The organism is Phycicoccus avicenniae, assembly GCF_018139485.1.
Taxonomy (GTDB): domain Bacteria; phylum Actinomycetota; class Actinomycetes; order Actinomycetales; family Dermatophilaceae; genus Phycicoccus; species Phycicoccus avicenniae.
On the sequence record NZ_JAGSNF010000006.1, the window covers coordinates 1 to 55,461 of the forward strand.

Genomic DNA, 55,461 nt, shown 5'->3' on the forward strand with positions numbered 1-55,461 from the left:
TCCCCGCCCGCTGGACCGACGCCCACCACCTCACCCACTGGGCCGACGGCGGCACCACCGACCTGGACAACGCCGCCCTCCTCTGCGGCCGACACCACACCACCGTCCACACCAGACGCCTCACCGGACGCGTCGGCCCCCACGGCCTCGAATGGAACCTCACCCACGGCTCCTACGACCACCTCCTCGCCGAACGCGCCGCCCGCGAACCCGCCTGACCACACACCCGAGCGGGGTGGGGCCGTTCCGGACGCCACCGGCCCCACCCGAGGACGTCCGGCGCGGGCCGACGCCACCGGTCGCCCGGACCGGCGGGACGCGTGGTCAGATCCCGCCGGCGTGGCGGAGCATGAACTCCCGGTCGGTGTCCCGACCCCCACGGGGGTCCGGAGGGGCGTCGACGTCGTGTGTCGTCACCATGTCCTCGGGCCGTACCCGTGGCAGGTCCGTGTGCACCCGGCTCGCCAGGTCACCGTGCACCCGGTCGACCGGAGCGCGGCCTTCGGGCACAGCGCTCCGGTCGACCGGAGCGCGGCCTTCGGGCACAGCGCTCCTCTCGTCCCCGCGAACGTCGCCCCCGTCACCATCGTGTCCTGCCCCGTACCGTGCGTCGTCTCGTCCCATCGCGCACCTCCCCCGCCATCGTCGCAGGTGGGCCCGGCCACCGCCAGCACCAGCGGCGGTCACGGCACTGTCGGCGCTCGCGCCTAGTGTCAGCGCATGCCGGCCGACCACGACCACGACCACGACCACGACCACGACCACGACCACGACCACGACCACGACCACGCTGCCACCGTCCGCCGCTACTGGGCGTGCGCCGAGGCCAGGGACTGGGACGGCTTCGCCACGACCCTGTCGCCCGACGTCGTCTACCGCGTGCCGCAGACCAGGGAGGTCGTCCACGGCCTCGAGGCGTACGTGCGCTTCAACCGCGAGTTCCCCGGCGACTGGCACCTCACCGTCGACCGCGTCCTCGTCGACGACGACGGCGCGATGAGCCGGACGTCCTTCACCGTCGGCGACGAGACGATGACGGGGCTCTGCCTGTTCCGCATGGCCGCCGACGGGCGCATCGCCGACATCGAGGACTGGTGGCCCGAGCCGTACGAGCGACCGGCCTCCCGGGCACACCTCACGGACCTGGAGGACTGACGACGACGCCCCCGCCCGGATGACCCGGGCGGGGGCGTCGTGCATGCTCCGTGGAGCGCTGGTGTCAGCTGGCGCCGATGCGGAACCGCGCGAAACCGGTGGCCTGCGCGCCCGACTCGTCGAGCACCTTCGCGACCGTCTTCTTCGCGTCCTTGGCGAACGGCTGCTCGAGGAGCACGCGCTCCTTGAAGAAGCCGTTGACCCGACCCTCGACGATCTTCGGGAGGGCGGCCTCGGGCTTGCCCTCCTCCTTCGCGGTGGCCTCGGCGACCCGACGCTCGTTCTCGACGGTCTCGGCGTCGATCTCGTCGCGGGTGAGCACCGACGGCGCGAACGCGGCGACGTGCATCGCGACGTCGCGCGCCGTGGTGACGTCGCCACCGGTCGTCGAGACGAGGACACCGATCTGCGCGGGCAGGTCGGGGCTCGTCTTGTGGAGGTACGAGACGACGTTCTCGCCCTCGAGGCGGGCGACCCGCTTGACCTCGATCTTCTCGCCGATCGTCGCGTTCGCCTCGTCGAGGAGCTCCTTGACGGTCTTGCCGTCGGAGAGCGTCGTGCCGAGGAGCTGGTCGGCGTCGGCCGACTTCGTCGCGACGGCCTGCGCGAGCACCTGGTCGGCGAGCGCGCCGAAGACCTCGCCCTTGGCGACGAAGTCGGTCTCGCAGAGGACCTCGACGAGGGTGCCCTCGCCGGCGCCGGCCTGCGCGGTGACCAGACCGTTGGAGGTCGTGCGCCCCTCGCGCTTCGTGACGCCCTTCTGGCCCTTGACCCGGAGGATCTCCTCGGCCTTGGCCATGTCGCCGTCGGCCTCGTCGAGAGCCTTCTTGACGTCCATCATGCCGGCCGCGGTCTTCTCGCGGAGCGCCTTGATGTCAGCGGCGGTGTAGTTCGCCATGTGTTCCTATCGCTCTTTTCCGTGAGTGTCGGACGGGAGGTGTCGCTCAGGCCTTGTCGGCGGTCTCGGCGTCGGCCTCGGTCGGGGCCTGGTCGGCCTCCACCGGGGTCTCGTCGGCCTGCTGCGCGACCTCCTGGGCGGCCGCGGTGTCGGCGGCCTCGGGCGCGGTCGCGGCGGCGGTCTCGCCGGCCTCGGGGGCGACGGCCTCCGAGGTCTGCTCCGCCTCGCCGGCGAGGAGCTCACGCTCCCACTCGGCGAGCGGCTCCTCGGTCTCGGTCGACTGCTCGCCGGCGTCGGACTTGCCGCCCGCGCGGGCCATGAGGCCCTCGGCGACGGCGTCCGCGATGACCCGGGTGAGGAGGGTGACCGAGCGGATCGCGTCGTCGTTGCCCGGGATCTTGTAGTCGACCTCGTCCGGGTCGCAGTTCGTGTCGAGGATCGCGATGACCGGGAGGCCGAGCTTGCGGGCCTCGTCGACGGCGAGGTGCTCCTTCTTGGTGTCGACGACCCAGACGGCCGAGGGCACCTTGCTCATGGAGCGGATACCGCCGAGCGTCTTCTCGAGCTTGTCCTTCTCCCGCTTCATCATGAGGAGCTCCTTCTTCGTGCGGCCGCTGCCGGCCACGTCGTCGAAGTCGATCTCCTCGAGCTCCTTGAGGCGCGTGAGGCGCTTGGAGATCGTCTGGAAGTTCGTGAGCATGCCACCGAGCCAGCGGTGGTTGACGTACGGCATCCCGACGCGGGTCGCCTGCTCGGCGACCGGCTCCTGGGCCTGGCGCTTGGTGCCGACGAAGAGGATCGTGCCGCCGTGGGCGACCGTCTCCTTGACGAACTCGTACGCGTTGTTGATGTAGCTCACCGACTGCTGCAGGTCGATGATGTAGATGCCGTTGCGCTCGGTCATGATGAAGCGCTTCATCTTCGGGTTCCAGCGACGGGTCTGGTGCCCGAAGTGGACGCCGCTCTCGAGGAGCTGGCGCATGGTGACGACGGCCATCGTCGTTCTCCTTGCTGTGTGGTTGTCAGTTCCGTCGGTGGTGCCCGAGCCCCGGAGGGTGGACCCACCTGCCTGGCGTCCTGACGCACCCCGGACGGTCCGGCCGAGGCCGTCCCGTCACTGCCGTGGTGCGCCCCTGCTCGGAGGAGACCTCGTCGCAGGAGGAGTGACGCGCGAAATGTCGGTGATCGCGTGCGGACACACGAACACCAGCGGACATCGTACGGCGCGGGGTGCTCGGGCGTGAAATCGGCGGCGCCGGGGACGGCGGTGCGCCACCTCGCCCACGCGGGGGTAGGGTCTCGCGCTCGTGGGCGGGCAGCGGGAGGACGAGGCGGACGGTCGTCGTCCGGGCGTCGCCGCTCGGGTCGTCGAGGCCGTCGTCCCGGCCCGGCTCGGTCGCCCGTTCCGCTGGCAGCTCGCGTCGTCGTGGGTGGGTCAGATCGGGGACGGCATCGCCCTCGCGGCCGGACCCCTGCTCGTCGCGTCGCAGACCCGTTCCGCCGTCCTCATCGCGCTCGCGGCCGCGGTCCAGCTGCTGCCGACCCTGCTCCTCGGCCTGTGGGTCGGGGCCGTCGTCGACCGGGTGGACCGGCGCCGCCTCGTCATCACCGCCAACGTCGCCCGTGTCCTGGTCCTCGCCGTCCTCGGCTGGACGATCGTCACCGGCACCCTGAGCGTCCCGCTGCTGCTCGTCGTCCTCTTCGTGGTCGGCACCGCCGAGCTGTTCGCCGACACCGGCTGGCGCGCGGTCCTTCCCATGATCGTGCCGAAGGCCGACCTCGGCGTCGCCAACGCCCGGCTCATGTCCGGTTTCCTCGTCGCGAACCAGCTCGTCGGGCCGGCGCTCGGCGCCACGTTGTTCGCCCTCGGCGCGGCGGTGCCGTTCGGGGTGCAGGCCCTCGCCCTTGCGCTCGCCGCCGTCCTCTTCACCCGGCTCCGCCTGCCGACGGTGGAGCGGCAGGGCCCGCCGCAGCACGTCGGGCGGGACATCGTCGACGGGCTGCGCTGGATCGCCGGCAACCCCGCGGTCCGCACGCTCACCGTCGTCATCCTCGTCTTCAACGTCACGTGGGGCGCCCCGTGGGGCGTGCTCGTCTACTGGGCCCAGGAGCGGCTCGGCGTCGAGGACGTCCGGTTCGGGTTGCTCACGACCGCGTCGGCGGTCGGCGGGGTCGTCGCCGTGCTCTGCTACGACCGGCTCGAGCGGCGGGTCCCGCTGGGCCGGCTCATGAAGGCCTGCCTCGTCCTCGAGGTCGTCACCCACCTCGCGTTCGCGCTGACGACGAGCTGGGCGGTCGCGATGGTCGTCATGCTCGTCTTCGGCGGGTACGCCTTCGTCTGGGGCTCGCTGTCGTCCGCGGTCCGGCAGCGGGCGACGCCCACGGACCTCCAGGGACGGGTCGGGAGCGTCTACTGGATGGGGCTCGTCGGCGGCCTGCTCGTCGGCCAGCTGATCGGCGGTGTGCTCGCCGAGCGCATCGGGCCCGCGGCGCCGTTCTGGTTCGCGTCCGTCGGCTCGGGGCTCACGCTCGTCGTCCTCTGGCGCAGCCTCGACCGGATCGCCCACGACGACGCGGCCGTGCAGGACGACCCCGACGGCACCTAGCCTGCCGGTATGCCCTCCTCCCCCGGCCACCCCGCCCTCGCCGACTTCGGGACGACGATCTTCGCGACGATGACGCAGATGGCGCTCGAGAAGGACGCGATCAACCTCGGGCAGGGCTTCCCGGACACCGACGGCCCGCCGGAGGTGCTCGCCGCGGCGGTCGAGGCCATCACCGAGGGCCGCAACCAGTACCCGCCGGGCCGGGGCGTCCCCGAGCTGCGGCGGGCGATCGCGGCGCACCAGGAGCGCTTCTACGGCCTGACCCCCGACCCCGACACCGAGGTGCTCGTCACCGTCGGGGCGACGGAGGCGATCGCCGTCGCGATGCTCGCGCTCGTCCGGCCGGGCGACGAGGTCGTGATGTTCGAGCCGTACTACGACAGCTACGCGGCGACGGTCGCACTCGCCGGTGGGACGCGGCGGACCTCGGTCCTGCGCTTCCCGGACCTCGCCGTCGACGAGGCCTCGCTGCGGGCGGCGTTCTCGGACCGGACCCGGGTCGTCCTGCTCAACACGCCGCACAACCCGACGGGCAAGGTGTTCACCAGGGAGGAGCTCGAGCTCGTCGCCGAGCTCGCTCGGGAGCACGACGCGTGGGTCGTCACGGACGAGGTGTACGAGCACCTGACCTTCGACGGGGCCCGCCACGTGCCGATGGCCACGCTGCCGGGGATGGTCGATCGGACGGTGACGATCGGCTCCGGCGGCAAGACGTTCTCCGCGACCGGGTGGAAGGTCGGCTGGCTCACGGGGCCTGCGGAGGTCGTGTCCCCCGCGGTGTCCCTCAAGCAGTTCCTCACGTTCGTCGGCTCGGGTCCGTTCCAGCCGGCCGTCGCCCTCGGTCTCGGGCTGGAGGACGCCGTGTTCGACGGGATGGCGGCCCGCCTCGCCGGCCAGCGGGACCGGCTCGTCGCCGGGTTGCGGGACGCCGGGTTCGAGGTGCCGGTGCCCCAGGGCGGCTACTTCGCGCTCGCCGACGCCTCGCCCCTCGGGGTGACCGACGCTGTCTCCTTCTGCCTCGAGCTGCCCGACCGGGCCGGCGTCGTCGGGGTCCCTGCGTCGGCCTTCCACGACGACCCGGAGGCGGGGCGCACGGTCGTCCGGTTCGCCTTCTGCAAGAAGGACGAGGTGCTCGACGAGGGCGTCCGCCGGCTCCGCACACTGCGCGCGACAGGCTGAGCGTCGGGGCGACGGCCGGCCACGGCCTCCGCCGTCCACGCCCTCGCCGTCCACGCCCCCGCTGTCCACATCCCTCCGCCGTCCACAGCTCTCCGCCGTCCACCGCCCCCGACGTCCACACCCTCCGCGTGCACCCCCCACGTGTCCACAGGTGCGCGCCCGCGCTCGACCCCGGCCGCGCGACCCGAGAGGCTCGGACCCATGACCGGCTCACTCCGCCTCACGACGGCCCTCGGCGCGCTCGCCGCGGTGGGGACGCTGCTCCTCGGGCCCTCGACGGACCGGTCCGACGAGCACGACCGCCCGGTCGACGCCGCCACGACACCGGACGACCCTGGGGCGGGAGCAGGTGCGGCCGGTCGCGGGGAGCCGGTCGTGACGACCGCGTCCGACGTGGGGACGACCGTCCCGCGACCTCGATGGCGGTGGCCGGTCCGTCCCGTACCGCCGGTGGTCCGCCTGTTCGACGGACCCGCGACGCCGTACGGAGCCGGCCACCGAGGGCTCGACCTCGCCGCGCCCGACGGTACGCCCGTTCGAGCCGTGGAGGCGGGCGTCGTCACGCACGCCGGGACCGTCGCCACGCGGGGCACCGTGACGGTCGAGCACCACGGCGGGCTACGCAGTACCTACGAGCCGGTCACAGCGGTCGTCGGCCGGGGCGACCAGGTGGCTGCGGGGGACGTCGTCGGACACGTCACGACGGGGTCGACGACGCACTGCCGCAGCCCGTGCCTGCACCTCGGCGCCCGGCGTGGCGAGGTCTACCTCGATCCCCGGCCGCTACTCGCAGGAGGGAGGGTGCGGCTCTTCCCGGTCGGCGACGGCCGAGGGTGACGAGCCGGTCCGGTGGGATGGCGGTGGCGGCATCGGCACCCGTGCTGCAGACGGCCCCGTGCCGGCTCCGCTAGCCCGGACGGCCGGCGCCGGCTCCGCTGCCCCGGACGGCCGGTGTCGCCTCTGCGGCTCCGCGGCGACGATCAGCTCGGGGACCCCGGGCCGATGTCCTCGAGGGGCGCCAGGACGAGGTCGACGAGCGCGGGCACGGGGGCGGACGTGTCGCTCGTCGGTCGGACGAGCCACCAGCCCGCGACGGCGACGACGCCGAGCAGCACGAGGCTCACGAGGACCGCTCGGCGCCGGCGCAGCCGTCGCGACTCCTCGGCGCGCCGTGCCGCCCGGCGTCCGGCGCGACCTCCCGCCGGGTCCGCCGTGCTGACGTGGTCCGCCGACACCTCCGCGTCGGTGAGGGAGTGCCCGCGGGCGCTCGACCCGGTCCCGTCGCCGGCGGGGCCGGTGCCCGGGGCGTCGACGTCTCGGGGTGCGTGCACGGCCGCGGTGGGCCGGCGCGACGACGGGGCCGGGCGCCGTCCCACGGCTCTCCCGCGCTGTCGGCCGGAGCGGTGCCGGTCCGAACGACGCGTCGGAGCGTCATCGGTCCGATCGGCCCGGGACCGAGGACCGGCGGCGGACGGGGCGTCCTCCTCCACGCCCCGGTCCTCCGAGGGCCGACCGCTCGTCCCGCCCTCGCCGGCGGCTCCCTCGTCGGCGGCTCTCTCGGCTCCATGCGGGTCGGCGACCGGATGCTTCCCGTCGGCCACCCGGTGCAGGTCGTCGCCGGTCCGGGCGGGCCGCCCCGACGTGTCGTCAGAGGGGCGGGTCCCGGACGCAGGACCGGACGTCGTCGTCGCCCCGGCAGAGCTCCCGGTCGTGGCGGCGGTCGCCTCCGTCGCGGAGGTCGACCCGGGAGGCGCCGTCGCCGGAGTCGTCGGCGTGGAGGGGGCGACCGGCGCCGACGACGCCCGTCGGCGGCTCTCGGCCGCCTCGTCCGTGCGGGCGTTCGAGGTGTCGACGGGTCGGATCCCGGCGATGTCCTCGAGCGTCCTCACCTTCCGGGTCGTCGGGGCGCCGTCACCGACGTCGGCGCCGCTTCGCGGGCCGTCCAGATCCTGGGGTGCGTGCCCGGCGCCGGACGGCGCCGGGTGCTCCGACGGCTCGACGGCCGCCGCGCGGAGCCACTCCCCCTGCGTCGGGTCCGCGGTGCCCGCGGTCTTCGGCTCGACGTAGAGCCGGCGCAGCTCGGACACCCACTCGGTGATGCCCTCGGCCTCGGCGAAGGTCGCCTCCGCACGACCGCCCGGCTCGGCGCGCGTGTCGGCGCGGGGCTCCTCCCCCTCACGCACGGGGGTGAGCCTGCTCGAAGGACCGCTTGAGGCGGTCGACCGACACGTGCGTGTAGATCTGCGTCGTCGCGAGGGAGGCGTGTCCCAGGAGCTCCTGGACCAACCGCAGGTCGGCCCCGCCGTCCAGCAGGTGCGTCGCCGCGCTGTGCCGCAGTCCGTGCGGCCCCACGTCGGGCGCGTCGGGGACGTGGACGAGCAACCGGTGCACGACCTCGCGGATCTGGCGCTGGTCGGCCCGGCGACCCCGGCGACCGAGCAGCAGCGCCGGGCCGGACCCGCTGGTCACGAGGCGCGGACGCCCACGCTCGAGCCAGGTCTGCACCGCCTCGCGTGCCGGGCGGCCGAAGGGGACCCGGCGCTCCTTGTCGCCCTTGCCGACGACGCGGAGGACGCACGTGCCGAGGTCGACGTCGTCGACGTCGAGCCCGACGAGCTCGCCGACACGGATCCCCGTCCCGTACAGCAGCTCCAGGGCGGCGCGGTCCCGGTGGTGGACCGGGTCGTCGTCGTCCGCGGCGAGCCCCGCCACCTCGAGGAGCCCGCCGGCCGACCGTTCGGCGAGCACGGGCGGCAGCGTCCGGTGCCGCTTGGGCGACGAGAGCCGTAGCGACGGGTCGCACTCCAGCCGACCGGTCCGCTCGCACCAGCGGAAGAAGGCGCGGAGCGAAGCCGCCGTCCGGGCGAGCGTGGAGCGCGCCGCCCCGGCCCGGGCACGGGAGCCGAGCCAGCCGCGCAGGTCCGTGAGGGAGACGTCCGCCAGGTCCTCGTCGCTCCTCACCGAGACCTCATCGAGGAAGGCGGCCACGTCGCGCACGTAGGCGCGCACGGTGTGCTCCGAGCGCCCACGTTCACTCCGCAGGTGGCGCTCGAAGGCATCGAGAGCCTCGAGTGGCAGGGCCGTCACGCGGGTCACGGTTGCACTCCGAGGGACGCCGCGCAACGAGATCCGGGCACATGTCGTCCGTTCGTCCCCCGGCCGCCCCGGGTCCCGATGCCGGCCCCATGTCCTGACGGGTCCCGTGCCGGCCCGGGTTCCGGCGTGACGACGGGTTCCGGCGGCGCGACCGAGTTCCGGCGCGACCGGGGGCCGGCCCGGTCGGCGTTGCCGGATCGTCAGCCCGCGGGTGGGCTCGCCTTGCGCACCCGGTCCCCGTCCCGGTCGAGCAGACCGAGCGCCTCGAGGACCGCGACCGCCCGGGGCACGAGGGCCGGGTCCACGCCGGCGGCCGACGCGAGGTCGGCCGGGTCGACCCAGCGCCGCAGTGGCGTCACGGACCACACCTGGTGCTCGACGGGGTCGAGCCCGTCGGTCGGACGGATCTCCCCCACCCCCTCGGGGGCGAGCTCCTCGCCGATGGACGCCGCGAGCTCGAGAACCTCGTCGACGTTCGTGACCAGCTCCGCCACGTGGTGCCTGAGCAGCCGATGACATCCCGCCGAGGTGGCGCTCGTCACCGGCCCCGGGTAGGCGGCGACCGGTCGGGCCAGCGTCGCCGCCTCGTTGGCGGTCGAGAGCGAGCCGGATCGCAGCGACGCCTCGACGACGACGGTCGCGCGCGACAGCGCGGCGATGAGCCGGTTGCGGGCGAGGAACCGGCGCGGGAGGGGGGCCGACCCCGGCGGCATCTCCGTGACGACCGCCCCGTGCTGTCGCACGGCCTCGAGCAGCCGACCGTGCGTGCGCGGGTACACCCGGTCGATGCCGCAGGCGAGCACCGCCACCGTGCAGCCGCCGGCGGCGAGCGTCCCACGGTGCACCGCCGCGTCGATCCCCGTCGCCGCTCCGCTGACGCTGGCCCAGCCGCGGGACGCGAGCCCCTCACCGAGGTCCGCCGCCGCTGCCCTGCCGTAGTCGCTGGCCATCCGGGAGCCCACGACCGACACCGAGCGGCCGGTGTCGTCGGCGAGGTCGGCGGACCCCGAGACGTAGAGGCACAGGGGCGGACGGCGGAGGGCCTCGACCCGGACGGGCCACTCCGGGTCCCCCGGCACGACGACGCGGGCGCCGACGCGCTGGACCTCCGTCGCGATGCGCCGGACGTCGAGGTCCGGGAGGCGGACGTAGGTCTCCGCGGCGCGGCCCGCCCGGCCGGCGCGGACGGCGGCGAGGGTCTCGACGGCCCCGAGGTCCTTGACCATCGGCACGAGGCCGGTGTGCCCGGGCTCGACGAGGAACCCGAGGGCGGCCCGGGCCCACCGCTCGTCCTGCTCGAGCCGGCTCGCCGGCGGAACGACGGCCGCTCGCGCACCAGAGGGTTCCCCGCTCGTCGGCCGGCTCGCTCCGTTCATGCCGCGTCCGCCTCTCCCCGCCGCAGACCGAGCCCGGTCGCCACGTCGTCCCGGTCGGGGCTCGTCCGCCCGGCGAGGTCGGCGGTGGACCACGCGACCCTCAGGACGCGGTCGTACCCGCGCAGGGTCAGCCTCCCGAGGTCCAGGGCCCGGTCGATGACGGCGGTCGACCTCCGCGGGAGCCGGTAGGGCGGTCGGCGCAGGACGTGCCCGGGGACGAGCCCGTTGACCTCCCACCCGCCGTCGCCCCAGCGCTCGGCCTGGACCGCCCGTGCCTGCAGCACCCGCTGCGCGACGGCCGACGACGGCTCGGCGCTCTCGTCGGCGAAGGCGGCCGGTCGCACCGGCGGCACGTGCACCTGGAGGTCGACACGGTCCAGGAGCGGACCGGACAGTCGCGCGGCGTAGGTGCGCATCTCGCGGACCGTGCACGTGCACGCCGTGGCGGCACCGTAGTTCTGCCCGCAGGGGCACGGGTTGGTCGCGAGGACCAGGAGGAACCGGGCGGGGTAGCGCACGGCCTGCCGGGCCCGGGAGATGACGACCTCCCCGGACTCCAGCGGCTGACGCAGCGTCTGGAGGACCGTCGGACGGAACTCGGCCGCCTCGTCGAGGAAGAGCACCCCCCGGTGGGCACGGGACACCGCGCCGGGTGTCGCGACGCCGGAGCCACCGCCGGCGAGCGCGGCCGTCGACGAGCTGTGGTGCGGCGCGACGAACGGCGGGGTCGGATCGAGCCCCACGACGTCCCGGACGGCGCCGACCAGCGAACGGACGGCGTAGACCTCGAGGGACTCCTCGCGGGACAGCCGCGGCAGCAGCGTGACGAGCCGCTCGGCGAGCATCGTCTTGCCGACGCCCGGCGGCCCTGACATGAGCAGGTGGTGTCCCCCGCAGGCTGCGAGCTCCAGGGCCCGCCGGGCCTCGGGCTGCCCCACGACGTCGGCGAGGTCGACGCCGCGGCCGGTGTCGGGCGGCATGACGTCCGCTGCCGGCCCCACCGGGAGGGCGTCGGGAGCGAGCCCGCTGCGGTACCAGTCGGCGACCTCGGCGAGCGAGGACGCACCGTGCACCGTGACGGCATCGACGAGCCGGGCCTCTGCGACGTTCTCGTGCGGGACGACGACGTGCCGGACTCCCTGCCGGGACGCCGCGAGGACGGCCGGGAGGACACCCCGGACCCCGCGGAGGCGACCGTCCAGAGCCAGCTCGCCGAGGTGCAGGACGTCCTCGCACACGCTGCGGTCGAGGCCTCCGGCCGCGGCGAGGACGGCGACCGCGATGGCGAGGTCGAAGCCGGACCCGCGCTTGGGGATCGACGCCGGGCTGAGGTTGACGGTGACGCGGTGGGCCGGGACGGGCATCCGGATGCTGGCGGCGGCGGCGCGGATGCGGTCCGGCGCCTGGGCACAGGCGCTGTCCGGCAGGCCCCCGACGGTGAAGGCCGGCAGGCCCTGGGCGATGTGCGCCTCGACGTCGACGAGGGTGCCGTCGAGCCCGGTGAGCGCGACGGCCCGGGTGCGGGCGAGACCGAGGGTCATCCGCCGACCCCCCGGACGTGTCGCAGCCGGGGTGGCTCACCGGGGCGGGCGAGCACCCCGACGACGTCGATCCGCACGACCGGCGGGTGCGGGCCGTGCGCTCGCACGTACGCCGCCGCCAGCCGCCGCAGACGCAGCGCCTTCGTGACCGTCACCGCCTCCACGGGCTCGCCGAACGAGGTGCCGCTGCGGGTCTTGACCTCGCACACGACCAGGCAGTCACCGTCGCGGGCGACGATGTCGATCTCGCCGTGCTCGCACCGCCAGTTGCGTTCGAGGATCTCGAGCCCGCGCTCGCGCAGGTAGCGCTCGGCGAGGTCCTCGCCGTAGCGGCCCAGCCCCGCGCGGCGTCCGGCCGGGGGACGGCGGCGGGTGGAGGGGACGGGATGCTCGCCGGGGGACGTCGTCGCGGCGGGCGGGGTGCGGGTGGTGTCCATGGGAGGAGCCAACGACGTCGGAGCGGGCGCGACCAGCGGGTGGGGCGCATCTGTGGACGACGCGGGCGACGCCGCCGGGGGTGTGGACGACGGCGCCGGACGGCTGGCACAAGGGGTGGGACCGCCGAACCGGACCTCCCGCGGACCGGACCACCCGCGGACCGGACCGCCGAGCCGCACCGCCGAGCCGGAGCGCCGGGCGCACCGGACGACGGAGGCAAGCGCGAAGCCGGCCGAACGGCGGCCGACCAGCCGCGACGGCACGTCGACCCCTTCGGCCGGACGGTCCGCCGGTCCCGCACTCGTGCGAGCCTGGAGCGGACCCGCCCCCCACCACGAGGAGCCCGGCATGACGTCCTACCGCGTCGTCGACCCGTCGACGAACGAGCAGCTGGCCGAGTACCCCGAGGCGAGCGACGACGACCTGGAGCGCACCCTGGCGGCGGCGCATGCCGCGTCCGCACGCTGGCGCGAGGTCCCCGTCGAGGAGCGGGCGGCCGTCCTCGCCCGGGCGGCGGGCCTCGTCCGCGAGCGCCGCCCCGACCTCGCCGCGACGATCACGCGCGAGATGGGCAAGCGCAGCAAGGAGGCCGCCGGCGAGCTCTCGCTCGTCGCCGACATCCTCGACTACTACGCACAGGACGGCCCGGCGATGCTCGCCGACGAGGAGTTCGCGCCGCGGCACGGCGGCCGGGCGGTGCTGCGGCACGAGCCGATCGGCGTCCTGCTCGGCGTCATGCCCTGGAACTTCCCGCACTACCAGGCGGTGCGCCTCGCCGCCTCGAACCTGCTCGCCGGCAACACCGTCGTCGTCAAGCCCGCCCCGCAGTGCCCCGAGTCCGCCCGGGACGCCGAGACCCTGTGGCGCGACGCCGGCCTGCCCGACGGCGCGTACACGGCGCTGCTCGCCACCGACGACCAGGTCGCGACCGCCGTCGCCGACCCCCGGGTCGCCGGGGTCTCGGTCACCGGCAGCGAACGGGCGGGGTCGGCCGTCGCCGCGGAGGCGGGCCGGCACCTCAAGAAGGTCGTCCTCGAGCTCGGCGGGTCCGACCCGTTCATCGTCCTGGACGACGTCGACCTCGACCGCACGGTGAAGCACGCCGTCATGGCCCGCACCCAGAACAGCGGGCAGGCCTGCAACGCGGGCAAGCGGTTCCTCGTCGTCGACGCCGTGCACGACGCGTTCGTCGAGCGCTTCGCGGCCGCCCTCGCCTCGCTCGAGCCCGGCGACCCGAGCGACCCGGCGACGACCCTCGCCCCGCTGTCGTCCGAGCGCGCCGCGCAGGGCCTCACCGCGCAGGTGCAGGACGCCCTCGACAAGGGGGCCACCGCGCTCGTCGGCGGCAGCGAGCGCCCCGACCGGCCCGGCGCCTACGTCACCCCGACCCTGCTCGCGGGGGTGACCCCCGGCATGCGCGCCCACGACGAGGAGCTCTTCGGGCCGGTCGCCGTCGTGCACCGGGTCGCGGACGCCGACGAGGCCGTCGCCCGGGCCAACGACTCGCGGTTCGGGCTCGGCGGCGCGGTGTTCGGTGCCGACCCCGAGCAGGTCGAGGACGTCGTCCGCCGGCTCGAGACGGGGATGGTGTGGGTCAACGCGATGCAGGGCTCGATGGCCGACCTGCCGTTCGGCGGCGTCAAGCGCTCCGGCACCGGACGCGAGCTCGGCCGGCTCGGGATCCGGGAGTTCGTCAACACCAAGCTCGTCTACACCCCGGGCGGCTGAGGACGGCGACGAGGCCGCGGCCTCAGAAGTCGCCCTTCGGCAGCTCGAGGTCGGCCTTGGCGAGCTCCTCGACGTTGACGTCCTTGAACGTCACGACGCGCACGGTCCTGGCGAACCGCGCCGGCCGGTAGATGTCCCACACCCACGCGTCCTGCATCGTCACGTCGAAGAAGACCTCACCGCCGTCGGAGCGCACCTTCACGTCGACGCTGTTGCACAGGTAGAACCGACGCTCGGTCTCGACGACGTGGCTGAACAGCCCGACGACGTCGCGGTACTCGCGGTACAGCGCGAGCTCCGCCTCGTTCTCGTACTTCTCGAGGTCCTCCGAGCTCATCGCTCTCCCACCGGCATCGCGTGCGTCACGTCGCCATCATCGCCCATCGACCCCGGCAGCCGCCACGAGCGCCGGTGCCAGGCGGACGGCCCGTGCACGCGCAGCGCGTCGAGGTGCTCCGGCGCCGCGTACCCCTTGTTGACGGCCCACCCGTAGGCCGCGTGCTCCCCGCCGTCGTCGCCGAGGCCGACCATGAACCGGTCCCGGCGCACCTTCGCGAGGACGCTGGCGGCGGCCACCGAGGAGCAGCGCATGTCGGCCTTGACCATCGTCGTCACGGGCGGGGTGACGACGCCGTCCTCGTGGGCGAAGGCGAGCAGCCCGACGTCCTCGGGAGCCGTGAGCCAGTCGTGGTTCCCGTCGAGGATCACGAGGTCCGGTCGCACCCCGCACGCCTCGAGCGCCCGCATCCCGGCGAGCCGAAGGGCGGCCATGATGCCGACGGCGTCGATCTCGGCCGCGCTCGCCTCACCGACGGCGTGGGCGAGGGCCCACCGCTCGATGCGGGGGACCATCGACTCGCGCACGTGCGGCTGGAGCAGCTTGGAGTCGCGGACCCCCTGGGGCGCCGAGCGGCACGTCTCGTCGATGACGACGACGCCGACCGACACCGGGCCGGCGAGCGCGCCGCGCCCGACCTCGTCCATCCCCGCGAGGACACGGTGACCGTCGCGCTGCAGCGCCCGCTCGACCCGCAGGCTCGGTCGGCGTGACCCCGTCGCGGCCTGGCGCACCGGGCTCACGGAGCGGACGTCGGCGACGGCACCCCGGAGAAGGTCGCCGGGAAGTCGGAGAGCCAGCCCAGCCGCGGCAGCGGCCAGACGACCGCGATCGCCCGGCCGGTGACCCGGTCCACGGGGACCGAGCCCTCGGCGCCGGTGCCCTCGGGGTCGTGGAAGCGGGAGTCCTCGCTGTCGGAGCGGTGGTCCCCCATGACCCAGATCCGTCCCTCCGGCACGGTGACGTCGAAGGTCACCGAGCTGGGGACGTCGCCGGGGAAGACGTACGGCTCCTCGATCCGGGCGCCGTTGACGGTGAGCCGGCCTTCGTCGCAGCACACGACGCGGTCACCCGGGAGGCCGACGACCCGCTTGATGAGGTGGTTCTCGGACTCGCTCGGCAGGAGCCCGACGAAGACGAGCGCGTCGTTGACGGCGCCGGGGATGCCGGAGCGCGGGTCGGGCTCGGGGGTCCCGCCGAGCCAGTCGCCCGGGTCCTCGAAGACGACGACGTCGCCGCGCTCGAGGTCGAACGGACCCGGGGTCAGCTTGGAGACGACGACCCGGTCGCCGACGAGGAGGGTCTCCTCCATCGAGCCGGAGGGGATGTAGAACGCCTGGAGGAACCACGTCTTGACGACGAACGACAGCACCATCGCCATGACGAGGACGAGGGCGACCTCCTTGACGGCCGCACCGGCCCACCTGACCACCGAGGGGACGCCGGAGCCGTCGTCGCCGGAGCCGCCGTGACCGGGCCCGACGTGACCTGAGCCGCCGTGACCCGGCCCCCCGTCACCCGAGCCGCCGTCCGCGGGCGTGCCCGGTCCGGTCGAAGGAGCGGTCCCCGCGCCGGCCTCCTGGGGCGCCGGCTCGCGGGGAGCCTGCCCGGGGGCGCTCACGCCGCGCTCCCGGCGGTCACGGCACCGGCGCGCGAGAGGGGCCACCAGCGCAGCAGCACGGTCCCGACGACGTCCCCGTCGGCCCGGGACGCCGGGACGAGGGAGTGCCCGGCCGCACCGTCGTCGACGAGGACGACCGCGTCGTCACCCGCGGAGCGGTCGATGGTGAGGACGAGCACGCGGTCTCCTGGCTCCAGGGTGGGGACGGGCTGGGCGGACGGGACGTGGTAGCTCGCGAGGAGCGTCCCGCGGACGAGCGAGGCGGCGAGCACGCCGACGACGAGGGCGACCACCACGAGACGCCACGACCCGGCGTCCACGTCGGTGGAGGCCGGGTCGGTGCGTGGTGGGGCCGTCACCCGGTCGAGGGTAACCGCCCTGTCCGAGGACGGGGCCGCCGGTGCTCGGCGCGTCCGTACCGGACGGGCCGGGTCAGGCGTTGGCCGGGGTCTCGCGCTTCTCGCGGATCTTGGCGGCCTTGCCGCGCAGGTCGCGCAGGTAGTACAGCTTCGCGCGGCGGACGTCGCCGCGGGTCACGACCTCGATCTTGTCGACGACCGGGGTGTGGAGCGGGAAGGTCCGCTCGACGCCGACGCCGAAGGAGACCTTGCGGACGGTGAACGTCTCGCCGACGCCGCCGCCGTGACGCCGGATGACGACGCCCTGGAAGACCTGGATACGGGAGCGGGTGCCCTCGATGACCTTGACGTGCACCTTGACGGTGTCCCCGGCGCGGAAGGCGGGGATGTCGGTCTTCATCGAGGCGGCGTCGAGCTCGTCGAAGCGCTGCATGACGGTGTCCATTTCTCGCGGGCTGCCACAGGTCATCCGCGGTTCTCGGTCCTGCTGGGTCGAGGGCGTCGGGTCGGGCCGCATGCCGTGGGACCGAGGTCCCGGACACTCCCCCTGTGGCGGGGGCCGTTCGTCGACCTGACGCAGCGACCCAGTCTGCCAGAGCAGGCCCCGGGCGACGAAATCGCCGAGGTCAGCGGCGCCGCTTGACGAGCTCGACGGCTCCGGGGACGCTCCCCCCGCCGGCCACCGGGCGGTAGCCGGCGCGCCGGTAGAACCGCTGGTTGTCCGCACTGACCCGGCCGGTCGTCAGCCACAGCGTGCCGACCCCGGCCGGGGCGGCCGACTCGGCGAGCGCGAGCAGACCGCGGCCGAGGCCTCGGCCCCGGAGGTCCGGGGCCACCATGAGCCGGCCGCTCTCCCAGACGGCGTCGTCGCCGGGGCGCACCCGCCCGCGGACCGACCCGACGAGCCGGCCGGGGGTCGAGCCGTCGGTCGGGACCCGGACGACCCACGTCGTCCACTCCCCCAGCCCGGCGGCGACCTCCTCGAGCGACTCGTCGAGCGGCGGCACCCGCCAGTCCCCCGACACCCGCCCCTCGGGCATCCAGCACGCCCGCTGGAGGACGAGGAGCTCGGCGGCGTCCGCGGGGACGGCGACCCGGACCTCGAGGTCGTCGAGGCCGGTGACCGCCGCGGACGCGGGAGCGAGGTCGGGACGGCGCGCGGCGGTCCGGGCGACCCGCTCCTCGTGCCGCCACCGGGCGACCGCCGCGTGGTCGCCGGAGAGCAGCACCGGCGGGACGTCGCGGACCGTGCCGGCGTCGTCCCAGGACGCCGGCCGCGTGTAGACGGGGTACTCGAGGAGGCCGCCCTCGTGCGACTCCTCGACGAGGGACTCGGTGTTGCCGACGACCCCGGGCAGCAGCCGGGCGACGGCCTCGACGACCGCGAGGACGGCCACCTCCCCGCCGTTGAGGACGTAGTCACCGAGCGACACGACGGTGACCGGCATCCGCTCGGCCGCGTGCTCGTACACCCGCTCGTCGATGCCCTCGTACCGGCCGCACGCGAAAGCGAGCCAGGGCTCCGCCGCGAGCCGGTGCGCCATCGCCTGGTCGAACGGGACCCCGCCCGGGCCGGGCACGAGGAGGTGCGGCCGAGCCGCCTCGTCGGTGGCGCCCTCGGCGACGACGTGGTCGAGCGCGGCGGCCCACGGCTCGGGCTTCATCACCATGCCGGCGCCCCCGCCGAACGGGCTGTCGTCGACGGTGCGGTGCCGGTCGTGGGTGAAGGTGCGCAGGTCGTGGACGTGGAGGTCGAGCAGGCCGTCACGGCGGGCCTTGCCGATGAGGGACAGGTCGAGCGGCGTGAGGTACTCGGGGAAGATCGAGACGACGTCGAGGCGCACGGGCGGTCAGTCCTCGAGGTCGAAGAGCCCGGGCGGGGCGTCGAGGACGAGCCGTCCGGCGTCGACGTCCACCTCCGGGACGAACGCGGCGACGAAGGGCACACGCCCCTCGCGGCCGTCGGCGAGCCGGACGAGCAGCCGGTCCTGGGCGGCGCCGATCTCGAGACCGACGACCTCGCCGACGACCGCGCCGGCGGGGTCGTGGACGGCGAGCCCGACGAGCGAGCCTTCGGGGAAGACGTCCTCGTCCTCGGTGTCCGCGACCTCGGGCGCGGCCTCGTCGAGGACGAGCCGCGTCCCGCGCAGCCCCTCGGCGCCGGTGCGGTCCGGGACCTCCTCGAAGGCGACGAGCCAGATGCCGTTGTGCACCCGGGTCGAGCGGACGGTCAGCTCACGCGGCACGCCGGACCCCGACGCCGCCTCGGTGGCGAGGACGGCCCCGTCGGCGAGCCGCAGCTCCGGCTCGTCGGTGTGCAGGCGCACGGTGACCTCGCCGCGCAGGCCGTGCGGCTTGCCGATCCTCGCGACGACGGTGGGCTCGCTCACGACGGGCTCCTCGGGGGGACGGTGGGACGACGACGACGGGGCGCCCTCGGAGTCTCCTGCCGAGGGCGCCCCGCCGGGGTGGACGCGGGTCAGCGGACCCGGTCGGTGTCGACGATGTCGATCCGGACGGACCGTCCGCCGGCGAGCGCTCCCATGACGGTGCGCAGCGCGCCGGCGGTCCGCCCGGAGCGGCCGATGACGCGACCGAGGTCGTCGGGGTGCACGCGCACCTCGAGGACCTCACCGCGACGCAGCTCCTTGCGGCGGACGCGGACCTCGTCCTTGTGGTCGACGATGCCGGTGACGAGGTGCTCGAGAGCCTCCTCGAGCATGGTCAGGCCTTGTCGGCGTCGGCGTCGGTGGACTCCGCGGCGGCCGCACCCGAGTCGGTGTCGGCAGCCGGCGCGTCGGCGGCGGGAGTCTCGTCGGCCGCCTCGGCCGTCGGCTCCTCCGCCGTGGGCTCCTCGGCCTTCTTCGCGGCCTTCTTCCTCGGGGTCGTCGCGGCGGAGTCGTCGGAGGAGGACCCGGCGGCGGCGAGCGCGGCCTCGTAGATCTCCTTCTTCGACTTCTTCGGCTCGGCGACCTTGAGGGTCCCCTCCTTGTAGAGCCGGAGGAGGGCGGCGACGGCCTCGGTCGGCTGGGCGCCGTTGTCGACCCAGTAGTCCGCGCGCTCCATGTCGATGTCGACGAACGACGGCTCCTGGTTCGGGTCGTACTTCCCGATCTCCTCGATCGCCCGGCCGTCCCGCTTGGTGCGGGAGTCCATGACGACGACGCGGTAGACGGGGGTGCGGATCTTGCCCATCCGCTTCAGTCGGATCTTGACGGCCACGTGGGTGGTCTCCTCGTGCATCGTGAGCGCGGCGAGACCGCGCACGGTTCGCGCGGGGTGCCGACTGCTCGGTGTAGGCGTCCGGTCCGGCGCCGGGACCATCGCGAGGACGCTCCGGCCGGACGGGTACAGCCGCCCAGTGTGCCAGAGGGCGGGCGGAGCACCGAATCCGCGGCCGGCGACCGCCCGCTCACGCCCGGGTGGGTCAGCGGTTGTCCCAGGCGTCCGGGGACTCGACGAGGCGTCGGACGTGCTGGGGCAGCCGGCCCAGCCGGACGTCCTCGATGCTCGTGCGGTCGAGCACCTCGCGCAGGCCGGACCGGACCGCGACCCACAGCGCGGGCAGACCCTCGGCGACCCCGGAGTACGAGGTGTCCTGGGGGCGCAGCCCGCGCACCTCGGCGAGCGGTCCGGACACGGCGCGGAAGACGTCACCGACGGCGATGTCGCCGGCGGGACGCGCGAGGACGTAGCCGCCACCGGCCCCGCGCCGGCTCTCGACGAGGCCCGCCGACCGCAGGTCCCCGACGACCGCCTCGAGGAACTTGCGCGGCAGGTCCTGCGCCGCGGCGAGGCGCTCGACGCTCACGGGCCCGGTGTCGTCCTGCGACGCCTGGGCCAGGAGCAGCATCGCCCGGACGGCGTAGTCGGTGCGGGCCGAGATGTCCACTCCCCCATCCTCGCAGGACGCCGCCGCGAGCGCGTCTTGCCCTCGCCGATATCCCACCCGTACAGTAGGCATTAATTTCCTACTCATCCAATGGGGTTTTGATGCGCAAGCTCGTCCTGCTCGCCCTCGTGGGCTTCGGCGCCCAGCTCGTCGACGGCTCGCTCGGCATGGCCTACGGGGTGACGTCCACGACGCTCCTCCTCGCGATCGGGACCAACCCCGCCGCGGCCTCGGCCACCGTCCACCTCGCCGAGATCGGCACGACCCTCGCCTCCGGCGCCTCGCACTGGCGCTTCGGCAACGTCGACTGGAAGGTCGTGTGGCGGGTCGGGATCCCGGGGGCCGTCGGCGCCTTCCTCGGCGCGACGTTCCTCTCCGGGCTGGACACCTCCGTCGCGGCGCCCCTCATGTCGGTCCTCCTCCTCGCGCTCGGGATCTACGTCCTCACCCGGTTCACCGTCGCCGGGGTCCGCCGCGACCGGCTCGGCCAGCCACTGCGCCGCCGCTTCCTCGCCCCCCTCGGGCTCGTCGCCGGCTTCGTGGACGCCACGGGCGGTGGCGGCTGGGGTCCCGTCGGCACGCCCGCGATCCTCGCGAGCGGACGGATGGAGCCCCGCCGGGTCATCGGGTCCATCGACACGAGCGAGTTCCTCGTCTCCGTCGCCGCGAGCGCCGGCTTCCTCCTCGCCCTCGGCTCCGCCGGCATCGACCTCGGCTGGGTCCTCGCGCTCCTCGCGGGCGGCCTGGTCGCAGCGCCGATCGCGGCCTGGCTGGTGCGCCACGTCCCGCCGCGGGTCCTCGGGTCCGCCGTCGGCGGCATCATCGTCCTCACGAACTCGCGCACCCTCCTGCGCAGCGAGTGGGTCGACGCCGGGGACGCGACCCGCTGGGCCGTCTACGCCGTCATCTGGCTCGTCTGGGCCGGTGCCGTGGCGTGGTCGGTCCGCGCCCACCGCGCCGAGCGCCTCGTCCTCGAGCGCGAGGCCGCGCAGGAGCGGGACGCCGACCGCAGCGTCACACGATGACGCCGCGCAGGACGATCGTCGTCGGGTACTCCAGGACGCCGACGTCGACGCGTGGGTCGGCGGAGTAGACGACGAGGTCGGCCTCCGCCCCCTCCTCGAGACCGGGGCGCCCGAGCCACTCGCGCGCCCCCCACGTCGCCGCGCCGATCGCCTCGACCGGCGAGAACCCGCACCGGGTGAGCCGCTCGACCTCCTCGGCGACGAGACCGTGCGGGAGCGAGCCACCGGCGTCGGTGCCGACGAAGACCGGGACGCCGGCCTCGCGTGCGGCGGCCACGGTGTCGTAGCGCCGCTCGTGGAGGTCGAGCATGTGCCGGTGATACTGCGGGAACTTCTCCCGGGCCGGCTCGGCGATCTGCGGGAAGGTGTCGATGTTGACGAGCGTGGGCACGATGGCGACGCCCTGCCGCGCGAACGCCTCGATGCTCTCGGGCACGAGTCCGGTCGCGTGCTCGATGCAGTCGGTGCCCGCGGCGGCGAAGTCGTGCAGGCTCTGCTCGCCGAAGCAGTGAGCGGTGACCCGGGCCCCCTCGTCGTGGGCCGCGGCGACCGCCTCGGTGAGGACGTCGACGGGCCAGCACGGCGCGAGGTCGCCGACCTCGCGGTCGATCCAGTCGCCGACGAGCTTGACCCAGCCGTCGCCCGCCCGGGCCTCGAGCCGCACGCGCTCGACGAGGTCCTCCGGCTCGACCTCCCACGCGAAGTTGCGGATGTAGCGCTTCGGGCGCGCGATGTGCCGTCCGGCCCGGATGATCCGCGGCAGGTCGGCGCGGTCGTCGACCCAGCGGGTGTCGGCGGGCGAGCCGGCGTCCCGGATGAGGAGGGCCCCGGCCTCCCGGTCGGTGAGGGCCTGCTGCTCGGAGGTCTCGGCGTCCGTCGCCCCCGTCGCGACGAGCCCGACGTGGCAGTGCGCGTCGACGAGGCCGGGCAGGACCCAGCCGGCCACCGGCGTCACGTCGTGGTCCCCCGCGGGGCGTTCGTAGGTCAGTCGCCCTCCGAGCACCCAGGCCTCGGGCCGCTCCTCCTCGGGGCCGACGAGGACGGGTCCGGTGAGATGCAGCACCTGTGCCATGCGCCGACCCTACCGACGTCGCGGCGCGGTCGACCGGCTCCGGCAGGCGACGGCACCGACAGGCAGAAGGACGCACGGCTGTCCGCGCCCGTGCGGTGGCCGGGCCGCGGCGACGGTCTCTGCCTGTCCGTGCCGTAGCAGGGGACGACCCGTCCCCGGACGAACGCGGCCTTCATCCGGGACGGCGACCGCCGCACGGTGGAGCCATGGCAGAGAACACGAGAACCCACCGCACCGACACCACCCACCAGAAGATCGCTCTCGTCACCGGCGGCAACCGCGGCCTCGGCCGCGAGGAGGCCCTCGCCCTCGCCGCCGACGGGCTCGACGTCGTCATCACCTACCGCGGCCACGCGGAGGAGGCCGCCGCGGTCGTCGCCGAGGTCGAGGCGCTCGGCCGCCGCGGCGCCGCCCTGCGGCTCGACACCTCCGACCACGCGTCGGTCCCCGCGTTCGTCGGGACCCTCCTCGACACCCTGCGCGAGACGTGGGGCCGCGAGGATCTCGACGTCCTCGTCAACAACGCGGGCCACTCCGGGGACACCGTCCTCGGCGAGATCACCGCCGAGCACGTCACCGGACTGCTCGACGTCCACGTCACCGGTGTCGTCCTGCTCACCGACGCCCTCGTCCCCCACCTCGTCGACGGCGGCCGCGTCGTCAACACCTCGAGCGGGCTCGCCCGGTTCAGCAGCATGTTCCAGTACGCCGTCTACGCCTCCGCCAAGGGCGCCGTCGAGGTGTGGACCCGCTACCTCGCCGCGGCCCTCGGACCGCGCGGGATCACCGTCAACGCCGTCGCCCCGGGGGCGACCGCGACCGACTTCGCGGGCGGCGGGCTGCGCGACGACGAGCAGATGCGCGCCGGGCTCGCCCAGGTCATCGCGATGGGGCACGTCGGCCGCCCGGAGGACATCGGGTCGGCCGTCGCGGCGGTCGTCTCGGACCGGATGCGGTGGGTCACCGGCCAGCGCATCGAGGCCTCCGGCGGGATGCTCCTCTGAGCGCCGGCCCGCGACACGGGAGAATGCGACGATGACCGGCTCCCGCGGCGACCGCGCCCAGCTCGCCGACTTCCTCCGCACCCGGCGCGAGGCGCTGCAGCCCGAGGACGTCGGGCTGCCCCGCGGCCCGCGCCGCCGCACCGGCGGGCTGCGGCGCGAGGAGGTGGCCGCGCTGTCCGGGATGTCCGCCGACTACGTCGGACGGATCGAGCAGCAGCGCGGCCCGCACCCGAGCGAGCCGATGCTCGCCGCCCTGGCCCGGGGGCTGCGGATGAGCCTCGACGAGCGCGACCACCTCTTCCGGCTCGGCGGCTTCGTGCCGCCGGGCCGGGCGGGGCGCCACCCGCACGTCGACGCCGGCCTCATGCGCATCCTCGACCGGCTCCAGGACACCCCGGCGATGGTGCTCGGCCCGGCCGGTGAGTGCCTCGCCGTGACCCCGCCCGCGGCCGCCGTCTTCGGCGACCGCTCGCGCGAGGAGGGACCGGCCCGCAGCGCCGTCCACCGGTGGTTCACCGACCCCGCCTCCCGCGAGGTCTACCCCGCGGAGGACCGCGAGCAGCGCGGCGCCGAGATGGTCGCCGACCTGCGGGCCGCCCTCGCCCGGCACGGGGAGGGCTCCTCCGCCGGCGAGGTCGTCGCCGCCCTCACCCGTGACAGCGCCGAGTTCCGGCAGGTGTGGGCCCGGCACGACGTCCGGCACAAGCACTCCCAGCGGAAGCGGCTCGTCCACGACGTCGACGTCCTCGAGGTGTACTGCACGACGCTCTTCGACGCCGACCAGACGCAGTCGCTACTCGTCTTCACGGCCGCGACCGCGGAGACGTCCGAGCGGCTGCGCCTGCTCGCGGTGCTCGGCCCGGCGCCCGTCGACGGCGCCTGAGCCGGCCGGGCCCCGGGCTCAGGCGTCGTCCGGCAGCGCGGCGAGGACCCGGCGCAGGGTCGCGACGGTGACCTCGGGGGCGCTCGTGTGCACCCAGTGGCTCGCCCCGTTCGCCGTGACGAGCCGGGTCCGCGGGAAGAGGTCCCGCATCACCGGGACGTCGTCGTCGGTGACGTAGCCGGAGTCCCCACCCGCGAGCCACACGACCGGCCCCTCGTAGGTGCGGTCGGCGAGTGCCGGGAAGGCCGCGATGCGCGAGCCGCTCCCCCGGGCGGCGTCCCGCGCGATGAGCTCGACGTTGGCCTGCCACGACCAGTCCGTCCCCGCGCGGCGGAGGTTCTGCAGGAGGAACGCCTTGACGCCGGTGTCCGGCTCGTCGAACCGGCTCTCGGCGTCGGCTCGGGTCGTGAGCTCCGCGAGCGGGAGACCGCGCATCTCCTCGATGTACCCCTCGAACCGGTCGAGGCTGCCGTAGCCCTTCGGGGCGATGTCGACGACGACGAGGCTCGCGACGAGGTCGGGGTGGGTGAGGGCGAGGACCATCGAGACCTTGCCGCCGAGGCTGTGACCGACGACGACCCACCGCTCCCCCGGCGCGTGCGCTTCGAGGGTCGCCGCGACGGCGTCGGCGTACCCCTCGTAGGAGAACTCCTCCGACCACGGCGAGCGGCCGTGGTCGGGCAGGTCGACGAGCAGGCACCGCGCGCCGGACCCGTCCGGACCGGCGAGCGCCTTCGCGACCTGGTTCCAGTTCCGGCCCTGACCGAAGAGACCGTGGAGGAACGCGACGCGGGGACCGCCCGTCCCGACCTCGAGGGTCGCGAGCGGCCCCGGGGTCCCGTTCGTCACTTCCCGAGGAACTTCTCGAAGCCCTTCGGCAGCTGCGACGGGTCGAGCTGGGAGGGGTCGACGTCGCCGAGCCCGCCGGCACCCCCGCCGAAGCTCGAGCCGGCCGGGCGCGAGACGGACCGCTCCTGCGCCGCGCGCTCCTCGGCCGCCCGCTTCGCCGGGTTGCCGGACTTGGACTTCCTGCGCTTCTGCTGCTGCTTGGCGGCGCCACGCTTGCCGGGCCCGGCGCCCCCGCCCGGCATGCCCGGCATCCCGGGGACGCCGCCGCCCTTGGCGAGCTGCTTCATCATCTTCTGGGCCTCGCCGAAGCGCTCGAGGAGCTGGTTGACCTCGGAGGTCGTGACGCCCGAGCCCTTGGCGATGCGGGCGCGGCGCGAGCCGTTGATCTGCTTCGGGTGGTTCCGCTCGAACGGGGTCATCGAGCGGACCATCGCCTCGACCCGGTCGAACTCGCGCTCGTCGAAGGCCTCGAGCTGGGCGCGCATCTGGCCCATCCCCGGCATCATCCCGAGCAGCTGCTTGAGCGAGCCCATCTTCTTGATGGCGGCCATCTGCTCGAGGAAGTCGTCGAAGGTGAAGTCCTCCGCGGCGAGGAACTTGCGCTCCATCTCCGCGGCCTGGGTGCGGTCGAACGCCTTCTCGGCCTGCTCGATGAGGGTGAGCACGTCGCCCATGTCGAGGATGCGCGAGGCCATCCGGTCGGGGTGGAAGACCTCGACGTCGCGCACGCCCTCGCCCGTCGAGGCGAACATGATCGGCTTGCCGGTGAACGAGGCGACGGACAGCGCGGCGCCACCGCGGGCGTCGCCGTCGAGCTTGGACAGGACGACACCCGTGAGGTCGACGCCCTCCTGGAAGGCCTCGGCGGTCTCGACGGCGGCCTGGCCGATCATCGCGTCGATGACGAAGAGGACCTCGTCGGGCTCGATCGCGGCGCGGATGTCCGCGGCCTGCTGCATGAGTCCCTCGTCGACCGCGAGCCGGCCGGCGGTGTCGACGATGACGACGTCGTGCTGCTTGGCGCGCGCCTCGGCGATGCCGGCGCGCGACACGGCGACCGGGTCGCCGTGCGAGCGGGTGCCTTCGATGTCCGCGGTCACGGCGTCGTGGCCGGCCTCGTTCCCGCGCTCGGGGGCGTAGACCGGGACCCCGGCACGCTGCCCGACGACCTCGAGCTGGGTGACGGCGTTCGGCCGCTGGAGGTCGGCGGCGACGAGCATCGGGGTGTGGCCCTGGTCCTTGAGCCAGTGCCCGAGCTTGCCGGCGAAGGTCGTCTTGCCCGACCCCTGGAGGCCAGCGAGCATGATGACCGTCGGGCCCTGCTTGGCGAACCGGATGCCGCGGGTCTCGCCGCCGAGGATGGCGACGAGCTCCTCGTTGACGATCTTGACGACCTGCTGCGCCGGGTTGAGGGCCTCGCTGACCTCCGCCCCGAGCGCCCGCTCGCGGACGTTGCCGGTGAACGCCTTGACGACCGGCAGCGCGACGTCGGCGTCGAGGAGCGCGAGCCGGATGTCCCGGATCGTCTTGTTGACGTCGGACTCGCTGAGCCGGCCCTTCGTGCGCAGGTTGCGGAAGGTCTCGGTCAGACGGTCGGAGAGGCTGGTGAACACCCGCCAAGGCTAACCGAGGCGCCCGCGACCGCCGTCCCGAGACGGCGGCCGCGGACCGCTCACGACGGCGCGACCCCGTCGCACGTGTCGATGACGATGCTCACGGCCTGCGCGACCCGGGGCGGCGGCAGCGGGCGACCGTCGGTCCCGGTGACGTAGAAGGTGTCCAGGGTCTGCCCGGCGTAGGTCGCGATGTGCGCCGAGCGCACCGAGATCCCTGCCGTCGCGAGCGCGGCCCCGAGCTCGTGGAGCAGCCCGGGCCGGTCCTGGGCCCGCACCTCGAGCACCGTCGCCTCGCTGCTGGCCCCCGGCACGACGAGGGCACGCGCCTGGCCGGGCGACCCGACGCCGGCGTCCTTCGACGGCCGCGGCAGGTGCGCCCGCCGGCGGTCGAGGGTCTGCAGCGGCCCGCGGTCGCCGTGGGCGAGCCGGGTGAGGCCCCGCACGATCCGCTCCGGGTCCGGGACCGCGCCCGACGGCGACTCGACGTGCCACTCGTCGACCGCGACGCCGTCGAGCGTGCGCAGGATGGCGGTGCGGACGGTGTGCCCCTCGGCCGCGAGCAGCCCGGCGGTGTCGGCGAACAGCCCGACCCGGTCGAGGTCGACGATGTCGATCCGGTGCGAACCGCCCCCGGAGATCACGGCCACGTGCGGCGTCCCCGCGCGGACGGCGTCGACGACCTCCGGCGCGAGGTGGGTCCCGACGGCGGAGGCGTCGGTGCGGGCCGGCGGCTCCCCCGCGGCCGGCCTCGGCGCCTCGAGGCGTTCGCGGACGGCGACGGCGAGCTGCTCGAGGAGGGTGGCCCGCCAGTCCGTCCAGGCCTGCGGGCCCGCGGCGGACGCGTCGGCCTCGGTGAGCGCGAGGAGGATCTCGAAGACCTCACGGTCTCCGCCGGCCGCGGCGATGGCGGCGTCGACCGTCGCCGGGTCCTGGTGGTCCCGGCGGGTGGCCAGCTCGATGAGGGTGAGGTGCTCGCGGACGAGCCGCACGAGGGTCTCGACGTCCTCCTCGCCGAACCCCCACCGCGAGACGATCCGGCGGGTCAGCTCCGCGCCGGTCACCGAGTGGTCGTGGGCGCCGCGGACCTTGCCGATGTCGTGGAGCAGCGCCGCGACGAGGAGCAGGTCCGGCCGCGAGGTCCGGCGCACGAGGCCGGCCGCGCGGATGACGGTCTCGACGAGGTGCCGGTCGACGGTGTGCCGGTGCACGGCGCTGCGCTGCGGCCGGGACCGGACGTCGCGCCACTCCGGCAGCCAGCGCTCGACGACGCCGACCTGGTCCAGGCCCTCCCAGACGACGGCGAGGCCGGCGCCCGTCGCGAGGACGTCGCCGAAGAGGTCCCGGACGGCGGGGGTCCACGGGGTCGGCAGCGGCGGGGCGGCGGACGCGAGGTTCTCCAGGGTCGCGGGGGCGATCGGCAGGTGCGCGCGGGCGGCGACGACGGCGGCGCGCATCGCCATCCCTTCGTCGGTCTCGGCGAGCCGGGAGGAGCCGAGGACGACCTCGCCGTCGCTCGCGAACAGGCCGTGGCCGAGCGGGGTCATCTGAGGCCGGCGTGGGCCGACCCGCAGGGTGCGGGCGCGCTGGGACTGCCCGGCGCGGCGCAGGGTGCCGTCGAGCGCGAAGGCGATGAGCCGCCCGGCACCGGAGACGGCGGTCAGCAGGTCGTCGGCCTCCTCGTAGCCGAGGAGCGCGGCGACGGCGTCGTGGTCCTCCCGGCCGAGCCGGTCCCGGCCGCGGCCGGTGACGACGTGGACCGCGTCGCGGACGTCGAGCAGCAGGGCGTAGGCCGCGTCGACCGAGCCGTGCGGGCGGTCCGCGAGCCAGGCCTCGGCGAGGGCGGCGAGCACGGTCATGTCCCGCAGGCCGCCGTGCGCCTCCTTGAGCTCGGGCTCGATGGACTGCGCGAGGTCGCCCTGGCGAGCGTGCCGCGCCGCGACCGACTCGACGAGCTGCGGCAGCCGCTTGCGCGCGTTGCCCCGCCAGTCGTGGGCGACGGTCGAGCGGGCGGCCGCGACGACCTCCTCGGCCCCCGCGACGTGGCTGAGGTCGAGCAGGCCGACGGCGGCCGTGAGGTCGTCGGCGGCGACCTGACGGCACTGGGTCACCGTCCGGACGCTGTGGTCCAGGCGGACCCCGGCGTCCCAGATCGGGTACCAGATGCGTTCGGCGAGGGCCGCGACCTCCTTGCTCGGGACCGACCGCTCGGAGTGCAGGAGGACGAGGTCGTAGTCGCTCAGCGGGCCGGCGTCACCGCGGCCGAGGCTCCCGACGGCCGCGAGCGCGACCCCCTCGTACCGGTTCCCCCCGGTGGCGGAGCGCCAGACCTCGGCGAGCCACTCCCGGTTGAATCGCGACAGGGCCGCCCGGCGCGCCGGGCCGGCACCCGCGACGTGGAAGTCACGGGTGCCGGCCAGGTCGAGCCTCCGGGAGCCGATGTCGCTCGAGGAGGGCGTCATGGGTCAGATCGCCTCGACCCCGCGCTCCCCGGTGCGGACCCGGGCGATGTCCTCGACGGGGGTGACCCAGACCTTGCCGTCACCGATCCGGCCGGTCTGCGCGGCCTTGAGGATGACGTCGAGGACCGAGCTGGAATCCATGTCGTCGACGAGGACCTCGAGGCGGGTCTTCGGCACGAAGTCGACGGTGTACTCCGCGCCGCGGTAGACCTCGCTGTGCCCGCGCTGCCGGCCGTAGCCCTGGGCCTCGCTGATCGTCATGCCCTGGATGCCGAAGGCCTCGAGGGCCTCCTTCACCTCGTCGAGCTGGTGCGGCTTGATGATGGCGGTGACGAGCTTCATCCCTTGGCTCCTTCGAGGTCGTGGGTCTCCTCCGGCGCACGCGCCCCGGCGGTCCCCGAGGCGCCGCCGATGCGGCCACCGCGAGCGGTGAGCTCGTAGGCGGACTCGGCGTGCTCGGTCTGGTCGATGCCGGAGACCTCGACGTCCTCCGGGATGCGCCAGCCCATCGTCGCCTTGAGGGCCAGGGCGATGACGAGGGTGACGACACCCGAGACGAGGAGCGCGGCGATCGCGACGAGGATCTGGACGGCGGTCTGCTCGAAGCCGCCACCGTAGAACAGGCCGCCCTCGGTGGCGAGCAGGCCCGCACCGACGGTGCCCCAGAGGCCGGCGACGAGGTGGACGCCGACGACGTCGAGCGAGTCGTCGTAGCCGAACTTGTACTTCAGGCCGACCGCGAGGGCGGCGAGGCCACCGGCGACGAGGCCGAGGACGATCGAGCCGACCGGCGAGAGCGAGCCACAGGCCGGGGTGATGGCGACGAGACCGGCGACGACACCCGAGGCGGCGCCGACCGACGTCGCGTGGCCGTCGCGGATCTTCTCGACGACGAGCCAGCCGAGCATCGCGGCACACGTGGCGACGGTCGTGTTGACCCACACCAGCGCGGCGGTCTCGTCGGCGGCGAGCTCGGAGCCCGCGTTGAAGCCGAACCAGCCGAACCACAGCAGGCCGGCGCCGATCATGACGAGCGGCACGTTGTGCGGGCGCATCGGGACCTTGCCGAACCCGACGCGGGTGCCGACGACGAGCGCGAGGACGAGCGCGGCCATACCGGCGTTGATGTGGACGACCGTGCCACCGGCGAAGTCGATCGGCGCGACGTTCGCCTCACCGTCGGTGCTGCCGAAGACGAGACCGGAGAGGCTGGTCTCGCCGCCGCCGAGCAGGCCGCCGCCCCACACCATGTGGGCGATCGGGAAGTAGGCGAGCGTGACCCAGAGCGGGGCGAAGACGAGCCAGGTCGAGAACTTGATGCGGTCGGCCACCGCGCCGCTGATGAGCGCGACGGTGATGATCGCGAAGGTCATCTGGAAGCCGACGAACGCGAGCTCGGGGATGTTGCCGTAGCCCTCGTAGCCGAACGGGTTGACGATGCCGTCCGTGCCGGCGAGACCGAACTTCTCGAAGGGGTTGGCGATGATGCCGGCGACGTCCTGGGTGCCGAACGACATCGAGTAGCCCCAGAGGACGTACACGATGCCGACGACGCCCGCGGCGCCGAAGGACATCATCATCATGTTGAGGATGGACTTCGCCCGGGTCAGGCCACCGTAGAACAGGGCGAGACCGGGGATGGTCATGAGGAGGACGAAGGACGCGCAGACGATGAGGAACGTGGTCGCCGCGTAGTCGACCGTCTCCGCTGCGTCCGCGAGGGGGACAAGAGTTGGGCTCATGGCGCAGTACTGTCCCCGTCCGGGGTTTCACGCCCCGCCACCTCGTGTTACGCGTTCGTTTCGGGAGCGCGCCGGGTGTAAGCATCGGGTTTCCACCCGCGGGAGGTCCCGCATCGTGAGACCCACGTCTCGCCGCGCCCGCGTGGGACGATGCCGGGATGGCCCCGCACCCGCCCGTCCTGGTCTTCGACGGGGACTGCGCCTTCTGCACCTCCTCGGCGCGGCTGCTCGCGCGGCTGCGCCGTTCCCCCGGCGACTTCGCCGTCGAGCCGTGGCAGCGCCTCGACCTGCCGGCCCTCGGCCTGACCGAGGAGCAGTGCTCGCAGGCGGTGCAGTGGGTCGCCCGCGACGGCCGGGTCTCCGCCGCGGAGCGCGGCATCGCCCGCAGCCTCCTCGCCTCCCGGGTGATGGTGCGTCCGGTCGGGGCGCTGCTCCTCGCCCCCGCAGTGCGCCCGCTCGCGGGCGTCGTCTACCGCTGGGTCGCGCGGAACCGCTCGCGGATGCCGGGCGGGACGCCCGCCTGCGCCCTGCCTCCTGCGGGTACGCAGGGCGAGGACACCCGGCCCTGACGGCCGGCGCCTCGGGTCCTACTCGACGATCGCGTCGACGAAGGCCTCGGGGTCGAAGGGCGCGAGGTCGTCGGGGCCCTCGCCGAGCCCGACGAGCTTGACCGGGACGCCGAGGGCCCGCTGCACCGCGACGACGATGCCGCCCTTCGCGGTGCCGTCGAGCTTGGTGAGGACGATGCCGGTGATGCCGACGACCTCGGCGAAGACCTCCGCCTGCTTCATCCCGTTCTGGCCGGTCGTCGCGTCGAGGACGAGGAGCACCTCGTCGACCGGGCTGCGCTTCTCGATGACCCGCTTGACCTTGCCGAGCTCGTCCATGAGCCCGACCTTGTTCTGCAGCCGTCCTGCGGTGTCGACGAGGACGACGTCGGCCTCCATCTCGGCCGCCGCGGCGACGGCGTCGAAGGCGACCGACGCCGGGTCCGCCCCCTCGCGGTCGGAGCGGACGGTGGGGACCCCGACGCGGCCGCCCCACGTCTCCAGCTGGTCGGCCGCCGCGGCGCGGAAGGTGTCGGCGGCGCCGAGCACGACGTCCTTGTCCTGGGCGACGAGGACCCGGGCCAGCTTGCCGACGGTCGTCGTCTTGCCGGTGCCGTTGACCCCGACGACGAGGACGCACGCCGGTCGGCCGTCGATCCGGGAGTCGGCGAGCGAGCGGTCCATCGTCGGGTCGACGAGGGCGAGGAGCTCCTCGCGCAGCCACCCCCGGACGACCGTCTCGTCCGTCGTGCCCTCGACGCTGACCCGGGTGCGCAGCGCGTCGACGAGCTCGGTGCTCGCGGCGACGCCGAGGTCGGCCGCGATGAGGGTGTCCTCGACCTCCTCCCACGCGGCCTCGTCGAGCCGGCCACCGGCGAGCAGGGCGAGCAGGCCCTTGCCGATCGTCGTGTTCGACCGGGCCAGCCGCGCCCGCAGCCGCCGGAGCCGTCCGGCCGGCGCCTCGGGGGTCTCCACGGTCGGCGCGGGCGGCGCCTCGGGCTCGGCGACCGCGGGGCCGGCGCCCGGGGACACCTCGTCCTCGACGACCTCGCCCGGGTGCTCGATCGTGCCGATCGCCCCGTCCGGGGCGAGGTCGGCGTCGCTCGGACCCGGCGTCCCGGGCTCCGGTGGGGCCTCGTCGAGGTGCCGGTTGCGGCTGCGGCTGCCCCGGACGAGGCCGAGGAGCACGCCGCCGACGACGAGCAGGATCGCCGCTGCGACCCCGATGTATGTCCAGATCTGGTCGGTCACCGGTCCATCCTGTCAACGGGTGCGGCCCCGGTCACGTCGCCGGGCCGCGGGGGCGTGCGGTCAGAAGATGCGGACACGGTCCTCGGGGGCCAGCCACATGCCGTCGCCGGGGGCGGTGCCGAACGCCTCGTGGAACTCGTCGAGGTTGCGCACGGCGTTCGCGCGGACGTCCTGCGGGCTGTGCGGGTCGACCGCGAGCAGCCGCTCGGCCTCGGCCCGGCGGGACATCCCGCGCCAGATCGTCGCCCAGCCGAGGAAGAACCGCTGGGCGCCGGTGAGCCCGTCGACGACGGGCGCGTCCTCGTCGCCGAGGGCGATCCGGTAGGCCCGGTAGCCGATGCTCAGGCCGCCGAGGTCGCCGATGTTCTCGCCGACCGTGAGCGCGCCGTTGACCGTGTGCCCCGGGGCGTCGCGGCCCTCGACCTCGTCGAACTGCGCGACGAGCGCGTCCGCGAGGGCCTGGAACGCGGCCCGGTCCTCGTCGGTCCACCAGTCCCGCAGCTCGCCCCGGCCGTCGAACTGCGACCCCGAGTCGTCGAACCCGTGCCCGATCTCGTGGCCGATGACCGCGCCGATGCCGCCGTAGTTGGCCGCGTCGTCGGCGTCGACGTCGAAGAAGGGAGGCTGGAGGATGGCCGCCGGGAAGACGATCTCGTTCATCCCCGGGTTGTAGTAGGCGTTGACCGTCTGCGGGGTCATGAGCCACTCCGCCCGGTCCACCGGACCGCCGAGCTTGGCGAGGTTGCGGTCGACCTCGAAGGCGGTCGCCCGGTGCACGGAGCCGAGGAGGTCGGCGGCGTCGACCTCGAGGGCCGAGTAGTCCCGCCAGCGGTCCGGGTACCCGATCTTCGGGGTGAAGCGCTCGAGCTTGGCGAGCGCCTCGGCCCGGGTGGACTCCCCCATCCACGGGACCCCGGACAGGCTCTGCCCGAAGGCCGCCACGAGGTGGTCGACGAGCTCGAGCATCCGCTCCTTGGCGTGCGGCGGGAAGTGCCGCTCGACGTAGAGCTGCCCGACGGCCTCGCCGAGGGCGTCCTCGACGAGCGAGACCCCGCGCTTCCAGCGGGCCCGCAGGGCGGGGACCCCGGAGAGGGTGCGCCCGTAGAAGGCGAAGTTCTCCTCGACGAACGCACCCGAGAGGTACGGCGCGCTCGCGTGGACGACGTGCCAGGCGAGCCAGTCCCGCCACTCCTCGACCGACACCTCGGTGAGCGCCGAGGCGACCGAGCGGAGGTGGTCGGGCTGGCGGGCCACGACGGAGGACAGGGTGCGCTCGGGGGCCCCGAGCCCCTCGAGGTAGCCGGCCCAGTCGACCCCGGGGGTCATCTCCTCCAGGCCCTCCCGGTCGAGGAGGGTGTAGGTCCTCACCGGGTCGCGGTTGGTCACCTTGTCCCAGTGCCCGGCGGCGATCCGGGTCTCGAGCGCCATGACACGCTCGGCCGCGGCCTCGGCCCCGGGCCACGCGACGAGGCGCAGCATCCGGGTGACGTGCCGGACGTACGCGTCGCGCTTCGCGGCGTGCTGCTCCTCGCGGTAGTACGACTCGTCGGGAAGGCCGATGCCGGCCTGCTCGAGGTAGACGACGTAGCGATCGGGGTCACGGTCGTCGGTCGAGACGATCGGCACGACGAGCCCGCCGACCCCGACCCGCAGGAGCCTCCCGAGGAGGCGGACGACGTCGCGGGGGTCGCGGACGGCCGAGACCTCCTCGAGGAGCGGCACGACCGGGGCGGCGCCGAGGGCCTCGACGGTGTCCTCGGCCATGAAGGCGGCGTAGAGGTCACCGACCTTGGCCGCGACGGTGCCGGGCGCCGGCGAGCCGGCCGCCACCTCGTCGATGATCGTGCGGACGTTCTCCTCGGCGGCCTCGCGGAGCATGTCGAACGTGCCGTAGCGCCCGCGGTCCTCCGGGACCTCCGTCACGGCGAGCCAGGCGCCGTTGGCGTGCGCGAACAGGTCGTCCTGCGGGCGCACCGCGGGGTCGAGCGCCTGCGTGTCGATGCCGGACCTCATCCGGGTCGCTCCTTCGTCTCGGGGTGACCTCATTCGACCACACCCCGCCGACGGTGTCGGGTCAGGCCCGGGGCCCGGTGAGGACGCGCTCGTCCGGCGTGTCCCCGGCGCTCGTCACGCGGTCCCGGCCACGGTGCCGGAACGACTCGACGAGGTGCTCTCCGCGGTCGGTGAGCACCTCGCGGCCGCCGCGTCGGGCCGGCACGGCGACCGTCGCGAGGACGAGCAGCGCGAGCGCCACGAGGACGACGAGGACGAGCACGACCGGCAGCATGCGACCAGGATCGCGCCCGCGGGCGGTTCGGCCAAATCGCGGTGCGCCGGGGCACCGGTCGCGCCCCGGCCGGCGGTGACGCCGGTCCCGCCACGTCGCCGGCGGGTGACCCGGCGGATACCCTGCAGCCGTGAGCGACGCCGAGTCCCCCGGGGACCGACCGACCCGCCGTCGGCGGCTCCCCTGGTTCACCGAGGTCGTCGTCGCGCTCGTCGCCGTCGCGCTCGTCCAGGCCTTCCTCGTCAAGCCCTTCGGGGTCCCCTCGCAGTCGATGGAGGACACCCTGCGGGTCGGGGACCGGATCCTCGTCAACCGGCTCGACGACACCGTCGAGCGGCGCGACGTCGTCGTCTTCGGGCACGGCGCCTCGTGGCAGGACCGCGAGCTGCCTCCCGCCGACAGCCCGCTCGTGCGGGCCGCCCGGTGGGTCGGCGACCTCACGGGGATCGGCCCGAGCAGCACGGCCTACACGGTCAAGCGGGTCGTCGGGCTGCCCGAGGATCGGGTCGCCTGCTGCACCGACGACGGTCGGGTGACGGTCGACGGCCAGGCCCTCGACGAGCCGTACGTGTACGAGGACCTGCCCTTCGAGCCGGGGTCGCTCGACTGCGGGAGCACCCCCCGCTCGACCCGGTGCTTCCCCGAGATCCGGGTGCCGCGTGACTCCCTGCTCGTCCTCGGCGACCACCGCTCGCAGTCGGCCGACTCGGTCATCGGCTGCCGGGGCGCGGTCGACGGCCAGGAGTGCGCCCGGCTCGTGCCGGTCTCGCGGGTCGTCGGCCCGGTCGTCGTGCGGTTCTGGCCGCCCTCGCACCTCGGCGGCATCCCCCGCTGACCGGGACGCGTTCCGCCGCGGGCGGACCGCCCTTCCGCCCCGGCCCTGCCCGTGGTGGGCTGGGCGGCATGCGACTCCTCGTCCTCGGTGGCACCGCCTTCCTCGGCCACGCGGTCGCCTCGGCCGCCCTCACCGGCGGCCACGACGTCACGTGCGTGGCCCGCGGGACCTCGGGCACCGTCCCGGGCGGCGCCCGGCTCGTCCGTCACGACCGCACCGGTCCCGGGCTCGGCGGGGTCGAGGACGCGACGTGGGACGCGGTCGTCGACGTCGCCCGCGACCCCGGGCAGGTCCGGCGGGCCGTCGACGCCCTGGCCGGCCGGGTCGGGCACACGGTCTTCGTCTCGACGGGCAACGTCTACGCCGACCACTCCGTGGTCGGAGCCGACGAGGACGCGCCCCTGCTCCCGGCGCGCGACACCGGTGGAGACGACCCGGACGCCTACGGCGGGGCCAAGGTGGCCTGCGAGCGGGCGTACCGGGACGCGCTCGGGGACGCGCACGTGCTCGTCGCCCGCGCGGGGCTCGTCGGGGGCCCCGGGGACGTCTCCGGCCGGTCCGGCTGGTGGCCGTGGCGCTTCGCCCACCCGGCGGTCCCGGGCGAGGTGCTCGCGCCCGACGACCTCGACGCCCCGGCCCAGCTGGTCGACGTCCGGGACCTCGCCGGATGGCTCGTCCGGTGCGCCGCGTCCGGCACCGCCGGGGTCGTCGACGCCGTCGGCCCGACGACGACGCTGGGCGGGGTGCTCGACGCCGCCCGTGAGGCCGCCGGGTCCTCCGCCCGGGCCGTCCCGGCGGACCCGGCGTGGCTGTCGGGGCACGGCGTCGGCGCGTGGATGGGACCCAGGTCGCTGCCGCTCTGGCTGCCGTTCCCCGACCACGCGGGGTTCGCCGCGCGCCGCGGCGCCGCTGCTCGCGGGCTGGGGCTCAGGACGCGGCCGCTCGTCGACACCCTGCGCGACACCCTCGCGTGGGAGGAGACCGGCCGTCCCGAGGGCGCGCCGCGCCGGGCGGGCCTCACCGACGACGAGGAGCGCGAGGTCCTCGCCTCCTGGCACGCCCGCGCCTGACCCCGTCGAGCCGGCGGTCGGGCTTCAGGCGGTGTCGGCGACGTCGCGGATCCGCTGGCTCACGACCGTCGTCACGCCGTCGCCGCGCATCGACACCCCGTAGAGGGCGTCCGCGACCTCCATCGTCCGCTTCTGGTGCGTGATGACGATGAGCTGGCTGGAGTCGCGCAGCTCCTCGAAGAGGGTGATGAGCCGGCCGAGGTTGGTGTCGTCGAGCGCGGCCTCGACCTCGTCCATGATGTAGAAGGGGCTCGGCCGGGCCTTGAAGATCGCGACGAGCAGCGCCACCGCGACGAGCGAGCGCTCCCCGCCGGAGAGCAGCGACAGCCGTTTGACCTTCTTGCCGGGCGGCCGGGCCTCGACCTCGATGCCGGTCGTCAGCATGTCGTCGGGGTCGGTGAGGACGAGCCGTCCCTCGCCACCGGGGAAGAGCCGGTCGAAGACCCGCTCGAACTGCTCCTTCGTGTCGTGGAACGCCTCGCGGAAGACCTGCTCGACCCGCTCGTCGACCTCCTTGACGATGTCGAGGAGGTCCCGCTTGGACCGCTTGAGGTCCTCGAGCTGGGTCGTGAGGAAGGTGTGCCGCTCCTCGAGCGCCGCGTACTCCTCGAGCGCGAGCGGGTTGACCTTGCCGAGCTGGGAGAGCCCCCGCTCGGCCTTGCGCAGCCGCTTCTCCTGCACCTCGCGGACGTAGGGCGCCGGCTCGAGGACCTCGTCCTCGGGGTCGTCGGGGCCGGGGATGTGGGGCACCGGGCGGTCGGGGCCGTACTCGGCGGTGAGGACCTCGGGGTCGACGCCCAGCTCCTCGACCGCCTTGGTCTGCAGCTGCTCGATGCGGGCGAGCTGGCGGGCCCGGGCCATCTCGTCGCGGTGGGCGGCGTCGGTGAGGTCGCGCAGCTCGTCCTGCGCGGTCGCGAGCTCGCGGCGCAGGTCGGCGGCGGCCCGGTCACGCTCGCCCCGCTCGGCGTCCGCGGCGTCGCGCAGCCCCGCGGCGCGGGCGAGGGCGTCGGCGACCTCGAGGACCGCGAACTCGGCGGCCTCCCGGACCGCGCCGGCGACGACGGCCTCGCGGCGTCGGCGCTCCTGCCGCTCCCGGAGCCGTTCCCGGGCGGCGATCTCGTTGCGGGCGGCGCCCTCGAGCGAGTCGGCACGCCCGGCGAGCGAGCGGGCCCGCTCCTCCTTGGTCCGCAGGGCGAGGCGGACCTCGGTCTCGGCGGTGCGCGCCCGGCTCGCCTCGAGCTCGAGACGGTCGCGCTCGTCCGTCGAGGGGTCCGCCTCGTCCTCGAGCGGCTCGGCTTCGGCCTCCTCGAGCCGGGTCGCGAGCGCCTCGAGCTCCTCACGGTCGGTGTCGAGGGTCTCCTGCGCGGCGGCGATGGCCTTCTCGGCCCGCTCGGCCTCGGCGGACGCGGTGCGGACCGCGGCCCCCAGCGACCCCAGCCGCTCGGCGACCGCGGCCATCCGGGCGTCGGACTCGTGGAGCGCCTCGAGGGCGGCGTCGACCTCGGTCTCGGCACCGGCGACCGTCTCGCGGGCCCCGGAGAGCGAGAAGCGGGAGCGCTCGACCCGGGCCGAGGCGTCCTCGAGGACCCCACGGGTCTCCTCGACCGCGGCCTGGACCTCGAGGAGGGACTCCCCCGCACTGCTGCCACCGCGCGCCCAGCCGGGCCCGAAGACGTCGCCGTCGGCCGTCACCGCGGTGACGCCGGGGTGACGGGAGACGAGCGCGAGGGCGTGGCCGGACGTCGGGACGAGGGCGACCCGCTCGAGGAGCTGCTCGAGCGCGGGGGCGACGGCGGCGGGGGCCTCGACGACGTCGCGGGCCCAGACGGCCCCGGCGTCCAGGGCGGGCCAGGCGGCCGGGTCGCCCGGCGCGGCGGTCTCACCGACGAGCAGCGCGGCGCGGCCCCCGTCGCTCTCGCGCAGGCTGGCGAGCGCCTTCTCGGCCGACGCCGCGGACCCGACGGCGAGCGCCTCGGACGCCCAGCCGAGGGCGGCGGCGACGGCGGCCTCGTGGCCCCCGGTGACGTGGAGCATCGTGGCGACGGCGCCGAGGACGCCGTGGTCGTCGTCCGCCGCCTCGAGCAGCGTCGCGGCCCCGTCCTTGCGGCGCAGGCTCATCTCGAGGGCCTCGAGGCGGGCCTGGGCGGAGCTGCGGTCGCGCTCGGCCTCGCGCTCGGCGGCGGTGAGGCGCTCGACCTCGGCCCGGGCGGTCCCGAGGCGCTCGGCGGCCGCCTCGTACGTCGTGTCGAGCCCCTCCTCGCCCTCCTCCTCGTCCGCGATGCCGCCCTCGAGGTGGGCGAACTCACGCTCGGCGTCGGTCGCGCGCTCGCGGGCCTCGGCGGCGAGCCCGCGCAGGCGGCCGATCTCGGCCTCCGCGGCCTCGATCCGGCTGCGGCGGGCCCCGACCTGGCCCGCGAGCTTCGCGAGGCCCTCCCGGCGGTCGGCCGCGGCCCGGGCGAGGCGGGCGAGCCGCTGCTGCTCGGCGGCGTGCGCCGACTCCGCCGACTCCCGCTCCGCGACGGCGTCCTGGAGCGCCGCGGTCGTCTCGTCGATCTCGGCGAGGAGGACCCCCTCGGCCTCCCGCGCCTGGGCGGCCTGGGCCCGCAGCTCCTCCGGGTCCCGGCCCGAGGTCGTCTCGTGCTCCTCGTCCTGGGACAGCAGGCGGACCCGCTCGGCGCTCACCGACCCCGTGGACTCGAGCCGGTCGCGCAGGCTCTGCAGCCGGACGACCCGCTCCTGGGCCTGGCCGAGCCGGGGCGCCGCCTCGGCGACCTGCCGCTCGACCTCGGCGAGCCGGGAGCGGACGTCGGTGACGGCCTCCTCGACGGCGGTGCGCCGCTCCAGGAGCGCGGTCTCGTCGGCGACCTCCTGCTCGACGACCGCGGTGAGCTGGACGAGGTCGTCGGCGAGCAGCCGCAGGCGGGCGTCACGGGCCTCGGCCTGGATGACCGCCGCCCGCCGCGCGGCCTCGGCCTGCCGCCCGAGCGGCCCGAGCTGGCGGCGGATCTCGCCCGTGAGGTCCTGGACGCGGGTGAGGTTGCCCTCCATCTGCTCGAGCTTGCGGAGCGTGCGCTCCTTGCGGCGACGGTGCTTCAGGACCCCCGCGGCCTCCTCGATGAACCCGCGGCGCTCCTCCGGGGTCGCCCGCAGCACGGTGTCGAGCTGGCCCTGGCCCACGATGACGTGCATCTCGCGCCCGAGACCGGAGTCCGACAGCAGCTCCTGGACGTCGAGCAGCCGGCAGCCCGTGCCGTTGATGGCGTACTCGGAGCCGCCACCGCGGAACATCGTCCGGGTGATCGTCACCTCGGTGTAGTCGATGGGCAGCGCGCCGTCGGTGTTGTCGATCGTCAGGCTGACCTCGGCCCGGCCGAGCGGCGGGCGGCCGGCTGTGCCGGCGAAGATGACGTCCTCCATCTTGCCGCCGCGCAGGCTCTTGGCCCCCTGCTCCCCCATGACCCAGGCCAGGGCGTCGACGACGTTGGACTTGCCCGACCCGTTGGGACCGACGACGCAGGTGATGCCGGGCTCGAGGCGCATCGTCGTCGCCGAGGCGAAGGACTTGAACCCCTTGAGGGTCAGCGTCTTGAGGTACATGCGGCGGTCGGTCGTCTCTCGGTGGCGGGCGGGCCGGGGTCGCGGGCGAGCCTACCGCCGGGCGAGGGGCCGAGGCGGGACGTGCGTCGCGGGGTCAGGAGCCGTGCCCCCCGGCGATGTGCTCGTGGTGGTGGATGACCTCGGCGATGATGAAGTTCAGGAACGCCTCCGCGAACTGCGGGTCCAGGCCCGACTCGTCGGCGAGCGCCCGCAGCCGGGCCACCTGCCGCTCCTCCCGGCCCGGGTCCGCCGGCGGCAGGCCGACGGTCGCCTTGAGCTCCCCGACGGCCTGGGTGCACTTGAACCGCTCCGCGAGCAGGTGGACGAGCGCCGCGTCGATGTTGTCGATGCTCGACCGCAGCCTGGCGAGGTCCGGGGGGATGTCGCTCACCCCGCCATCGTAGGAACGCCCGAGCGGGCCGTGCACCACCGTCCCACCCTCGCGGTCAGCGCTCGACGAACCCGCTCTCGCCTCGCGGCTCCTCCCAGCGCGGGGCCGACACCGACGCGACCGACCCCGGCCTGCGGGCCGACGACGGGTCCTCGCGCAGCAGCTCGTGGAGGCGCTCGACGGACTCCCGGCGGCCCTCGGCGACGACCTCGACCCGGCCGTCGGTGGTGTTGCGGGCGAAGCCGGCGAGTCCCAGCTCGAGGGCCCTCGACCGGGTCCACCAGCGGAACCCGACGCCCTGGACGGTGCCGCGCACGAAGACGGCACCGCGGGAGATCTTCTCGGGGGAGGACGTCATGGCGGCGACCCTACCGACCGGGTCGCCCACCCCCGGACGCCTCAACGGTGAACGCCGAGACGGGCGGACCGGGCCCACCCCGTGCCACTATCTTGGTCCGCCAGCGGTGTGGCCGGGACGGGCCTGACGACGGCGCAGGGGCCGACGTGATCCCGTCCCCGGCCGCCCGCCTGTCTCCGAGGAGGACGATGCGGCAGGACGACGCTCGGGACGAGGCCGCGACCCGGGACCTCGATCCCGTCGCCGTGCAGGAGTTCTCGCAGGCTCTCCGCGCCGCCGTCGGGCGTTCCGGCCTCAGCCTCGACCGGGTCCGCTCCCGCCTCGCGGAGCGGGACCTGCCGGTAAGCACCGCGACGCTGAGCCACTGGCAGACCGGACGCAGCAGACCCGCGCCGGGCCGGTCGCTCGCCGTCGTCGCCGCTCTCGAGGGAATCCTCGGGCTGCCCGACGGAGGCCTCGTCGCCCTCCTGCCGCCCGCACCGCGCCCCCGCGGTCGCAGTGCGCACGCCTCGCCGCCCGACGACGGAGGACGGCGGGCGCTGCCGCTCTGGGAGGAGATCTCCCAGGCCGTGGCGGAGCTCGGGCTCACCCTCGACGACACGCTGCGGATCATGTCCTGGCACGAGGTGGCCGACGTCGGTCCGGACCGGCTCGTCGTCGCCCACCGGGTGAGCACGGTGCAGCGAGCCGTCGTCGACGGTGTCGACCGGCTGCCGATGTTCTACAGCGACCTCAGCCCGCACGACGCCCTCCCCCGGCTCGTCCCGCGGGCGGGGGTGCGGGTGGGACGCGAGGTGCGGGTCGGCGCGACCGGCCTCGTCGTCGCCGAGTTCGTCCTGCCCGCCCCGCTCGCGGCCGGCGAACGGGCCTTCCTCCAGTGGGACGTCGAGCACGTCCCGGTCCCCGTCACCGAGCTCGAGATGCGCTCGGCCCACCCGAGCACCGAGGTCGTCATCTCGGCCCGCTTCTCCCCGGACGCCTTCCCGGCCGAGGTCCTCGGGTACACCGAGGTCGACGGCGTGGGGCGCACCCGGCGCGTGGGCCCGGACCCACTCGGCGAGGCGAGCGTCATCCGGCACCGGGTCCCCGCCGGAGCGGTCGGGCTGCACTGGCGCTGGCCACCGGCCTGACCCCGGCCGCCCCGCTGCGGCGAACGGTCAGCGTCGACGGGCGGAGGCGCCGGCCCCCCGCGGCCGGGTCTGGCAGCGCGGGCACGAGAACGACGAGCGGTTCATGAACTGCTCGCGGCGGATGGGGGTGCCGCACCGCGGGCAGGGCCGCCCCGACTGCCCGTACGCGGCGAGCGACCGGTCGAAGTAGCCGGAGGCCCCGTTCACGTTGACGTAGAGCGCGTCGAAGCTCGTCCCGCCCTGGTCGAGCGCGGAGCGCATGACGTCGGCGGCGTGGTCCAGGAGGGCCCCGAGGGCGGGCTTGGTCAGCGCGCTCGCGGGACGCTCCCCGTGGACCCGGGCGCGCCACAGCGCCTCGTCCGCGTAGATGTTGCCGATCCCGGACACGACCGTCTGGTCGAGCAGCACCCGCTTGACCGCGCTGTCCTTGCCCTTCATCCGGCGCACGGCCCCGGCCCGGTCGAAGGCGGGCTCGAGGGGGTCCGGGGCGATGTGGGCGATCGTCGTCGGCACCCCGGCCCCGTCGAGACCGGCGAGGGCGAGGCCGCCGAAGGTGCGCTGGTCGACGAAGCGCAGCTGGGGGTCCCCGTCCTCGAACCGGAACCGGGCGTGCAGGTGCTTCTCGTCCGGGGCGCCCGCGTCCTCGACGAGGAGCTGCCCGCTCATCCCGAGGTGGAGGAGCAGCCCGAGGTCGTCCTCGAGGTCCCACCACAGGTACTTCCCCCGGCGCCGCACGGCGGCCACGCGCCGGCCCGCGAGCCGGGCGGCGAGGTCGGCGGGTCCGGCGAGGTGGCGACGGGCCACGCGGTGCCCCCGCAGCTCGACGTCGCGCAGGACACGTCCCTCGACGTGGGTGGCGAGACCGCGCCGGACGACCTCGACCTCGGGGAGCTCAGGCACCCCGGCCGGGCCCCTCGAGCGGGTTCCTGGGGGTCGGGACGACCCCCTCGTGGCGGTCCCGGATGGTCGACCAGGCGTGCGCGGCGGCCTCCTGCTCGGCGACCTTCTTCGTACGCCCGGCGCCGCGGCCGAGGACCTGGCCGCCGACGACGACCTCGGACTCGAAGGACTTCGCGTGCTCGGGGCCGTCCTCGGTCACCGTGTACTCCGGCGACCCGAGGCCGTGCTTGGAGGTGATCTCCTGGAGGCTCGTCTTCCAGTCCAGCCCCGCCCCCAGGGTCGCGGACTGGGCGAGCAGCGGGTCGACGAGGTGGTGGACGAGCTCGCCCGCCGCCTCGATGCCGGCGCACGAGTACACGGCGCCGATGACCGCCTCGACGGTGTCGGCGAGGATCGAGTCCTTGTCCCGCCCGCCGGTGCTCTCCTCGCCCCGGCCGAGGAAGACGTGGTCGCCGAGCCCGAGGGTGCGTCCGACGTCGGCGAGCGCCCGCATGTTGACGACGGCGGCACGCAGCTTCGCGAGCTGGCCCTCGCTGTCGTCGGGGTTGGTCTCGTAGAGCGTCGTCGTGACGACGAGGCCGAGGACGGAGTCGCCGAGGAACTCCAGCCGCTCGTTGTGCGGCAGCCCGCCCATCTCGTAGGCGTAGGAGCGGTGCGTCAGGGCACGCTCGAGCAGCGCCCCGTCGACGTCACGGCCCGTGACCTCCTCGAGGAGTGTCGCGAGCTCGGAGACGGGACGCAGCGGCGTGAGGTCGCCGGACTGCGCCGAGCCCCTGCCCATGGGCGGGTGGGTCAGCCCTGGTGGTCGGTGCGCTCGGCGGCGCCGTAGTGGCGCCCCTTGTAGGAGCCGCACGACGGGCACGCGGTGTGCGGCTGCGTCGGCGCCTTGCACTGCGGGCACGTCGTCGTGGCGACGGCGCTCGCCTTCCAGTTGGCGCGGCGCGAGCGGGTGTTGGAGCGCGACATCTTCCGCTTCGGAACGGCCACGTCAGGTCCTCTTCTCTGTCGTCTCGGGCGGCTCGGCCAGGGCCGAGAGGGCCGCCCATCGGGGGTCGATCTCGTCGTGCTGGTGCTCCGGGTCGTCCGCGAGCGGCTGGCCGCACACGGAGCAGAGACCGGGGCAGTCCGGCCGGCACACCGGCTGGAACGGCAGCGCGGGCACCACCGTGTCCCGGACCACCGGGTCGAGGTCGATGAGACCGTCCTCGACCAGGCGCTCCTCGTCGGCGTCCTCGTCCCCCACCTCGTCGTGGCGGACGTGCCGATCGGCGTGGACGAACAGCTCCTGGAAGGTCCCGTCCACCGTCTCGGTGACCGGGTCCAGGCACCGCACGCACGCGCCGGTCGCCGTGCCACGGACCGAACCGGTGACCAGGACGCCCTCGACGACGGACTCCATGCGCAGGTCGAGCAGGAGGGGTGCCCCCTCCTCGACGGCGATGACGTCCGTGCCGAGGTCGCTCGGTGCCCCGGCCTCCCGCTCGAGCTCGTGCATGGACCCGGGTCGACGCCCGACGAGCTTGGTGTCGAGCACCAAGGGCGAGCGTGGGTCGAGTCGAGACATGGCTTTCACGGTGGTTCCGGTCGGTTCGGGTCCCGTCGCACGGACGCAGACCAGGAGCCAACGTTACCGGCCCGGAGGCCCGTCCCCAAACCGGACGGAGAGGGGGCAGGTCCGTCCGGGCCCGCTCACTCGGCCTCGGGCGCGGGCAGCGCCGCGGCGACGGCCCGCGAGACCGGCCCCGCGAGCGTGCGGGCGTACGTCGCGGTGACGTGGTCGCCCGCCCGGTGGACGGTGACGTGGCCGATGACGACCGGGCACTCGCCGCCCGGGCAGATGCGTTCGGTGAGGTCGAGCAGGCGGACCCCGTCCCCGGCCGCGCGCACCGCCTCCTCCTGCACCGGCAGGGCGCTCGCCTCGCGCGCCGGGCCGACGGGGAAGGTGCACTCGTCGAGGCTCTCGGGGTTCCAGGCGGCGCACACGTCGAGGTCGTCCGGCGAGTCGGGGCTGTCCCCGATGACGAGGACGGGCACGTCCGCCTCCGCGAGCCGGCGCCACTGGGTCGCGTAGCCCTCGACGAGGGCGGCCCGGTCGCGCCCGGCGCCCGTCTCGGCGGTCCGGGCCACGCCGGAGGTGACGACGACGTCCGGCGGGTCGCCCGTCAGCGCGTCGAGGACGGCCGTGTTCCACACGTCGCACTCCGGGTAGGCCTCGCCGCCCTCCGCCGCGGCGGCCGCGGAGAAGGCGCACGCCGACTTGCCGTAGGTCACGACGCGCCAGCCCTCCTCGACCGCCCGCTCCTGGAGCGCCGGCAGCCACTGCATCGCCTTGGAGTCCCCGACGAGCGCGACGGTCACCGCACCGTCGGGGTCGCCGAACTCGCAGGCGACGGGCTCGGTCGACGCGGCCGGGACCTGGCAGCGGTCGACGTCCGCGTCCGGCCGGTCGCGACCCGCGAGGAGGGGGTCCGGGACGGCCCAGCCGGGATCGGCGGCGTTCGCGACCGCGCGACCGGGGACGACGGTGTTGGCCCCGAGGGACGCCAGCGCCGGGACCGGCCCGTCCGGCGGGGAGGTCTCGAAGGGCGTGCGGAAGGTCATGAGCGGGACCGACGCCGCGACGCCGACGGCGGACAGCGCGACGCCGAACGCGAGCATCGCGCGGGGACGCCGCCGCAGGAAGGTCCCGTAGTGCAGCGGCTGCTCGAGGTAGCGCCACGAGACCCACGCGGGCCACAGCGACGCCGCGGCGAGGGCCACCGTCGCCCAGGCGGGGACCTCGGCGCCCGTGAGGTACTCGACGGTCCAGCCGCCGAGCACGATGACCGGCCAGTGCCAGAGGTAGACCGAGTACGACATCCCGCCCATCCAGACCATCGGCCGGGTGCCGAGCAGCCGGACCGGACCCCACGACGACCCCTGCCAGCCCGCCCACAGCACGAGCGCCGTCGGCAGGGTGGCGAGCAGGGCCCACGCCCCCGGCCAGTCGACGTCCGTCGGCAGGGCCACCGCGACGGCGACGATGCCGGCGAGGCCCGCCCAGCCCGCGACCGCCGTCCACGGGGCCGCCCGCTCCGGCCGCTCCCTGCCGGTGAGCCACACCGCGAGCAGGGCCCCGACGCCGAGCTCCCACACTCGGGTCGTCGTGACGAAGAACGCGGCCTCCGGCTCGGTCCGCGACATGACGACGGACCACACGAACGAGGCGAGGACGAGGACACCGAGGACCGCGCCGACGACGCGGCGGTCGGGCCGGGCCCCGAGGCGTCGGGCGACGAGGGCGACGACGAGGAGCAGCAGGGGCCACACGAGGTAGAACTGCTCCTCGACCGCGAGCGACCAGAAGTGCTGCACCGGCGACGGGGTGAGGTCGGAGGCGAGGTAGTCGACCTCGCGCCCGGCGAGCGTCCAGTTGACGACGTAGAGCGCCGCGTACCGCACGTCGCGGCCGATGACCTGCAGCCGCTCCCCCGGGACGACCCACCACGACCAGGCCGCGACGACGGCGAGGACGAGCACGGCCGCCGGCAGCAGGCGTCGGATCCGGCGCCCGAGGAAGCGCATCCACGAGATCCGGCCCGTCTTGTCGAGCTCGGTGAGCAGCAGCCCGGTGATGAGGTATCCGGAGATGACGAAGAAGACGTCGACGCCGGCGAAGCCCGCGGGGACGGGCAGCCCCGCGTGGTAGACGAGCACGGCGAGGACGGCGACGGCCCGCAGGCCCTCGACGTCGGGTCGGAAGCGGGCGCGCGCGGCGGCGGACCTCGTGGTCGCCCGCCGCGTCGGCGCCGCGTCAGCCGTGCTCACGCACCCGCGCCACGAGGGCGTCGCGGACCTCGTCCGGGACGAGGCCGGTGACGTCGCCGCCGTAGCGCACGACCTCCTTGACGAGCGAGCTCGACACGTGCTCGAGCGAGGGGTCGGCCGGGAGGAAGACGGTCTCGAGCCCCGTGAGGTGTCGGTTCATCCGGGCCATCGGCAGCTCGTAGGCGAAGTCGGTGCCGCCCCGCAGGCCCTTGACGACGACCCCGGCGTCGAGGTCGCGGCACACGTCGACGAGGAGCCGGTCCGCGAAGGCCTCGACCCGGACCCGGTCCCCGATCCCGGCGTGCGCGAGCGCGCCGCGGACGAGGTCGAGCCGCTCCTCGACGGTGAAGGTGCCGCGCTTGGCGGGGTTGTGCAAGACGGCGACGACGACCTCGTCGGCGACGGCGAGGGCCCGCTCGACGACGTCGAGGTGACCGAGGGTCACGGGGTCGTAGGACCCGGGGCAGACGGCCCGGCGCACGCGATCGCTCACCCGCGGAACCCTACAAGTCCGCCGTCTCGGCCCAGGTCACCGCCACGACGCCGCCTGCGTCACCCGTCCTGCTTCGCCGACTCCTCGACGTCGTGGGCGCGGGCCTTGGCCTCGTCCTGGATCTCCTCCGCCTCGGCGCGCGCCGGGGCCGGGGCGATCGTGCCGTCGTGGACGGCCGTGTCGAGGAGGGCCTTGACCTGACCCGTGGAGGCGCAGCCGGCCTCGAGGAGCTGGTTGCGCCGGGTGAGCCAGTCGACGGCCAACCGCTCGCGGACGGCGACGTCGACCTCCTCACGGGCCGGGTTGAGGATCGTCTGCTCCTCCTCGTTGGAGTGGTGGTTGACGACCGTCGCGAGGTCCTCGAGCGCCTCGTCGTACGTGTCCGTGTCCGTCCCCTTGGCCTCGAGGAAGGCGAGCAGGGCCTCGGTGATCTCGGCGTGCTCCTCCTCGCCGTGCTCGGCCTCATGGGCGGTGATGTCGTCGGCGCGGCGGCGCAGTGTCGGGTAGACCGTCTCCTCCTCCGCCGTCGCGTGCGCGACGAGGATCTCGGCGAGCGCCTGCCGGGCCGCGGCCCGGTCGGAGTCGGTGCGCCGGCACTCGCGCAGGAGGTCCTCGAACATCCGGTGGTCGTCGAGGATGAGCTCGACGACGTCGCCGCTGGTGGGACGGGGGATCTCGTAGTCGGTCATGACGGCATCCTGTCAGACACCCCTGCTGACCAGCCCGGACGTGTCGAACCTTCGCCCGGACCCCGGGCCCACCGCTCAGGTGACCGGCTCGGCGAGCCAGACGGTCGTCTCGCCGTACCTGCGGGGCTTGCCGAGCCGCTCGAGCCCCGGCGGCCACGTCGGCTCCGGGGAGCGGGAGGAGCGCTCGACGACGACGAGCGCGTCCTCGGCGAGCCAGGCGTCCGCGAGCCGGCCGAGCACCGCGGCGAGGTCGTCCTCCCCCACGTCGTAGGGCGGGTCGAGGAGGGCGAGGTCGGCGACCTCGTCCGGCGAGGGGTCGGCGGCGAGGGCGGAGGTCACGGTGCTCGCGAGGACGCGGACCCGCCCCAGCCCAAGGTCGCCGGCGTTGCGGGTGCATGTCGCCGCCGCACGCCGGTCGGACTCGACGAGGACGGCGGACCGGGCCCCGCGGCTCATCGCCTCGAGACCGAGCGCCCCGGACCCCGCGTAGAGGTCGAGGACCCGGGCGCCCGCGACGGCGTCCCGGGCGTCGAGGGCCGAGAAGAGCGCCTCGCGGACCCGGTCGCTCGTCGGGCGGGTGCCGGAGCCGGGCGGGGTGCGCAGCGTGCGTCCGCCGACCGTACCGGCGATGATCCGGGTCATCAGCCGCGCTCCAGGTAGGCGGCCTGCTCGGCGTCGACGCGGGCGCGGACGGCCTCGGCGAGCAGCGGGTGGGCGGAGAGGTCGGGGTCGGCCTCGACGAGGGCGAAGGCGTCCTCGCGGGCGGCGTCGATGACGTCCTCGTGCTCGAGGATGTGGAGGAACTCCAGCTGCGTGGTCCGGCCGTGCTGGGCGGCGCCGAGGATGTCGCCCTCCCGTCGCTGGGAGAGGTCGAGCCGGGCGAGCTCGAAGCCGTCGGTCGTCCCGGCGACGGCGGTGAGCCGCTCGAGGGCCGGCTCGGCGTCGCTGCCGGTGACGAGGAGGCAGAGCCCCGGGAAGCCCCCGCGTCCGATGCGCCCGCGCAGCTGGTGCAGCTGCGAGACGCCGAAGCGGTCGGCGTCCATGACGACCATGACGCTCGCGTTCGGCACGTCGACCCCGACCTCGACGACGGTCGTCGAGACGAGGACGTCGGTCTCCCCGCGCTGGAACCTGGCCATGACGGCGTCCTTGTCCTCGGCCGGGAGCCGGCCGTGGAGGACCTCGACGGTGAGCCCGGCGAGGGACGGCTCCTCGGCGAGCGCGGCGCTCACCCCGGTCGTGCTCTTGAGCGGCCGGGGCGCGGCCTCCTCGCCCTCCGGCGGGTCCGCGGCCGCGACGCCGTCGTCCGGGGCGTCGTCCTCGCCGATCCGGGGGCACACGACGTACGCCTGGCGTCCGGTGCGCACCTCCTCGGCCACCCGGGCCCACGTCCGCTCCATCCAGCCGGGTCGGTCCTCGGGGACGACGTGCGTCGTGATCGGGGCCCGTCCGGCGGGCAGCTCGCGCAGCGTCGAGGTCTCGAGGTCGCCGAAGACCGTCATCGCGACGGTCCGCGGGATGGGGGTCGCCGTCATGACGAGGACGTGCGGCGGGGTCTCACCCTTGCTCCGCAGCGCGTCGCGCTGCTCGACGCCGAAGCGGTGCTGCTCGTCGACGACGACGAGCCCGAGGTCGCGGAAGTCGACGGTCTCCTGGAGGAGTGCGTGGGTGCCGACGACGATGCCGGCGTCGCCGGAGGCGACGTCGAGGAGGGCCTTGCGGCGCTCGGCGGTCGACTGCGACCCGGTGAGGAGGACGACCCGGGTCGCGTGCTCGGCGCCGCCGAGCATCCCGCCCTCCGCGAGGTCGCCGAGCATGCGGGTCATCGTGCGGTGGTGCTGGCCGACGAGCACCTCGGTGGGCGCGAGGAGCGCGGCCTGCCCGCCGGAGTCGACCGCCTGGAGCATCGCCCGCAGGGCGACGACGGTCTTGCCGGAGCCGACCTCGCCCTGGAGCAGGCGGTGCATCGGGGTCTCGCGGGACATCTCGGCAGCGACCGTCTCGCCCACCTCCCGCTGGCCGGCGGTGAGGTCGAACGGCAGCCGGGCGTCGAACGCGGCGAGGATGCCGTCCTCGCGCCCCGGCCGGGCCCGGGTGGAGTCGCCCGCCGCGGCGCGCCGCCGCTGGGCGAGGGTGGCCTGGAGGACGAACGCCTCCTCGTAGCGCAGCCGCTGCTGGGCGGCGCGGACCTCGTCGTGGGTGTCGGGCCCGTGGACGCCGCGCAGCGCCTCGGTGCGCCCGACGAGCCCACGCCGGCGACGGACGTCCTCGGGCAGGGCGTCGGGGACGTCGTCGAGGGCCACGAGGACCAGCCGCACGCTCTCGGTGACGGTCCACGTGTGGAGGCTGCCGACCGGGCGGTAGATGGGGACGAGGTCCTTGCGGTCCCCGGCGTCGAAGTCGTCGAGCATCGTGTAGCCGGGATGGGTCAGCTGCTTGCGCCCCCGGTAGGTCCCGACGGTCCCGGCGAAGATCCCCCGGGCACCGGGGACCAGGACGTGCGCGTGCGGGTAGGCGCGGAAGAAGGTGATGTCCAGCTCGTGCCGGCCGTCGGTGATGACGACCTCGAGCATCGTCCCCTTGCGCTTCTGCATCCGCCGGGTGCTCGCCCGCTTCACGACCGCGACCCCGACGAGGAACTCCCCCGGCGTCGCGGTGCCGAGGTCGTCGTTCTCGCGGCTGCGGTAGCGCCGCGGCCAGAAGGCGAGGAGGTCGCCGACGGTGCGGATGTCCCGGTGCTTCGCGAACTGCTCGGCGGCGGTCGCGATGATCGGCCGGAGCGGGCTGGACTCGGTCGCCATCACTCGACCCCGAGGAGCAGGAGGCTGTCGGGCTGTCCGCCGTCGAGGACGACGACCTCGACACCCGGGCGCTCGCGGGACAGGGCGTCGGCGACGCGGTCGGCGAGGCCTCTCCCGGCCCCGGACCCGGCGACGAGGGTGACGAGCTCACCGCCCGCGGACAGCAGCCGCTCGAGGACGGCACGGGCGGCGACCTCGGCGCCGGCCCCCGTCGGGACGACCTCCCCGAGGGCGGTCCCGACGACCCCGTCGGCGGACGGCGTGACGGCGCCGTACCGGGAGGAGCCGGCTGCCGACGTCATCGCGTCGACGACCTCGCCGACGGTCCGCGCCGGGTCGAGGACGGCGAGCGCGGCGAGTGACTGCACGACGGCGACGGCGGGGACGACGTGCAGGGCGAGCCCCTCGTCCCCGGCCGCGCGGGCCGCCACCTCGGCGGCCTCGAGCCCGGCCGGGTCCCCCGGGAGCACGACGACCTCGCGCGCCCCGGTGGCACGGGCCGCCGCGAGCACCCGCCCGCTCGCCCCGGGCCGGTCGGCGCCGAGGTCGACCGGCACGCCCCCGGCCTCCTCGACGAGCGACGCGACGCCCGGGCCCGGGGACCCGACGACGACGCCGACCCGGCCGCCGGCCGCCCGCCCGGCCACCTGGCTCGGCAGGTGGGTGATGCGGATGCGTTCGGGGACCCCGGCCGCGATCCCCGCCTCGACGGCGGCTCCGGGGTCGTCGACGTGCACGTGGACGTTCCACAGCCGCGGCCCGCCGACGACGAGGAGGCTGTCACCGAGGGCGTCGAGCCGTGCCCGGAGGACGTCGACCGCGCCGGCGTCGGTGACGGTGAGGAGGTACATCACCTCGTAGGCCGGCCCGCCGTGGGCGGGCAGGTGGTCCGGCTCCGCGAGCGCGTCACCGGCGGACGCCCCGTGGTTCCGGGCTTCCGGCTCCCGGGCGCCGGAGGTCGCCGGCCGGTGCCACTCGTCGCGGTCCCCGACGCGGGCGGGGTCGAGGGTCCCGGGGTCGTCCTGGGTCCAGGCGCCGGTGACGACCCGGTGGAGCGACTCCAGGAGCAGGAGGCAGCCGGCGCCCCCGGCGTCGACGACGCCCGCGTCGGCGAGCTCCGCGAGCTGGTCGGGGGTGCCGGCGAGGGCCCCGCGGGCGGCCGTCACCGCGGCCGCCGAGACCTCGGCGAGCCCTCCCCCGGCGTCGGCGGTCTTCCGGGCGGCGGCGGCCGCCGCGTCGGCGACCGTGAGGATGGTCCCCTCGCGCGGGTGCCCGACCCCGGCGCGGGCGGCCGCGGCCCCGCGGACGAGGCAGACGGCGAGCAGCGCGGCGTCGACGGTCCTCGCCTGCCGCTCCTCGACGACGTCGCACAGCCCGCCGACGACCTGGCTGAGGATGACCCCCGAGTTGCCCCGGGCGGACACGAGGATGGCCCGGCGCAGGCGACGGCACTCCTCGACGAGGTCGGCCGGGGCGGTGGCCCCGAGCGAGTCGGCGACCGTCTCGAGCGCACCGTCGAGGGTGAGGTAGAGGTTGGTGCCGGTGTCCCCGTCCGGCACCGGGAAGACGTTGAGGTCGTCGAGCTCGGTCCGGCGGGCCGCGAGCGCGGCCCGGGTGAGGAGGGCCCAGTGCCGTGCGTCGTCGGCGGTCAACACGTCGGGCACGTCGGCCAGGGTATCGGTCGCCCACGACCTCGCCCCGAAGGGCGTTTTGGTCGCCGGGCCGCGACTCGGCTACGCTGTTCCGGTTGCGCGTGCGCCTCCGCGCCGCGCCCCAGGACATCCCATCCGTCACCTTCGAGGAGAACACCCGTGGCTGCCACCTGCGACGTCTGCGGCAAGGGCCCCGGTTTCGGGCACAACATCTCGCACTCGCACCGCCGCACCAAGCGCCGCTGGAACCCGAACATCCAGCGCGTCAAGGCGCTGGTCGGCGACGCCGGTGTGACCCCGAAGCGGCTCAACGTCTGCACCTCCTGCCTCAAGGCGGGCAAGGTCAAGCGCTGACCTGACCGCGCACGACACGGGCGGCCTCCCTCACGGGGGGCCGCCCGTTCGTCGTCCCCGGACCTCGACGGGCGTCCGGACGCCGCGGTCAGCCGGCGCCGAAGTGGTCCCAGCCCCGCACGTCCGGCACCACCCCGTCGACGGTGACCACGCCGTCCGGCCCGGCGGGGACGACCCGGCCGACGGCGACCCAGGGCTCGCCGGCGAGGGCCACGAGGTCGGTGGCCGCCGGGAAGCAGCCGACGAGGGAGTGCTCCTCGCCGCCGGCGAGCACCTGCTCGATGGCCCGCCCCGCCCCGAGCACCTCGGTGAGCGGCCCGGCCGCGTGGTGGGCGCGCAGGGCGTCCCCGTCGAGGTCGACCGCCACGCCGCTCGCCCGCGCGACCCGCCCCGCGTCGGTGACGAGACCGTCGGAGACGTCGACGAGGGCGTGCGCCCCGGCGGCCGCGGCGACGGGCCCGGAGCGCCAGGGGGTGCGCGGTGCGAGGTGGTCGGCGACCAGGCCCGCCGCCGGGCCGGTGCGCGGCAGGTCCTCGAGGAGCACGGCGAGCCCGCCCCCGGAGCGCCCGAGGGTCCCGCAGACGGCCACGACGTCGCCCGCCCGGGCCCCCGAGCGCAGGACCGGAGGACCGGGCAGGGCGCCGAGGGCGGTGATGGTGACGGACACGACGCCGGGCGGCCCCGAGGAGACGTCGCCCCCGAGGACCGGCGCGCCGCACTCGGCCGCGACGTCGGCGATGCCGGCGGCCAGGTCGACCGCCCACGCCACCGGCAGGTCGGGGTCGGCGACGAGGGAGACGAGGAGCCCGGTCGGCACCGCCCCCATCGCGGCGACGTCGGCGACGTTCGAGACCGCCACCTTGACGCCGACGTCGTGACCGCTCGACCACTCGTCACGCCAGTCCTGACCGCGGACCATCCCGTCGGTCGTCGCGACGACGGAGCCCCCCGGGGCGGCGACGACGGCGGCGTCGTCACCCGGTCCGACGAGCACGTCGGCGTGCCGGGGACGCACCCGGTCGTAGGCCGGGAGCACCCGCGCGAGCAGCGCGGCCTCGTCGACGTCGCGGAGGCGTTCCACGGCCTCTCCCTCCCTCGGTGTCGGGCCGGCCACGGGCACGGTAGCGTCTGCTGCGCCCCGTCCCCCGCGACGGGCCCCCGCGCCGGGCAGCCGCCCGGCGCGCGACGACGCAAAGGTGGACGCAGTGGTTCAGGCCTACATCCTCGTGCAGACCGACGTCGGCAAGGCCGCCGAGGTCGCCGCGACGATCGCGACGATCGACGGCGTCGTCCTCGCCGAGGACGTCACCGGCCCCTACGACTGCATCGCCCGCGTCGAGGCCGAGACGGTCGACGAGCTCGGGAAGCTCGTCATCTCCAAGATCCAGGACACCGACGGCATCACCCGGACCCTCACGTGCACGGTGGTCCACGTCTGACCCGGGCGCGAGCCCTCGGGGCGGCGGCAGCGACGAGCGCTGGCGCCGTCCTGCTGTCCGGGTGCTCGGGCGCCGTCGAGGTGTCCGTCCCCGGGGGCGCGGACGTCGACGCGTGCGCCGACCCGGCGTGGCCGCGGACGGTGAGCGGCCTGGAGCCGCGCGAGACCTCTGCGGGCTCCCCCGCCGTCGCGGCCTGGGGCGACCCCGCCGTCGTCGCCCGCTGCGGCGTGGCCGCCATCCCCCCGACCGAGGTCGAGTGCATCGAGGTCGACGGCGCCGGCTGGGTTCCGGAAGCGCTCTCGGACGGGACCCGGTTCGTCTCCTTCGGGCGCGACCCGGCGGTCGAGGTGCTCGTCCCGTCCGAGTACGACCCGGCGCCGCTCCTGCTGCCCGGTTTCACCGCCGTCGCCGACGCCCTGCCCTCGAACGGGCTCGACTGCCGCTGAGGGTCAGGCCGCGGGCGGGAGGGTGAGGACCTCGACGCCGTCCTCGGTGACGGCGACGGTGTGCTCGCTGTGCGCCGTCCGGCAGCCGGTGGCGCTGCGGAGGGTCCAGCCGTCGGCGTCGGTGACGAGCCGGTCCGTGTCGGCCATGACCCACGGCTCGAGCGCCAGCAGCAGGCCGGGACGCAGGCGCATCCCGCGTCCGGGACGGCCGAGGTTCGGCACGTGCGGGTCCTGGTGCATCGTCGAGCCGATCCCGTGCCCGCCGAAGTCGGTGTTCACGGTGTACCCGTCGCCCGTGAGCACCTGCCCGATGGCGTGCGAGACGTCGCCGAGCCGCGCGTCGGGCGACACTGCCCCGACGGCCGCGGCGAGGGCGCGCTCGGTCGTGTCGACGAGCGCGAGGTCGTCCGGCGCGGGGGTACCGACGACGAAGCTCACGGCGGCGTCGGCGGCCACCCCGCGGAGCAGGACGGCGAGGTCGAGCGTCACGAGGTCCCCGTCGGCGAGCTCCTGGTCACGGGGCCGGCCGTGCAGGAC

Annotated in this window: 58 protein-coding genes (1 of these 58 only partly in view); 17 read left to right on the plus strand and 41 right to left on the minus strand. The window is 75.1% G+C overall.

The window, feature by feature from the left end:
- Together KC207_RS05590 and KC207_RS05595 are read left to right on the plus strand one after the other, a co-directional pair.
- On the plus strand, positions 1–218 hold a 218-nt coding region (locus KC207_RS05590), incomplete at its 5' end, for an HNH endonuclease (RefSeq protein ID WP_211601935.1).
- Positions 219–720: 502 nt separating this feature from the next.
- Complete coding sequence (locus KC207_RS05595; RefSeq protein WP_211601936.1) at positions 721–1,155, plus strand: nuclear transport factor 2 family protein; 435 nt, start codon at positions 721–723, stop codon at positions 1,153–1,155.
- Positions 1,156–1,219: 64 nt separating this feature from the next.
- Here KC207_RS05595 and tsf read toward each other — a convergent pair whose 3' ends face one another.
- Positions 1,220–2,053, minus strand: a complete 834-nt coding sequence (tsf, locus tag KC207_RS05600; protein WP_211601937.1) for a translation elongation factor Ts — start codon at positions 2,051–2,053, stop codon at positions 1,220–1,222.
- Between the two features lie 46 nt (positions 2,054–2,099).
- A complete protein-coding gene (gene rpsB, locus KC207_RS05605; protein ID WP_211601938.1) occupies positions 2,100–3,050 on the minus strand; it encodes a 30S ribosomal protein S2 in 951 nt (316 codons plus the stop codon).
- A gap of 310 nt (positions 3,051–3,360) precedes the next feature.
- On the opposite strand from rpsB, the gene KC207_RS05610 reads away from it, so the two are divergent.
- From KC207_RS05610 to KC207_RS05620, 3 genes are all read left to right on the plus strand, one after another.
- Positions 3,361–4,659 (plus strand): MFS transporter, encoded by a 1,299-nt coding sequence (locus KC207_RS05610; protein ID WP_211601939.1) that lies wholly within the window; start codon positions 3,361–3,363, stop codon positions 4,657–4,659.
- Between the two features lie 9 nt (positions 4,660–4,668).
- Positions 4,669–5,838, plus strand: a complete 1,170-nt coding sequence (locus KC207_RS05615) for a pyridoxal phosphate-dependent aminotransferase (protein ID WP_211601940.1) — start codon at positions 4,669–4,671, stop codon at positions 5,836–5,838.
- A gap of 201 nt (positions 5,839–6,039) precedes the next feature.
- Positions 6,040–6,675, plus strand: a complete 636-nt coding sequence (locus tag KC207_RS05620) for a murein hydrolase activator EnvC family protein (RefSeq protein ID WP_211601941.1) — start codon at positions 6,040–6,042, stop codon at positions 6,673–6,675.
- Between the two features lie 143 nt (positions 6,676–6,818).
- On the opposite strand, the gene KC207_RS05625 is transcribed toward KC207_RS05620, so the two are convergent.
- Complete coding sequence (locus KC207_RS05625) at positions 6,819–7,169, minus strand: hypothetical protein (protein WP_211601942.1); 351 nt, start codon at positions 7,167–7,169, stop codon at positions 6,819–6,821.
- 379 nt (positions 7,170–7,548) lie between these two features.
- Here KC207_RS05625 and KC207_RS05630 point away from each other — a divergent pair, with 379 nt between their 5' ends.
- A complete protein-coding gene (locus KC207_RS05630; protein WP_211601943.1) occupies positions 7,549–7,905 on the plus strand; it encodes a hypothetical protein in 357 nt (118 codons plus the stop codon).
- Positions 7,906–8,013: 108 nt separating this feature from the next.
- On the opposite strand, the gene KC207_RS16860 is transcribed toward KC207_RS05630, so the two are convergent.
- The 4 genes from KC207_RS16860 to KC207_RS05645 form a co-directional block, all read right to left on the minus strand.
- Positions 8,014–8,925, minus strand: coding sequence for a tyrosine recombinase XerC (locus KC207_RS16860; protein WP_249138580.1), 912 nt, complete (start codon positions 8,923–8,925; stop codon positions 8,014–8,016).
- Between the two features lie 209 nt (positions 8,926–9,134).
- The gene (gene dprA / locus KC207_RS16865) at positions 9,135–10,310 is read right to left on the minus strand and encodes a DNA-processing protein DprA (RefSeq protein ID WP_249138581.1); all 1,176 of its coding nucleotides are present in this window, start codon (positions 10,308–10,310) and stop codon (positions 9,135–9,137) included.
- Positions 10,307–11,851, minus strand: a complete 1,545-nt coding sequence (locus KC207_RS05640) for a YifB family Mg chelatase-like AAA ATPase (protein WP_211601945.1) — start codon at positions 11,849–11,851, stop codon at positions 10,307–10,309. The genes dprA and KC207_RS05640 overlap by 4 nt, the downstream gene beginning before the upstream one ends.
- Positions 11,848–12,288 (minus strand): YraN family protein, encoded by a 441-nt coding sequence (locus tag KC207_RS05645; RefSeq protein ID WP_211601946.1) that lies wholly within the window; start codon positions 12,286–12,288, stop codon positions 11,848–11,850. The genes KC207_RS05640 and KC207_RS05645 overlap by 4 nt, the downstream gene beginning before the upstream one ends.
- Before the next feature lie 349 nt (positions 12,289–12,637).
- Between KC207_RS05645 and KC207_RS05650 the strand changes: the two genes are divergently transcribed.
- Positions 12,638–14,017, plus strand: coding sequence for an NAD-dependent succinate-semialdehyde dehydrogenase (locus KC207_RS05650; protein ID WP_211601947.1), 1,380 nt, complete (start codon positions 12,638–12,640; stop codon positions 14,015–14,017).
- A gap of 22 nt (positions 14,018–14,039) precedes the next feature.
- On the opposite strand, the gene KC207_RS05655 is transcribed toward KC207_RS05650, so the two are convergent.
- From KC207_RS05655 to KC207_RS05700, 10 genes are all read right to left on the minus strand, one after another.
- On the minus strand, positions 14,040–14,354 hold the full coding sequence (locus tag KC207_RS05655; RefSeq protein ID WP_211601948.1) for a DUF2469 domain-containing protein: 315 nt from the start codon (positions 14,352–14,354) through the stop codon (positions 14,040–14,042).
- The gene (gene rnhB / locus KC207_RS05660) at positions 14,351–15,097 is read right to left on the minus strand and encodes a ribonuclease HII (RefSeq protein ID WP_249138582.1); all 747 of its coding nucleotides are present in this window, start codon (positions 15,095–15,097) and stop codon (positions 14,351–14,353) included. The genes KC207_RS05655 and rnhB overlap by 4 nt, the downstream gene beginning before the upstream one ends.
- Positions 15,094–15,786, minus strand: a complete 693-nt coding sequence (gene lepB, locus KC207_RS05665) for a signal peptidase I (protein ID WP_249138583.1) — start codon at positions 15,784–15,786, stop codon at positions 15,094–15,096. Before lepB (KC207_RS05665) ends, rnhB begins: the two co-directional genes overlap by 4 nt.
- 185 nt (positions 15,787–15,971) lie before the next feature.
- Positions 15,972–16,334, minus strand: a complete 363-nt coding sequence (locus KC207_RS05670; protein WP_211601949.1) for a hypothetical protein — start codon at positions 16,332–16,334, stop codon at positions 15,972–15,974.
- Between the two features lie 73 nt (positions 16,335–16,407).
- Positions 16,408–16,767 carry a 50S ribosomal protein L19 gene (rplS, locus tag KC207_RS05675; RefSeq protein WP_211602092.1) on the minus strand — a complete coding sequence of 120 codons (360 nt, stop codon included), beginning with the start codon at positions 16,765–16,767 and terminating at the stop codon, positions 16,408–16,410.
- Between the two features lie 193 nt (positions 16,768–16,960).
- Positions 16,961–18,178 carry a tRNA (guanosine(37)-N1)-methyltransferase TrmD gene (gene trmD, locus KC207_RS05680; RefSeq protein WP_211601950.1) on the minus strand — a complete coding sequence of 406 codons (1,218 nt, stop codon included), beginning with the start codon at positions 18,176–18,178 and terminating at the stop codon, positions 16,961–16,963.
- Positions 18,179–18,184: 6 nt separating this feature from the next.
- Positions 18,185–18,724, minus strand: a complete 540-nt coding sequence (gene rimM / locus KC207_RS05685) for a ribosome maturation factor RimM (protein WP_211601951.1) — start codon at positions 18,722–18,724, stop codon at positions 18,185–18,187.
- Between the two features lie 89 nt (positions 18,725–18,813).
- Positions 18,814–19,056 carry an RNA-binding protein gene (locus KC207_RS05690; protein WP_211601952.1) on the minus strand — a complete coding sequence of 81 codons (243 nt, stop codon included), beginning with the start codon at positions 19,054–19,056 and terminating at the stop codon, positions 18,814–18,816.
- A gap of 2 nt (positions 19,057–19,058) precedes the next feature.
- Positions 19,059–19,556: a 30S ribosomal protein S16 gene (rpsP, locus tag KC207_RS05695; protein WP_211602093.1), complete on the minus strand. Its 498-nt coding sequence runs from the start codon at positions 19,554–19,556 to the stop codon at positions 19,059–19,061.
- Positions 19,557–19,761: 205 nt separating this feature from the next.
- A complete protein-coding gene (locus KC207_RS05700; protein WP_211601953.1) occupies positions 19,762–20,226 on the minus strand; it encodes an RrF2 family transcriptional regulator in 465 nt (154 codons plus the stop codon).
- A 101-nt stretch (positions 20,227–20,327) separates the two neighbouring features.
- Between KC207_RS05700 and KC207_RS05705 the strand changes: the two genes are divergently transcribed.
- Entirely contained in the window at positions 20,328–21,251 is a 924-nt protein-coding gene (locus tag KC207_RS05705) for a sulfite exporter TauE/SafE family protein (RefSeq protein WP_211601954.1), read from the plus strand.
- Here the strand turns inward: KC207_RS05705 and KC207_RS05710 are convergent.
- A complete protein-coding gene (locus tag KC207_RS05710; RefSeq protein ID WP_211601955.1) occupies positions 21,241–22,323 on the minus strand; it encodes an amidohydrolase family protein in 1,083 nt (360 codons plus the stop codon). The genes KC207_RS05705 and KC207_RS05710 overlap by 11 nt on opposite strands.
- Before the next feature lie 206 nt (positions 22,324–22,529).
- Here KC207_RS05710 and KC207_RS05715 point away from each other — a divergent pair, with 206 nt between their 5' ends.
- Positions 22,530–23,327: an SDR family NAD(P)-dependent oxidoreductase gene (locus KC207_RS05715; protein WP_211601956.1), complete on the plus strand. Its 798-nt coding sequence runs from the start codon at positions 22,530–22,532 to the stop codon at positions 23,325–23,327.
- Between the two features lie 31 nt (positions 23,328–23,358).
- Positions 23,359–24,210, plus strand: coding sequence for a helix-turn-helix transcriptional regulator (locus tag KC207_RS05720; RefSeq protein WP_211601957.1), 852 nt, complete (start codon positions 23,359–23,361; stop codon positions 24,208–24,210).
- 18 nt (positions 24,211–24,228) lie between these two features.
- Here the strand turns inward: KC207_RS05720 and KC207_RS05725 are convergent, their stop codons facing one another.
- From KC207_RS05725 to KC207_RS05745, 5 genes are read right to left on the minus strand one after another with little or no spacing between them, the layout of a single operon-like run.
- Entirely contained in the window at positions 24,229–25,059 is an 831-nt protein-coding gene (locus KC207_RS05725) for an alpha/beta fold hydrolase (protein WP_211601958.1), read from the minus strand.
- Positions 25,056–26,672 carry a signal recognition particle protein gene (ffh, locus tag KC207_RS05730; RefSeq protein ID WP_211601959.1) on the minus strand — a complete coding sequence of 539 codons (1,617 nt, stop codon included), beginning with the start codon at positions 26,670–26,672 and terminating at the stop codon, positions 25,056–25,058. The genes KC207_RS05725 and ffh overlap by 4 nt, the downstream gene beginning before the upstream one ends.
- Before the next feature lie 59 nt (positions 26,673–26,731).
- Positions 26,732–29,134, minus strand: a complete 2,403-nt coding sequence (locus KC207_RS05735) for a [protein-PII] uridylyltransferase (RefSeq protein ID WP_211601960.1) — start codon at positions 29,132–29,134, stop codon at positions 26,732–26,734.
- 3 nt (positions 29,135–29,137) lie between these two features.
- Positions 29,138–29,476 (minus strand): P-II family nitrogen regulator, encoded by a 339-nt coding sequence (locus KC207_RS05740; RefSeq protein WP_211601961.1) that lies wholly within the window; start codon positions 29,474–29,476, stop codon positions 29,138–29,140.
- On the minus strand, positions 29,473–30,876 hold the full coding sequence (locus tag KC207_RS05745; RefSeq protein WP_211601962.1) for an ammonium transporter: 1,404 nt from the start codon (positions 30,874–30,876) through the stop codon (positions 29,473–29,475). The genes KC207_RS05740 and KC207_RS05745 overlap by 4 nt, the downstream gene beginning before the upstream one ends.
- Positions 30,877–31,034: 158 nt before the next feature.
- Here KC207_RS05745 and KC207_RS05750 point away from each other — a divergent pair, with 158 nt between their 5' ends.
- Entirely contained in the window at positions 31,035–31,445 is a 411-nt protein-coding gene (locus KC207_RS05750; RefSeq protein ID WP_211601963.1) for a thiol-disulfide oxidoreductase DCC family protein, read from the plus strand.
- Positions 31,446–31,463: 18 nt separating this feature from the next.
- Here KC207_RS05750 and ftsY read toward each other — a convergent pair whose 3' ends face one another.
- The 3 genes from ftsY to KC207_RS05765 all read right to left on the minus strand — a co-directional run bounded on the left by ftsY (position 31,464) and on the right by KC207_RS05765 (position 34,962).
- A complete protein-coding gene (ftsY, locus tag KC207_RS05755) occupies positions 31,464–32,675 on the minus strand; it encodes a signal recognition particle-docking protein FtsY (RefSeq protein ID WP_249138584.1) in 1,212 nt (403 codons plus the stop codon).
- A 60-nt stretch (positions 32,676–32,735) separates the two neighbouring features.
- Positions 32,736–34,688 (minus strand): M13 family metallopeptidase, encoded by a 1,953-nt coding sequence (locus KC207_RS05760; protein WP_211601964.1) that lies wholly within the window; start codon positions 34,686–34,688, stop codon positions 32,736–32,738.
- Between the two features lie 61 nt (positions 34,689–34,749).
- A complete protein-coding gene (locus KC207_RS05765; RefSeq protein WP_211601965.1) occupies positions 34,750–34,962 on the minus strand; it encodes a hypothetical protein in 213 nt (70 codons plus the stop codon).
- Positions 34,963–35,092: 130 nt separating this feature from the next.
- On the opposite strand from KC207_RS05765, the gene lepB (KC207_RS05770) reads away from it, so the two are divergent.
- Both lepB (KC207_RS05770) and KC207_RS05775 read left to right on the plus strand, forming a co-directional pair.
- On the plus strand, positions 35,093–35,797 hold the full coding sequence (lepB, locus tag KC207_RS05770) for a signal peptidase I (protein WP_211601966.1): 705 nt from the start codon (positions 35,093–35,095) through the stop codon (positions 35,795–35,797).
- 68 nt (positions 35,798–35,865) lie between these two features.
- A complete protein-coding gene (locus KC207_RS05775) occupies positions 35,866–36,867 on the plus strand; it encodes a Rossmann-fold NAD(P)-binding domain-containing protein (protein WP_211601967.1) in 1,002 nt (333 codons plus the stop codon).
- Between the two features lie 24 nt (positions 36,868–36,891).
- On the opposite strand, the gene smc is transcribed toward KC207_RS05775, so the two are convergent.
- The 3 genes from smc to KC207_RS05790 all read right to left on the minus strand — a co-directional run bounded on the left by smc (position 36,892) and on the right by KC207_RS05790 (position 41,213).
- Positions 36,892–40,464: a chromosome segregation protein SMC gene (gene smc / locus KC207_RS05780; RefSeq protein ID WP_211601968.1), complete on the minus strand. Its 3,573-nt coding sequence runs from the start codon at positions 40,462–40,464 to the stop codon at positions 36,892–36,894.
- 94 nt (positions 40,465–40,558) lie between these two features.
- Entirely contained in the window at positions 40,559–40,855 is a 297-nt protein-coding gene (locus KC207_RS05785) for a chorismate mutase (protein WP_211601969.1), read from the minus strand.
- Positions 40,856–40,910: 55 nt separating this feature from the next.
- The gene (locus tag KC207_RS05790; protein WP_211601970.1) at positions 40,911–41,213 is read right to left on the minus strand and encodes an acylphosphatase; all 303 of its coding nucleotides are present in this window, start codon (positions 41,211–41,213) and stop codon (positions 40,911–40,913) included.
- Between the two features lie 188 nt (positions 41,214–41,401).
- Between KC207_RS05790 and KC207_RS05795 the strand changes: the two genes are divergently transcribed.
- Entirely contained in the window at positions 41,402–42,343 is a 942-nt protein-coding gene (locus tag KC207_RS05795) for a hypothetical protein (RefSeq protein WP_211601971.1), read from the plus strand.
- 27 nt (positions 42,344–42,370) lie between these two features.
- Here the strand turns inward: KC207_RS05795 and mutM are convergent, their stop codons facing one another.
- From mutM to KC207_RS05845, 10 genes are all read right to left on the minus strand, one after another.
- Positions 42,371–43,243, minus strand: a complete 873-nt coding sequence (gene mutM / locus KC207_RS05800) for a bifunctional DNA-formamidopyrimidine glycosylase/DNA-(apurinic or apyrimidinic site) lyase (protein ID WP_211601972.1) — start codon at positions 43,241–43,243, stop codon at positions 42,371–42,373.
- Positions 43,236–44,024 (minus strand): ribonuclease III, encoded by a 789-nt coding sequence (rnc, locus tag KC207_RS05805; protein WP_211601973.1) that lies wholly within the window; start codon positions 44,022–44,024, stop codon positions 43,236–43,238. The genes mutM and rnc overlap by 8 nt, the downstream gene beginning before the upstream one ends.
- A gap of 11 nt (positions 44,025–44,035) precedes the next feature.
- Positions 44,036–44,230, minus strand: a complete 195-nt coding sequence (gene rpmF / locus KC207_RS05810; RefSeq protein WP_211601974.1) for a 50S ribosomal protein L32 — start codon at positions 44,228–44,230, stop codon at positions 44,036–44,038.
- 1 nt (position 44,231) lies between these two features.
- Positions 44,232–44,807 (minus strand): YceD family protein, encoded by a 576-nt coding sequence (locus KC207_RS05815; RefSeq protein ID WP_211601975.1) that lies wholly within the window; start codon positions 44,805–44,807, stop codon positions 44,232–44,234.
- Positions 44,808–44,932: 125 nt separating this feature from the next.
- Complete coding sequence (locus KC207_RS05820) at positions 44,933–47,050, minus strand: acyltransferase family protein (RefSeq protein WP_211601976.1); 2,118 nt, start codon at positions 47,048–47,050, stop codon at positions 44,933–44,935.
- The gene (gene coaD / locus KC207_RS05825) at positions 47,037–47,543 is read right to left on the minus strand and encodes a pantetheine-phosphate adenylyltransferase (RefSeq protein ID WP_211601977.1); all 507 of its coding nucleotides are present in this window, start codon (positions 47,541–47,543) and stop codon (positions 47,037–47,039) included. The genes KC207_RS05820 and coaD overlap by 14 nt, the downstream gene beginning before the upstream one ends.
- A 59-nt stretch (positions 47,544–47,602) precedes the next feature.
- Positions 47,603–48,232: a hemerythrin domain-containing protein gene (locus KC207_RS05830; protein ID WP_211601978.1), complete on the minus strand. Its 630-nt coding sequence runs from the start codon at positions 48,230–48,232 to the stop codon at positions 47,603–47,605.
- A gap of 75 nt (positions 48,233–48,307) precedes the next feature.
- Positions 48,308–48,874: a 16S rRNA (guanine(966)-N(2))-methyltransferase RsmD gene (rsmD, locus tag KC207_RS05835; RefSeq protein WP_211601979.1), complete on the minus strand. Its 567-nt coding sequence runs from the start codon at positions 48,872–48,874 to the stop codon at positions 48,308–48,310.
- A complete protein-coding gene (locus KC207_RS05840; protein ID WP_211601980.1) occupies positions 48,874–51,033 on the minus strand; it encodes an ATP-dependent DNA helicase RecG in 2,160 nt (719 codons plus the stop codon). The genes rsmD and KC207_RS05840 overlap by 1 nt, the downstream gene beginning before the upstream one ends.
- Positions 51,033–52,697, minus strand: coding sequence for a DAK2 domain-containing protein (locus KC207_RS05845; protein ID WP_211601981.1), 1,665 nt, complete (start codon positions 52,695–52,697; stop codon positions 51,033–51,035). Before KC207_RS05845 ends, KC207_RS05840 begins: the two co-directional genes overlap by 1 nt.
- Before the next feature lie 147 nt (positions 52,698–52,844).
- Between KC207_RS05845 and rpmB the strand changes: the two genes are divergently transcribed.
- Positions 52,845–53,039: a 50S ribosomal protein L28 gene (gene rpmB / locus KC207_RS05850; protein ID WP_204130928.1), complete on the plus strand. Its 195-nt coding sequence runs from the start codon at positions 52,845–52,847 to the stop codon at positions 53,037–53,039.
- Positions 53,040–53,127: 88 nt separating this feature from the next.
- Here rpmB and thiL read toward each other — a convergent pair whose 3' ends face one another.
- Positions 53,128–54,120, minus strand: a complete 993-nt coding sequence (thiL, locus tag KC207_RS05855; RefSeq protein ID WP_211601982.1) for a thiamine-phosphate kinase — start codon at positions 54,118–54,120, stop codon at positions 53,128–53,130.
- A 124-nt stretch (positions 54,121–54,244) separates the two neighbouring features.
- On the opposite strand from thiL, the gene KC207_RS05860 reads away from it, so the two are divergent.
- Positions 54,245–54,478 carry an Lrp/AsnC family transcriptional regulator gene (locus KC207_RS05860; protein WP_211602095.1) on the plus strand — a complete coding sequence of 78 codons (234 nt, stop codon included), beginning with the start codon at positions 54,245–54,247 and terminating at the stop codon, positions 54,476–54,478.
- A complete protein-coding gene (locus KC207_RS05865; protein WP_249138585.1) occupies positions 54,457–54,924 on the plus strand; it encodes a DUF3515 family protein in 468 nt (155 codons plus the stop codon). Before KC207_RS05860 ends, KC207_RS05865 begins: the two co-directional genes overlap by 22 nt.
- A gap of 3 nt (positions 54,925–54,927) precedes the next feature.
- Here KC207_RS05865 and map read toward each other — a convergent pair whose 3' ends face one another.
- Positions 54,928–55,461, minus strand: partial view of a type I methionyl aminopeptidase gene (map, locus tag KC207_RS05870; protein WP_211601983.1) — the 3' portion only. Its footprint extends 240 nt past the window's final position; 534 of the gene's 774 nt are visible here — the last part of the coding sequence; the start codon falls outside the window, past its right edge; it ends in the stop codon at positions 54,928–54,930.

Excerpts from the sequence above, each read along its gene's own strand:
- KC207_RS05595 (WP_211601936.1), top strand. The coding sequence starts at position 721 with ATGCCGGCCGACCACGACCACGACCACGACCACGACCACGACCACGAC.
- tsf (WP_211601937.1), bottom strand. The coding sequence starts at position 2,053 with ATGGCGAACTACACCGCCGCTGACATCAAGGCGCTCCGCGAGAAGACC.
- rpsB (WP_211601938.1), bottom strand. The coding sequence starts at position 3,050 with ATGGCCGTCGTCACCATGCGCCAGCTCCTCGAGAGCGGCGTCCACTTC.
- KC207_RS05615 (WP_211601940.1), top strand. The coding sequence starts at position 4,669 with ATGCCCTCCTCCCCCGGCCACCCCGCCCTCGCCGACTTCGGGACGACG.
- KC207_RS05620 (WP_211601941.1), top strand. The coding sequence starts at position 6,040 with ATGACCGGCTCACTCCGCCTCACGACGGCCCTCGGCGCGCTCGCCGCG.
- dprA (WP_249138581.1), bottom strand. The coding sequence starts at position 10,310 with ATGAACGGAGCGAGCCGGCCGACGAGCGGGGAACCCTCTGGTGCGCGA.
- KC207_RS05640 (WP_211601945.1), bottom strand. The coding sequence starts at position 11,851 with ATGACCCTCGGTCTCGCCCGCACCCGGGCCGTCGCGCTCACCGGGCTC.
- KC207_RS05645 (WP_211601946.1), bottom strand. The coding sequence starts at position 12,288 with ATGGACACCACCCGCACCCCGCCCGCCGCGACGACGTCCCCCGGCGAG.
- KC207_RS05650 (WP_211601947.1), top strand. The coding sequence starts at position 12,638 with ATGACGTCCTACCGCGTCGTCGACCCGTCGACGAACGAGCAGCTGGCC.
- KC207_RS05655 (WP_211601948.1), bottom strand. The coding sequence starts at position 14,354 with ATGAGCTCGGAGGACCTCGAGAAGTACGAGAACGAGGCGGAGCTCGCG.
- rplS (WP_211602092.1), bottom strand. The coding sequence starts at position 16,767 with ATGCAGCGCTTCGACGAGCTCGACGCCGCCTCGATGAAGACCGACATC.
- KC207_RS05690 (WP_211601952.1), bottom strand. The coding sequence starts at position 19,056 with ATGCTCGAGGAGGCTCTCGAGCACCTCGTCACCGGCATCGTCGACCAC.
- KC207_RS05705 (WP_211601954.1), top strand. The coding sequence starts at position 20,328 with ATGCGCAAGCTCGTCCTGCTCGCCCTCGTGGGCTTCGGCGCCCAGCTC.
- KC207_RS05710 (WP_211601955.1), bottom strand. The coding sequence starts at position 22,323 with ATGGCACAGGTGCTGCATCTCACCGGACCCGTCCTCGTCGGCCCCGAG.
- KC207_RS05715 (WP_211601956.1), top strand. The coding sequence starts at position 22,530 with ATGGCAGAGAACACGAGAACCCACCGCACCGACACCACCCACCAGAAG.
- KC207_RS05720 (WP_211601957.1), top strand. The coding sequence starts at position 23,359 with ATGACCGGCTCCCGCGGCGACCGCGCCCAGCTCGCCGACTTCCTCCGC.
- KC207_RS05735 (WP_211601960.1), bottom strand. The coding sequence starts at position 29,134 with ATGACGCCCTCCTCGAGCGACATCGGCTCCCGGAGGCTCGACCTGGCC.
- KC207_RS05740 (WP_211601961.1), bottom strand. The coding sequence starts at position 29,476 with ATGAAGCTCGTCACCGCCATCATCAAGCCGCACCAGCTCGACGAGGTG.
- KC207_RS05745 (WP_211601962.1), bottom strand. The coding sequence starts at position 30,876 with ATGAGCCCAACTCTTGTCCCCCTCGCGGACGCAGCGGAGACGGTCGAC.
- KC207_RS05750 (WP_211601963.1), top strand. The coding sequence starts at position 31,035 with ATGGCCCCGCACCCGCCCGTCCTGGTCTTCGACGGGGACTGCGCCTTC.
- KC207_RS05760 (WP_211601964.1), bottom strand. The coding sequence starts at position 34,688 with ATGAGGTCCGGCATCGACACGCAGGCGCTCGACCCCGCGGTGCGCCCG.
- KC207_RS05765 (WP_211601965.1), bottom strand. The coding sequence starts at position 34,962 with ATGCTGCCGGTCGTGCTCGTCCTCGTCGTCCTCGTGGCGCTCGCGCTG.
- KC207_RS05775 (WP_211601967.1), top strand. The coding sequence starts at position 35,866 with ATGCGACTCCTCGTCCTCGGTGGCACCGCCTTCCTCGGCCACGCGGTC.
- smc (WP_211601968.1), bottom strand. The coding sequence starts at position 40,464 with ATGTACCTCAAGACGCTGACCCTCAAGGGGTTCAAGTCCTTCGCCTCG.
- KC207_RS05790 (WP_211601970.1), bottom strand. The coding sequence starts at position 41,213 with ATGACGTCCTCCCCCGAGAAGATCTCCCGCGGTGCCGTCTTCGTGCGC.
- KC207_RS05795 (WP_211601971.1), top strand. The coding sequence starts at position 41,402 with ATGCGGCAGGACGACGCTCGGGACGAGGCCGCGACCCGGGACCTCGAT.
- rnc (WP_211601973.1), bottom strand. The coding sequence starts at position 44,024 with ATGGGCAGGGGCTCGGCGCAGTCCGGCGACCTCACGCCGCTGCGTCCC.
- KC207_RS05815 (WP_211601975.1), bottom strand. The coding sequence starts at position 44,807 with ATGTCTCGACTCGACCCACGCTCGCCCTTGGTGCTCGACACCAAGCTC.
- KC207_RS05830 (WP_211601978.1), bottom strand. The coding sequence starts at position 48,232 with ATGACCGACTACGAGATCCCCCGTCCCACCAGCGGCGACGTCGTCGAG.
- rsmD (WP_211601979.1), bottom strand. The coding sequence starts at position 48,874 with ATGACCCGGATCATCGCCGGTACGGTCGGCGGACGCACGCTGCGCACC.
- KC207_RS05840 (WP_211601980.1), bottom strand. The coding sequence starts at position 51,033 with ATGGCGACCGAGTCCAGCCCGCTCCGGCCGATCATCGCGACCGCCGCC.